General features: G+C 44.7%; 46 protein-coding genes and 1 riboswitch (2 of these 47 cut by a window edge). Of the genes, 21 read left to right on the top strand and 25 right to left on the bottom strand.

Features of this window, described 5'->3' with window-relative positions; genetic code table 11:
• The 3 genes from AB6C75_RS00485 to bolA form a co-directional block, all read right to left on the bottom strand.
• A protein-coding gene (locus tag AB6C75_RS00485) for an NADH:ubiquinone reductase (Na(+)-transporting) subunit B (RefSeq protein ID WP_122054171.1) crosses the window boundary here: on the bottom strand, window positions 1-728 show its 5' portion. It extends 517 nt beyond the left edge of the window; the window shows 728 of its 1245 coding nt (coding positions 1-728); it begins with the start codon at window positions 726-728; the stop codon falls past the left edge of the window.
• A gap of 5 nt (window positions 729-733) precedes the next feature.
• Window positions 734-2074, bottom strand: coding sequence for a Na(+)-translocating NADH-quinone reductase subunit A (locus AB6C75_RS00480; RefSeq protein ID WP_009848371.1), 1341 nt, complete (start codon window positions 2072-2074; stop codon window positions 734-736).
• Between the two features lie 519 nt (window positions 2075-2593).
• Window positions 2594-2902 (bottom strand): transcriptional regulator BolA, encoded by a 309-nt coding sequence (gene bolA / locus AB6C75_RS00475; RefSeq protein ID WP_009848370.1) that lies wholly within the window; start codon window positions 2900-2902, stop codon window positions 2594-2596.
• Between the two features lie 174 nt (window positions 2903-3076).
• Between bolA and AB6C75_RS00470 the strand changes: the two genes are divergently transcribed.
• From AB6C75_RS00470 to AB6C75_RS00455, 4 genes are all read left to right on the top strand, one after another.
• Window positions 3077-4228: a methyltransferase gene (locus tag AB6C75_RS00470; RefSeq protein WP_372106372.1), complete on the top strand. Its 1152-nt coding sequence runs from the start codon at window positions 3077-3079 to the stop codon at window positions 4226-4228.
• 66 nt (window positions 4229-4294) lie between these two features.
• A complete protein-coding gene (locus tag AB6C75_RS00465) occupies window positions 4295-4864 on the top strand; it encodes a YajG family lipoprotein (protein WP_009848368.1) in 570 nt (189 codons plus the stop codon).
• Window positions 4864-5412, top strand: coding sequence for a peptidylprolyl isomerase (locus tag AB6C75_RS00460; RefSeq protein WP_009848367.1), 549 nt, complete (start codon window positions 4864-4866; stop codon window positions 5410-5412). The genes AB6C75_RS00465 and AB6C75_RS00460 overlap by 1 nt, the downstream gene beginning before the upstream one ends.
• A gap of 51 nt (window positions 5413-5463) precedes the next feature.
• The gene (locus AB6C75_RS00455; RefSeq protein ID WP_012603364.1) at window positions 5464-6822 is read left to right on the top strand and encodes an AmpG family muropeptide MFS transporter; all 1359 of its coding nucleotides are present in this window, start codon (window positions 5464-5466) and stop codon (window positions 6820-6822) included.
• 84 nt (window positions 6823-6906) lie between these two features.
• On the opposite strand, the gene AB6C75_RS00450 is transcribed toward AB6C75_RS00455, so the two are convergent.
• Window positions 6907-8253, bottom strand: coding sequence for a DUF4397 domain-containing protein (locus AB6C75_RS00450; protein ID WP_372106369.1), 1347 nt, complete (start codon window positions 8251-8253; stop codon window positions 6907-6909).
• 583 nt (window positions 8254-8836) lie between these two features.
• On the opposite strand from AB6C75_RS00450, the gene AB6C75_RS00445 reads away from it, so the two are divergent.
• From AB6C75_RS00445 to csdA, 3 genes are all read left to right on the top strand, one after another.
• Window positions 8837-9694 (top strand): outer membrane protein OmpK, encoded by an 858-nt coding sequence (locus AB6C75_RS00445; protein ID WP_371702538.1) that lies wholly within the window; start codon window positions 8837-8839, stop codon window positions 9692-9694.
• 110 nt (window positions 9695-9804) lie between these two features.
• Window positions 9805-10698, top strand: coding sequence for a 2-dehydropantoate 2-reductase (panE, locus tag AB6C75_RS00440; RefSeq protein ID WP_372049087.1), 894 nt, complete (start codon window positions 9805-9807; stop codon window positions 10696-10698).
• An 87-nt stretch (window positions 10699-10785) separates the two neighbouring features.
• Window positions 10786-11997, top strand: coding sequence for a cysteine desulfurase CsdA (csdA, locus tag AB6C75_RS00435; RefSeq protein WP_372106367.1), 1212 nt, complete (start codon window positions 10786-10788; stop codon window positions 11995-11997).
• Between the two features lie 111 nt (window positions 11998-12108).
• Here the strand turns inward: csdA and csdE are convergent, their stop codons facing one another.
• From csdE to AB6C75_RS00415, 4 genes are all read right to left on the bottom strand, one after another.
• Window positions 12109-12537: a cysteine desulfurase sulfur acceptor subunit CsdE gene (gene csdE, locus AB6C75_RS00430; RefSeq protein WP_009848361.1), complete on the bottom strand. Its 429-nt coding sequence runs from the start codon at window positions 12535-12537 to the stop codon at window positions 12109-12111.
• A gap of 37 nt (window positions 12538-12574) precedes the next feature.
• Window positions 12575-13384, bottom strand: a complete 810-nt coding sequence (tcdA, locus tag AB6C75_RS00425; RefSeq protein WP_372106365.1) for a tRNA cyclic N6-threonylcarbamoyladenosine(37) synthase TcdA — start codon at window positions 13382-13384, stop codon at window positions 12575-12577.
• A 113-nt stretch (window positions 13385-13497) separates the two neighbouring features.
• Window positions 13498-14610 (bottom strand): murein transglycosylase A, encoded by a 1113-nt coding sequence (gene mltA / locus AB6C75_RS00420; RefSeq protein ID WP_135385346.1) that lies wholly within the window; start codon window positions 14608-14610, stop codon window positions 13498-13500.
• Window positions 14611-14691: 81 nt separating this feature from the next.
• Window positions 14692-15180, bottom strand: a complete 489-nt coding sequence (locus tag AB6C75_RS00415) for a DUF2850 domain-containing protein (RefSeq protein ID WP_017098026.1) — start codon at window positions 15178-15180, stop codon at window positions 14692-14694.
• 146 nt (window positions 15181-15326) lie between these two features.
• Between AB6C75_RS00415 and argA the strand changes: the two genes are divergently transcribed.
• Window positions 15327-16664 (top strand): amino-acid N-acetyltransferase, encoded by a 1338-nt coding sequence (gene argA / locus AB6C75_RS00410; RefSeq protein WP_009848357.1) that lies wholly within the window; start codon window positions 15327-15329, stop codon window positions 16662-16664.
• Window positions 16665-16942: 278 nt separating this feature from the next.
• Window positions 16943-17134, top strand: a complete 192-nt coding sequence (locus tag AB6C75_RS00405) for a hypothetical protein (protein WP_008223046.1) — start codon at window positions 16943-16945, stop codon at window positions 17132-17134.
• 101 nt (window positions 17135-17235) lie between these two features.
• On the opposite strand, the gene recD is transcribed toward AB6C75_RS00405, so the two are convergent.
• From recD to AB6C75_RS00385, 4 genes are all read right to left on the bottom strand, one after another.
• Entirely contained in the window at window positions 17236-19461 is a 2226-nt protein-coding gene (gene recD, locus AB6C75_RS00400; protein ID WP_372106362.1) for an exodeoxyribonuclease V subunit alpha, read from the bottom strand.
• The gene (gene recB / locus AB6C75_RS00395; RefSeq protein ID WP_372106360.1) at window positions 19461-23135 is read right to left on the bottom strand and encodes an exodeoxyribonuclease V subunit beta; all 3675 of its coding nucleotides are present in this window, start codon (window positions 23133-23135) and stop codon (window positions 19461-19463) included. The genes recD and recB overlap by 1 nt, the downstream gene beginning before the upstream one ends.
• Window positions 23136-23558: 423 nt before the next feature.
• Entirely contained in the window at window positions 23559-27035 is a 3477-nt protein-coding gene (gene recC / locus AB6C75_RS00390) for an exodeoxyribonuclease V subunit gamma (protein WP_372106358.1), read from the bottom strand.
• Window positions 27036-27162: 127 nt separating this feature from the next.
• Window positions 27163-28158, bottom strand: coding sequence for a TDT family transporter (locus AB6C75_RS00385; protein WP_372106356.1), 996 nt, complete (start codon window positions 28156-28158; stop codon window positions 27163-27165).
• A 161-nt stretch (window positions 28159-28319) separates the two neighbouring features.
• Between AB6C75_RS00385 and AB6C75_RS00380 the strand changes: the two genes are divergently transcribed.
• The 6 genes from AB6C75_RS00380 to dapD all read left to right on the top strand — a co-directional run bounded on the left by AB6C75_RS00380 (window position 28320) and on the right by dapD (window position 33904).
• A complete protein-coding gene (locus AB6C75_RS00380; protein ID WP_009848350.1) occupies window positions 28320-29216 on the top strand; it encodes a LysR family transcriptional regulator in 897 nt (298 codons plus the stop codon).
• A gap of 89 nt (window positions 29217-29305) precedes the next feature.
• Window positions 29306-29599, top strand: a complete 294-nt coding sequence (locus AB6C75_RS00375; protein WP_004735185.1) for a YebG family protein — start codon at window positions 29306-29308, stop codon at window positions 29597-29599.
• 154 nt (window positions 29600-29753) lie between these two features.
• A riboswitch (Fluoride riboswitch) is annotated at window positions 29754-29837 on the top strand.
• 194 nt (window positions 29838-30031) lie between these two features.
• Window positions 30032-30724, top strand: a complete 693-nt coding sequence (locus AB6C75_RS00370; RefSeq protein ID WP_372106353.1) for an iron-sulfur cluster assembly scaffold protein — start codon at window positions 30032-30034, stop codon at window positions 30722-30724.
• Between the two features lie 23 nt (window positions 30725-30747).
• Complete coding sequence (locus tag AB6C75_RS00365) at window positions 30748-31737, top strand: GGGtGRT protein (protein WP_017098031.1); 990 nt, start codon at window positions 30748-30750, stop codon at window positions 31735-31737.
• A 229-nt stretch (window positions 31738-31966) separates the two neighbouring features.
• Window positions 31967-32608: a MarC family protein gene (locus tag AB6C75_RS00360; protein WP_009848347.1), complete on the top strand. Its 642-nt coding sequence runs from the start codon at window positions 31967-31969 to the stop codon at window positions 32606-32608.
• A gap of 264 nt (window positions 32609-32872) precedes the next feature.
• Window positions 32873-33904, top strand: coding sequence for a 2,3,4,5-tetrahydropyridine-2,6-dicarboxylate N-succinyltransferase (gene dapD, locus AB6C75_RS00355; protein WP_009848346.1), 1032 nt, complete (start codon window positions 32873-32875; stop codon window positions 33902-33904).
• A 172-nt stretch (window positions 33905-34076) separates the two neighbouring features.
• Here dapD and purL read toward each other — a convergent pair whose 3' ends face one another.
• Window positions 34077-37991 carry a phosphoribosylformylglycinamidine synthase gene (gene purL, locus AB6C75_RS00350; RefSeq protein WP_372106350.1) on the bottom strand — a complete coding sequence of 1305 codons (3915 nt, stop codon included), beginning with the start codon at window positions 37989-37991 and terminating at the stop codon, window positions 34077-34079.
• Window positions 37992-38320: 329 nt separating this feature from the next.
• Between purL and mltF the strand changes: the two genes are divergently transcribed.
• Together mltF and AB6C75_RS00340 are read left to right on the top strand one after the other, a co-directional pair.
• Window positions 38321-39889, top strand: coding sequence for a membrane-bound lytic murein transglycosylase MltF (mltF, locus tag AB6C75_RS00345; protein ID WP_372106348.1), 1569 nt, complete (start codon window positions 38321-38323; stop codon window positions 39887-39889).
• A 292-nt stretch (window positions 39890-40181) separates the two neighbouring features.
• A complete protein-coding gene (locus tag AB6C75_RS00340) occupies window positions 40182-40316 on the top strand; it encodes a hypothetical protein (RefSeq protein WP_010438952.1) in 135 nt (44 codons plus the stop codon).
• Window positions 40317-40377: 61 nt separating this feature from the next.
• Here the strand turns inward: AB6C75_RS00340 and tadA are convergent, their stop codons facing one another.
• The 7 genes from tadA to AB6C75_RS00305 all read right to left on the bottom strand — a co-directional run bounded on the left by tadA (window position 40378) and on the right by AB6C75_RS00305 (window position 47320).
• The gene (tadA, locus tag AB6C75_RS00335) at window positions 40378-40998 is read right to left on the bottom strand and encodes a tRNA adenosine(34) deaminase TadA (RefSeq protein ID WP_372106346.1); all 621 of its coding nucleotides are present in this window, start codon (window positions 40996-40998) and stop codon (window positions 40378-40380) included.
• Between the two features lie 76 nt (window positions 40999-41074).
• Window positions 41075-42364: a hemolysin family protein gene (locus tag AB6C75_RS00330; RefSeq protein WP_372106344.1), complete on the bottom strand. Its 1290-nt coding sequence runs from the start codon at window positions 42362-42364 to the stop codon at window positions 41075-41077.
• A gap of 230 nt (window positions 42365-42594) precedes the next feature.
• Window positions 42595-44157 (bottom strand): AbgT family transporter, encoded by a 1563-nt coding sequence (locus AB6C75_RS00325; RefSeq protein WP_012603342.1) that lies wholly within the window; start codon window positions 44155-44157, stop codon window positions 42595-42597.
• 297 nt (window positions 44158-44454) lie between these two features.
• Window positions 44455-44904 (bottom strand): prepilin-type N-terminal cleavage/methylation domain-containing protein, encoded by a 450-nt coding sequence (locus AB6C75_RS00320; protein WP_012603340.1) that lies wholly within the window; start codon window positions 44902-44904, stop codon window positions 44455-44457.
• Entirely contained in the window at window positions 44894-46204 is a 1311-nt protein-coding gene (locus tag AB6C75_RS00315) for a hypothetical protein (protein WP_372106342.1), read from the bottom strand. The genes AB6C75_RS00320 and AB6C75_RS00315 overlap by 11 nt, the downstream gene beginning before the upstream one ends.
• On the bottom strand, window positions 46201-46833 hold the full coding sequence (locus tag AB6C75_RS00310) for a PilW family protein (RefSeq protein ID WP_012603338.1): 633 nt from the start codon (window positions 46831-46833) through the stop codon (window positions 46201-46203). The genes AB6C75_RS00315 and AB6C75_RS00310 overlap by 4 nt, the downstream gene beginning before the upstream one ends.
• On the bottom strand, window positions 46814-47320 hold the full coding sequence (locus AB6C75_RS00305; protein ID WP_372106340.1) for a GspH/FimT family pseudopilin: 507 nt from the start codon (window positions 47318-47320) through the stop codon (window positions 46814-46816). Before AB6C75_RS00305 ends, AB6C75_RS00310 begins: the two co-directional genes overlap by 20 nt.
• Window positions 47321-47371: 51 nt before the next feature.
• Here AB6C75_RS00305 and AB6C75_RS00300 point away from each other — a divergent pair, with 51 nt between their 5' ends.
• Window positions 47372-47854 carry a type IV pilin protein gene (locus tag AB6C75_RS00300; RefSeq protein WP_372106397.1) on the top strand — a complete coding sequence of 161 codons (483 nt, stop codon included), beginning with the start codon at window positions 47372-47374 and terminating at the stop codon, window positions 47852-47854.
• Window positions 47855-48011: 157 nt separating this feature from the next.
• Here AB6C75_RS00300 and dnaJ read toward each other — a convergent pair whose 3' ends face one another.
• The 4 genes from dnaJ to grpE form a co-directional block, all read right to left on the bottom strand.
• Window positions 48012-49160, bottom strand: coding sequence for a molecular chaperone DnaJ (gene dnaJ / locus AB6C75_RS00295; protein ID WP_372106338.1), 1149 nt, complete (start codon window positions 49158-49160; stop codon window positions 48012-48014).
• 287 nt (window positions 49161-49447) lie between these two features.
• Entirely contained in the window at window positions 49448-51361 is a 1914-nt protein-coding gene (gene dnaK, locus AB6C75_RS00290; RefSeq protein ID WP_372106336.1) for a molecular chaperone DnaK, read from the bottom strand.
• 338 nt (window positions 51362-51699) lie between these two features.
• Window positions 51700-52974 (bottom strand): dicarboxylate/amino acid:cation symporter, encoded by a 1275-nt coding sequence (locus AB6C75_RS00285; protein ID WP_009848330.1) that lies wholly within the window; start codon window positions 52972-52974, stop codon window positions 51700-51702.
• A 388-nt stretch (window positions 52975-53362) separates the two neighbouring features.
• Window positions 53363-53944 carry a nucleotide exchange factor GrpE gene (grpE, locus tag AB6C75_RS00280; protein ID WP_372106334.1) on the bottom strand — a complete coding sequence of 194 codons (582 nt, stop codon included), beginning with the start codon at window positions 53942-53944 and terminating at the stop codon, window positions 53363-53365.
• 143 nt (window positions 53945-54087) lie between these two features.
• Between grpE and nadK the strand changes: the two genes are divergently transcribed.
• The 3 genes from nadK (at window position 54088) to bamE (ending at window position 57459) form a co-directional block, all read left to right on the top strand.
• Complete coding sequence (nadK, locus tag AB6C75_RS00275) at window positions 54088-54972, top strand: NAD(+) kinase (protein WP_009848328.1); 885 nt, start codon at window positions 54088-54090, stop codon at window positions 54970-54972.
• 295 nt (window positions 54973-55267) lie between these two features.
• The gene (recN, locus tag AB6C75_RS00270; protein WP_102258213.1) at window positions 55268-56932 is read left to right on the top strand and encodes a DNA repair protein RecN; all 1665 of its coding nucleotides are present in this window, start codon (window positions 55268-55270) and stop codon (window positions 56930-56932) included.
• A gap of 167 nt (window positions 56933-57099) precedes the next feature.
• Window positions 57100-57459 (top strand): outer membrane protein assembly factor BamE, encoded by a 360-nt coding sequence (bamE, locus tag AB6C75_RS00265; protein WP_009848326.1) that lies wholly within the window; start codon window positions 57100-57102, stop codon window positions 57457-57459.
• Window positions 57460-57615: 156 nt separating this feature from the next.
• On the opposite strand, the gene AB6C75_RS00260 is transcribed toward bamE, so the two are convergent.
• Window positions 57616-57671, bottom strand: the 3' end of a protein-coding gene (locus AB6C75_RS00260; protein WP_004735158.1) for an RnfH family protein. 256 nt of this gene lie beyond the right edge of the window; 56 of the gene's 312 nt are visible here — the last part of the coding sequence; its start codon lies off the right edge, out of view; its stop codon occupies window positions 57616-57618.

Raw genomic sequence — 57671 nt, 5'->3', positions numbered from 1 at the left:
TGAGCCCATTGGCTAAGAGCAGTTGCACCAGAGAAACCATCTGCAGCAGTCCAAACTACGTCACCTGAAATCTGTGCAGGGTATGCAAAGAATAGGAACGCACGGCCAGCAAGTGCAGGGTTCAGGAAGTTACGACCCGTACCACCGAAGATCTCTTTCGCCACAACAACACCGAAGGTAATACCTAGTGCTGCTTGCCATAGAGGAAGCGTTGGCGGAACGATAAGCGCAAATAAGATAGAAGTAACAAAGAAACCTTCGTTTACTTCGTGCTTACGCACCATACAGAACAGAACTTCCCAGAAACCACCGACGATGAATACCGTTGCGTAGATAGGTAGGAAGTATGTCGCACCAAGTAGCATCTTGCTGCCAACACCAGCATCGGGCCCTAAGGAGGCTCCAAGCATTTCGGTTAGCCAGTAGTGCCAGTTACCATCGATAACAGAAACTAATTCAGCGCCTGCGTACATATGGTTAAGTGCAGCGATAGCTTGGCCACCCGCGTTGTACATACCCCAGAACATTGCTGGGAATACCGCGAACCAAACCATGATCATGATACGTTTTAAATCAACGCTATCACGAACGTGTGAGCTTTTCTTTGTGATAAGACCTGGCGTGTAGAACACTGTCGCTGCTGCTTCGTAAAGCGCAAACCACTTCTCGTGTTTACCACCTGGCTCAAAATGATGCTCGATGTCTTCAAGAAACTTTTTAAGGCCCATGAAAATTACCCTTCCTTCTCAATCGTATCTAGGCATTCACGAAGTAGTTGACCGTACTCGTACTTACCTGGACATACAAAGGTACACAATGCTACATCTTCTTCGTCTAGTTCTAGCGCACCAAGTGCTTGAGCACTATCAATGTCGCCTGCACATAGATCACGAAGCAGCAATGTAGGTTCCATATCTAGAGGCATTACGCGCTCGTAGTTACCAATTGGAACCATTGAGCGGTCACTACCGTTTGTCGTCGTTGTCATGTTGAACAACTGACCTTTAAACAGGTGACCAAGGAATGAACGAGTAACAGAGAACTTGTTCTTACCAGGCATAGCCCAGCCGAATAGCTCTTTATCACGACCTTCACGTAGAACAGAAACTTGCTGATGGTAACGACCAAGGAAAGCATGTGGACCGGTTGCTTCAGTACCCGTAAGTACAGAACCAGAAATCACACGAACTTCGCCTGGCATTAACTCGCTGTCTGTCAACTCTTCAAGGCTAGCACCAATTTGAGTACGAACTAGACGTGGGTTATTCACCACTGGACCAGCCAGAGAAACAACACGCTCAGAGTAAATCTCACCAGTAAGGAAAAGCTTACCGAATGCGATAACATCTTGGTAGTTAATGCTCCACGCTACATTTTGTGCATTTACCGGATATAGGTAATGCATATGCGTGCCTGCAAGACCTGCAGGGTGTGGGCCATCAAAAACATGTTCTTCAACGTTAGACTGAGCTGAACGAGGTAAGCTAGTACCTTTTTTACAAACGTACACTTTACCGTTAGTCAGAGTTGAAAGAAGATCTAAACCAGCAACGAAAGCATCAGACTGCTCGTTAATGATTAATTCTGGCTCAGCTGCTAGCGGATTAGTATCCATAGCAGTAACGAAAATAGCCTGAGTTTCAGAATCAACTGCTGGAACCTTGCTGAACGGACGAGTTCGCAAAGCGGTCCATGCGCCAGACTCAACTAACTGAGTTTTAACCGTTTCACGGTCAAGACTTACTAGTTGGTTAGCTTCATAGCTATTGAACGTGATTTGCTCATTGCCTGCTACTTCAATCACTACTGATTGAAGAACACGCTTAGCACCACGGTTCACTTCAATAACTTTACCGCTTGCTGGAGAAGTAAATACAACACCTGGGTTCTTTTTATCTGCAAAAAGAACTTGGCCTTTCTTCACTTCATCACCAACGCGAGCATGCATCGTAGGACGCATACCAACGTACTCTTCGCCAAGCAAGGCGACTTTAGTGATGGACTTACCATCATTAATCACCTGGGATGGAGTTCCTGCGATAGGAAGATCCAAACCCTTCTTTATTGTAATCATACGCACTTGCACTACTTTATCGGGAAAAAGATTCTTTTAATTGCGTAAATTCGGGACGTTTTAAAATCGCCCTTAGACACGACATTACAGTGTCCGGTTTTGGTAAATTAGAGATACCAAAATCGCAACATTACATTAATAAACTCATCACAAAGATTATGTGAGATTTATCAGGTGCCGTATTCTAGCATTTTTTGACAACTTGATGCCATGACCAATAACTTGAATACGGCCTTAATTTGGTGAGATTTGAAGCATATGGACTCTCAAATATGTATAAATTTGACGAGCCGCACAGATAAAATGGCTTTTGAATCGTGTTTTAAACAAGAGATTAATACTCTGTCACAAACTAATATTTTACGAGTTATGTTGAAACACTGTTAATAAAAACATTACTCATTGTGGGTATTTAAAGACGCCTAATTTGACATCAATTTGAGTGATATAAACCCTAAAAACACATCAGCCTGGCGATAAATAAGGCAGCGTCGCCACCTCTTCTATCAGTTAGTTTTATTACTTACCACCGCCCATACACATAGGGCTGTCTGGCACGTTATCGAGTTGCTTCATCCATTCATCTTTTGTATAAGTGTGAATAGATAGTGCGTGAATATTATTCGCTAGCTCTTCTGAAAGTGCTTTATTTACCGCTCGATGACGACCAATAAGGCGCAAGCCTTCAAACGCATCGCTGACAACAATCACTTTAAAATGACTCTCAGAACCAGCCGGAACATTGTGCATGTAGCTCTCATTGACCACGTTTAAATGACTTGGTGAAAACTCATTGTGCAATTTTGTTTCGATAACTTCTTGGATCATTATGATTCCTTAATAACGTATTGGCATTATCTGTGGGGGAAGTATAAACCCTAACTGGTCGACTGTCTGAGTATTTCATAACGAACGACTTAGGTTTGGTTGAGTTTTTTCTATCTTGTTCAGGCTGCATTTGAGACAATATCTTTGTTATTTCTTACATAAGTATCTCAAGCTATGAAAACCGAACTTACTCTTCTCGATAGAACTTTGACCTTACATCGTTTCCCCAACCGTTCAAATGAAACCCTTCAAGCTTGGGATGCGGGCGACGAATACATTATTAGTCACGTTGAAGAGATGAATCTTGAACCTGGCAAACACATCCTGATCATGAACGATAGCTTTGGTGCCCTGTCGGCATGGTTCTCTAAAGATCATGAGGTCACCATGATGAGCGACTCGTTTATCTCTCATCGCGGTGCGCTAAAAAACTTGCAGCGCAATCAAAGTAACCGTGTGAACTTCCTGAATACGATGGATGATATCCCACACGGTATCGACCTTGTGATCATGCAACTACCGAAAACAAACCGTCATCTAGTATGGCAATTGAGCCAACTACGCCAAGCGTTGCCAGAAGGCTGCCAAGTCATCGGTGTAAACAAAGTAAAAGACATCCACACATCTACACTTAATATTTTCGAAAAATACCTAGGCGAAACCAAAACTTCTCTAGCGAAGAAGAAACATCGCTTGGTTATCTCTTCACCAAATTGTCAGCCGATTCAAACGGTCGAGCCTTTTGTTGAATGGGATGTAGACGGTGAAGATATTCGCCTGAAAAATTTACCGAACGTTTACTCAGGCGAGGCACTCGATCAAGGCGCTCGCTATATGCTAGAGCACATCCCTCAAGATCCTGAACTGCGTCATATTATCGACCTAGGTTGTGGCAACGGTGTATTGAGTGTAAAAGCTGGGCAATTAAACCCACAAGCGCGTATCACCTGTGTTGATGAAAGCTTTATGGCAGTGGAATCAGCGCGCCAAAATATTAAGGATAACCTTGGCGAAGAAGGTAATTTCCAGTTCATCGCCAATAACTGTTTAGATGGTTTTAAGAAAAACAGCACTTACTTAGTTATGTGTAACCCTCCGTTCCACCAACAACAAGCGATTACAGATCACATTGCATGGCAAATGTTCTGTGATGCAAAGCATGTTCTTAGCAACGGAGGCAAATTAATTGTTATTGGTAACCGACACCTCGGATACGATGTCAAACTAGCAAGACTATTTGGTGAAGCAAACGTTGAAACGCTTGAACTAAACCAGAAATTTGAGATATTACAAGCAACAAGAGAACCTGCGAATTTTAATAAATAAGCAGAAACGACGTCACAAGAATTTAAGATACCGAGCTCCTGGTGTGAATTTAGAAAGGATAAAGGAATGAAAAAACTGATTTTGGCTGCTTCTATTTTGGCTTTGACAGCATGTTCAGCCCCTCAGCAAGAACAGATCAACGTAATGCCAGAAGCTTCACTAAGCTCAAGCAACCTTGTACAAGGCAAAACATACACACTAACCAGTAAAGATGTTCGTGCCGCTCAATATGTTGCATTGGTTGATAGTGGCCGTTCAAACATTCAGCCAATTCACGCTAAGCAAAACATGCGTATTTCTCTAGAAAACGCTATTGCTCAACAATTGGAGTCTCAAGGTTTTCGTGCAAGCGTTAACAGTGAAAACTCAATTGTTTTAGAGATTCAAGAAGCGCTTGTTACCGTCAAGCACACCATCATGGAAAACCAAATGGATGGTAAAGTAACTCTTGAAGTAACCGCTGAAACGCCTGAAGGCAAGCTAGTTAAGACATTCAATGGTACAGCAACTCGCACAGGTGCATTAAGTGCATCAAATGACGATATCGCAATGGTACTAAACGATGTTATCGACTTAGTTCTTAAAGAGATTGCCAATGACCAAGAGCTGCAAACTTACATGAAGGAACGTTTCTAATGGGGCGCATTCTATCTTCTATCGCATTGATGCTGGTGAGCGTGAGCGTTTGGGCTGGTCCTAAAGTGAACGTAGAAACAACATTAGGCGGCTTCACTATCGAGCTAAACCAAGAGCAAGCACCGGTTAGTGTTGATAACTTTCTGAAATATGTTGCTGACGGTAGCTACGAAGGCACTCAGTTTCACCGTGTGATCCCGGGCTTTATGGCTCAGGGTGGTGGCTTCGATCAAGATATGAAGCAATTAGCAACTTATGCGCCTATCAAAAATGAAGGCAGCAATGGCCTGAAGAATGATACTGCAACGATCGCAATGGCTCGCACCAATGCACCAGATTCTGCAACTCGCCAGTTCTTCATTAACTTTGCAGACAACGATTTCTTAAACGCGAAAGGCGGTAATCCTGGTTACGCTGTGTTTGGTAAAGTAACCGATGGTTTTGACGTTGTTCAGAAGATGGCAACAATTCCAACCAAGCGAATGGGCCGCATGTCAGACATTCCTGTCGACCCAATCGTCATCACTAAAGTGACCCTTCTTAAGTAATCCAATGTAACGCCCTTATTCTTAAGGGCGTTTTCTATACAAGGACGCCCCATGTCATCAGGCACCCCCTCTCTTTCTTGGATGCAAACTTTCCGCAGCTACTTAGACAAACGTCTACTTTGGGTGTTTATGCTCGGTTGTTCGAGTGGCTTCCCATGGGTTCTGATTGGATCCAACATGTCTGGTTGGCTAAAAGATGCCGGTTTAACTCGTGCTGCGATCGGTTATTTCGGCAGTGTGTTTGCTGTCTATGCTATTAACTTTTTATGGGCACCGTTGGTAGACCGAGTCAAACTGCCAGTTTTACACGCGATATTAGGCCAACGACGCAGTTGGATATTCTTGTGCCAAAGCTTGGTATTGATCTGTACCCTGTTCATTGCTGGAGTAAACCCAGCCAATGACTTGATGTTCACCTCTATGCTTGCTCTCGGAATAGCTATCGCCTCAGCAACTCAAGATGTCGCAATAGATGCCTTCCGTATTGATTCATTTCCAAAATCGGAAGCATCAAAGTTGCCACAAGCATCCGCAATGGCCGTGATGGGATGGTGGACTGGCTATTCTCTTCCAGGTTATCTTGCTTTTATCAATGCTGACTCAATCGGTTGGAATGGTGTGTATTACGGCATGGCTGGTGTAGTTGTCGTGTTAATGCTGTTTACTCTTTTTGTCGGAGAACCCAATACACAACGTGAAGCATTACAAGAGCAAGCACAACAACGTCACAACAGAGTTGTGGGTTCAAAAGTCGTCGCTTGGTTCAGCGTTACAGTGCTAGAACCGTTTTATGATTTCTTCAAACGAAACGGAGTTCAAGTTGCCATCACCCTTCTACTGTTTGTGTTCCTATTTAAGATAGGTGAAGCCTTCTTGGGTAGAATGTCTATCACCTTCTATAAAGAGATAGGCTTTAGCAATGAACAGATTGGCCACTATTCTAAGTTAATCGGTTGGGGCGCGACGATATTCTTCACCTTGCTCGGCAGTATCTTCAATGTGAAATTCGGTATTGTACGCGGACTAATGATTGGTGGCATCGCAATGGCAGCCAGCAACCTAATGTTTGCGTGGATTGCTCAGGCAGGCCCTAGTGAAACTCTGTTCTTGGCAACTATCATTGTCGACAACTTCACAACCGCCTTTTCGACGGTAGCATTTGTCTCTTTCTTAACCTTACTGACTGGTCAAGCTTTCTCAGCGACGCAATATGCCTTATTAGCATCCTTAGGCAATTTCGGTAGAACAACACTGGCTTCATTCAGTGGCGAGCTCGTCGATTACCTAAATGATTGGTCAACCTTCTTTATACTGACGTCATTAATGGTGATTCCAAGTTTGATCATGCTCTATTCGCTACGCCACTTTTTCACTGATTTATTAGAAAAAGCGAAAAACAACCACGAATAAAAGAAAAAGAAAGCAAAAGAGAAGAGGGGAGCATTGAGCTACCCTCTTCTCTTTTCTATTTTCTATTTGCAGACGCTTAACGGATTAATCTGTGGTTTCACTTACTATTAAGTTAAATCCCGTTCCCATCGAATCATCAATCGCCACTACTTGATACACAACACCGTTAACTAATGTCGCAGGCGCGGAGTCAATAGCAACAGTAGATGGATCGCCAGCCACCGTAATCGTCACATAGTAAGTTCCCGCAGCTACATAAATACCATTCGCGAAATCTTTGAATTTCACATTACTCAACGCAGGAGTACTTCCAGAAATTCCCACGTTCTCGGTTAAATAAATATCAACCGAAGCTGCAATTGGATTAGCTGCAGCATGAGTAATGTTCAATACTGCACTGGTTGCAACAGAGCGTCGATTTTCTGGAACAACTAAAGCTTCCAAGTTGAGAGGACTTACCGTCCCCACGGCATAGATGCTGTAATCCATTCCGGCAAACACCGCTAAACCGTCAACATCAATGAATGTTGGAGAGGTGGTTGCTGTTTCATAAATATCGATATCGTAACTGCCTGCTGCCAAATCTAAGAAGCCACGAACTTCTTTAAACATTAGAGCATCAAGAGGAGCAAACTTAGCCGAGTTTACAAACACATCCACAGAGGGTGCACCATCAACTAAATGCCCTACTCTCACTTCTGCAGATTCTGCCATGTCGTAAATTATAGATGAACTTTTGCCATCCATTACCATCAGCTTCACCGGAGACGTACTGCTTGAATCCGCTCTTGGAACTGCCGCAATAGTTAACTCGCTACCGCCAGACAGAGTGATTTCTCCAGAGTCAAAAGCAATAGCACTTCCACTCACGGTTTCTAATCTCACACGATATTGACCAGCAGGAATATTGAGCACATCGGTAAATCCTTTGTATCCCAAAGTTCCAATCGGTGCGCCTAGAGGATCATTCGGTGCTGTAACGTATAGATTCACATCACCAACTCCAGTTGCCGCGTGAACAACTTGCACATCCAAACTCGAACTCGTCGCCGTGCCTGCTGCAGGTCGTGTCACAACGAGAGCCTCAACTGGGTTGTTGGAACCGTCAGCATCACCGACCACCATCACCGTGTAATCTAAATCACCGCTTAAATCGAACTGGCTTGGCGGAATCACTGTCGCCACACCATCTCCAGGGAGTTGAACATCGACCTGTAGAGTTGTCTGGCCTTGATTAACCGAGGTATATCCAGATGCCTGAGCATAATCAACCCCAGTCCAACGAGCCTGACTATTAACTAACACATTAGCTAGTGGAGCATCTGGCGATGCGTGAACAGCTTGCAGCTGGGTTGTTGGTTGATCGTCATCATTACACCCTACAATAAATAGGGCTGACAACGCTACAGCGAGTATAGGTGAATATTTCATTGGTCTTCTCTCCAAAAAGTTCGACCAGTTCGTCACACAGAAGATAAGCTCACGAGCAGATCTTTAAATGTTGCCTCAAAATTGGTGCAATGAACGGTCTCAATATTGTCAGCGATGAAAAAACAACCAGAGTTAAAAGTCAGGTTAATCATCACATGAATTGTTCATCAATTGATTCAAACTTCAGTACGGAGTTGCTTGGAAATGGATCAAAGGCAGGATCGAAACGTTCGCTAAGTGAGGTGTTTTTTACGAGAAAACGCTTAGAAAGAAATACTGTTGATTTTGATATGCATGTCACGATTTTTGGTAGAATCGTTTGCTTAGAGCGGTATTTCACCAATTTATACACAAAATAATCGAATTTCACAAAATCAATAGAAGTAGGGATTCATCAAGATGCATAGCAACATTAAAGTTCCATCATTTAGATCGTTAGTGTGATCAGGCTCACAATAATAATCATAGTTTTCACTCTGTCTCACTTTTATTTGAGAACAAAATCGCTATTATGCTCGGCATTCGGACATATAAACACGCACGGATTAGCGGGTTACTTATTTCAAACATAGAGAGTTCCATTATGCGTAAATCACTTTTAACTCTTGGCCTACTTGCAGCAGCTTCTGCTCCAGTAATGGCGGCTGATTATTCTGACGGCGACATCCACAAGAACGATTACAAGTTCCTACAATTTAACTTGATGGGTGCTTTTAATGAAAAAGGTGTTTCTGAGTCGACTCATGATTACCTAGAGATGGAATTTGGTGGTCGCAATGGTATTTTCGATCTTTACGGCTACGTTGATGTATTTAACCTGACGTCAGACTCAAGCAGCGATAAAGCAAAATCTGAAAAGATGTTCATGAAATTTGCGCCTCGTATGTCTATCGATGGCCTAACTGGCACTGATCTTTCTTTTGGTCCAGTACAAGAACTTTACGTTGCTACGCTTATGGAATGGGGCGGAGGTGGCGCTACTAACTGTAACTCTACAGGCTGTATTGATGGTAGTCCTGGTGTAAATACTCAAAAAATTGGTCTTGGTTCTGATGTAATGGTTCCATGGTTCGGTAAAATGGGATTAAACCTTTACGGAACATACGATTCAAACAAGAAAGATTGGAACGGCTTCCAACTCTCTACTAACTGGTTCAAACCATTCCACTTCTTCGAGAACGGTTCTTTTATCTCTTACCAAGGTTACATCGATTACCAATTCGGGATGGATGAAGGCAAAGGTTACGCAACATCAAGCCATGGCGGCGCAATGTTCAATGGTCTTTACTGGCACTCTGATCAGTTCGCAGTTGGTTACGGCCTAAAACTTTACAGCGATGTATACGGTTTTGCTGACGGTGAAGGTCTTCCATGGAACTCAGCTTCAAAAGCTGAATCTTCTGGCGTAGGTCACTACGTTGCAGTAACTTACAAGTTCTAATCAAACTTCTAAGAAAGTTTCCAAAATGGCACCCTCGGGTGCCATTTTTTATTGCTTTCATTTAATGCCTCGCTATCCTTGCAGCACCACTTTTTTATATCGGTATTGCTGTGAACATCACTATTGTTGGCCCTGGGGCTATCGGCTCTTTATGGGCAATAAAACTGCTTCAAGCTGGTCATAATGTGGCTTTGTGGAGTCGTTCCACGGATCACTCAATTGACTTATCACTTGATGGACAAGCTTCACTTTCCTTCAGTAACAACAATATCGAAAAGCTATCAGCGAGCGATTTAGTGATCTTCACAGTCAAAGCTTGGCAAGTAGAAGAAGCCACCACTCCGTTACTTCAGTATCTAGACTCTGACACCATTCTCATGTTCATGCACAACGGTATGGGGGCGGTCGCTCAGATAGCAACTCAAATTGATACTCACCCAGTAGTATTGGCTACAACCACACAAGCGGCATTCAAACCCGACAAGAATAATGTTTCTCATACAGGGTTCGGACAAACTCAATTGGGTGCTTTTAACCTCAAGGGTCAACAGTGCACTTTTTTAGTTGATGTGTTGGAACATGCCTTCCCTGCCGTGAGTTGGAATCCAGAAATAACAACGGCGCTGTGGGCTAAACTCGCCATAAATTGTGCGATCAACCCACTGACTGGGCTGGAACAAATCAAAAATGGAGAGCTTGCTGACCAAAGGTTTAACGAAGTTCTGAGTTCTATAGTTAAAGAACTCACGCAAGTGATGCTGGCGGAAGGCATTACTTGTTCATTCGACGAATTAGAAACAAGCGTAAAACACGTTATTCAAGCCACGGCTCAAAACAACTCTTCCATGCAGCAAGATATGTTTTATGAGCGCAAGACAGAGATCGACTTCATTACCGGACACCTAATAAAGACAGCACTCAAACATCAGATAGAAGTTCCTGTTAACCAAAAGCTGTTTACGCAGGTTAAAGAACGAGAAAATAGCTGGAATCATCAAGATTAGTCAGCAACGATTAACAAGTCGCGATAAAATAACGATACCGCTCAGCATAACGCTAGCAACAATTTCCAAGATTTTAGGTAAGAATAGATGCTTGATATCAATCACATCCGAGAGCAGTTTCCTGCGCTATCACAAACCATCAATCAACAACCGTTGATTTATTTAGACAGCGCAGCAACGACACAAAAACCTCAGGTAGTTATTGATGCCATTAGCCAATACTACTCCAAACAAAATGCCAATGTTCACCGTGGTAGTCATAGCTTAACAGCGAACGCGACCAGTCAATTTGAAGCCGCAAGAGATAAGGTCGCTCAGTTTATCGGCGCAAGCTCTTCAAAAGAGATCATTTGGACTCGCGGTGCCACTGAAGCACTCAACCTGATCGCTCAAACCTACGCAAGAAGCACCCTCCAGCCTGGCGATGAGATATTAGTCAGCGAAATGGAGCATCACGCTAATATTGTTCCTTGGCAAATTGTTGCAGAACAAACCGGAGCGAAAGTCGTAAAAGTACCGATGACGTCAGATTGTGAATTTGATCTTACTGCCTTTGGCGCTCTATTAAATGATCGAACCAAGATTATTGCTCTGGCTCAGATAACTAATGTGACTGGTTCTCGTCAGCCCATTGAAGAAGTGATCGAGAAAGCACACAAGATGAATGCGATTGTTGTGGTAGATGGAGCGCAAGGTATTGTTCATGAACCCGTAGATGTTACTGCTTTAGATGCGGATTTCTACGTTTTCTCAGGACACAAGCTCTACGCCCCAGCTGGTATTGGGGTGCTTTATGGCAAGCTAGAATTGCTCGAAGCGATGCCCCCTTGGCATGGTGGTGGCAAAATGGTCGAGCGCGTCTCTTTCTCTGGTACTACTTTTTCTGAACTGCCGGGGAAGTTTGAAGCGGGCACGCCAAATGTGGCGGGAGCGATAGCATTAAGTACCGCAATAGAATGGTTAAGTGGTTTTGCTCAGCAAGATGTCGAAAATCATATCCACCAACTACAGCACGAGACTTATCTTGCACTCAGTAAGCTGGATGATATTCAGATATTGGGTTATCAACCCAACGCAAGTGTGATTACTTTTGTGATGGATGGCGTTCACCACCAAGATATTGCAACCCTGTTGGATCAACAAGGTATCGCAGTACGTGCTGGACATCATTGTGCTCACCCATTAATGGATGCACTTAATGTGAAAGGAACGGTTCGTATTTCATTTGGTATTTATAACAATCTAGATGATGTTGAAAAGCTCGTAGCGGCGATAGAAAAAGCCGTTGATATGCTGTAGCGAGTAGCGAGTAGCGAGTAGCGAGTAGCGAGTAGCGAGTAGCGAGTAGCGAAATTATGTAGGGTTGGCGTTTAGCGTCAACCCTTTTTGTTTCTGTGTATCTAAGAAATGTTAAGCACTTAGCTCTTGGATTTGAGCAACAATCGCTTTTAATCCATTGCCGCGAGATGGGCTTAGATGGGTAATTAAACCGATTTGTTCAAAGTATCCATCGATATCGAACGCTTGAATCTGCTCTGATGTTTTTCCATCATACGCAGCCATCACTAATGCAATCAGACCGCGAACGATACGCGCATCAGAATCAGCACAAAAGCGCCAAACACCGTCGATATTTTGAGAAACCAACCACACTTGGCTTTCACAACCAGATACGACAACCTGTTCACTTTTCAGTTCATCAGGCATGCTAGGCAGTTTCTTACCCCACTGAATCACCTGGCGATAACGATCTTCCCAGCCGCTGAAAGTCTGCATTTTTGCGACAATATCATCACTGGTAATTTCTTTGCCGAATGGAAAGCTTGGGAATGTGGTCATTTTAATATCCAGTCGATTGTTAATTGAGAAGAAGACGTTACTTAGCGTGCTTTTGAACGATCTTTTCTACGATACGTGAAACCGCCACAAAACCAAAGGTAGCCGTGACAACCGTTGCTGCACCAAAACCCGTCGCACAGTCCATGCGTTTTGGACCTTCCGCTGTCGCTTTCGCAGCACATACACTGCCGTCAGCTTGTGGGTACTTAATTTGCTCAGTCGAGAACACACAATCGATACCAAACTTACGCGCAGGATTCTTAGGGAAATTATGATGACGACGCAATGTGTCTTTCAATTTCTTCGCTAACGGATCTTGAATCGTCTTAGTCAGATCAGCCACTTTGATTTGAGTCGGGTCAACTTGCCCACCCGCGCCCCCCGTAGTGATCACTTTGATTTTGTTGCTACGACAATACGCCAACAGCGAAGCCTTAGCTTTCATGCTATCAATCGCATCGAGCACAAAGTCGAACTCTTTCGATAGGTATTCAGCCTGATTATCTGGCCCGATAAAGTCATCAATCAGGTTCACTTTACACTCAGGGTTAATCAGCTTAACGCGCTCTGCCATCACTTCGATTTTGCTCTTGCCAACCGTACCCGACATAGCGTGGATCTGACGGTTGATGTTCGTCACGCACACATCATCCATATCGATCAATGTCAGCTCACCTAAACCAGTACGAGCAAGCGCTTCAACCGCCCATGAACCGACACCGCCAATACCGATCACACACACGTGTGCTGCTCTAAGTATATCTACTTCACTATTGCCATACAGGCGACGAGTGCCACCAAATCGTTGGTCATAGTTTTCTGAAGCTGGAGTGGTCAATTCACGCATTGTTGCCGCCAATTTATTTCTGAGAAAAAGAAAAGAGTGCGTTTTATACGCACTCTTGAATTAAAAGTCTAGGGGATTAGCGATTCGCTTTCAATGCCCCATTTTATTATTGTTTACTCGACCTTTTCAGGAGGCAAAGCCCAAGGCGCTTCGGTTGCGCTGCCATCTAGACCCAGCTTCCACACCCGACCAAAATGCTTGTAATGACCCGCTTCAGTTCCTGCTCGTGGGCCCATACCATGGTAGAGGTCCAAATGGTTTTGCTTAACCGCACCACCGGTATCTAAAACCAATAATAGTCTTAGTTGGTGCGCGCCGCTCCAAGTACCATCAGCATTCAGTAACGGGACCTCAGCCAGGATAGGTGTTCCCATTGGTAAGATAGAGCGATCGCCCGCTACCGCCGCCATCGGTAATAGAGGAATGCCAGCGCTACCCATTACGGATAGATCATCTCTCGCGCTAAAGAAGACGAAAGATGGGTTTTGCTCAAGCAGTTCTTTTACCACTTCAGGATCGTTTGCCAAGACCCACTCTTTGATAGCTTTCAATGACATTTTTTCGCGTGGCACTAAACCTCGCTCGATCAAAACACGGCCAATACTCACGTAAGCTTTATTGTTCTTACCCGCGTATGCAAAATACTGCAGCGTGTCATCATCTCCGAAATGCACAAAGCCGCTGCCCTGTACTTCCATCATAAATGGGTCGATACGGTTTGCTGAATAACCTAACTCAAGACCTTGGCCTTCTAATGCACCGTTGTAGATCTCTTCGCGTGTTGGGCACTCTTTATCACACTCTGGAAGCCCATAAACAGGGAATCGGTATTCTTCGTTTGCTTCATGTCGCAACTCCATTACAGGAGAAAAATAGCCCGTGAATAAAACATTACCTTGTTTATCACCACCACCTAATTGAGCAGTTTGAACGCCAAAATTCGCTAGCTCGGTCGGCTCTCCACTCAGCACCGCCCATTCATTGAGTTGCTGATAAAGCGGCTCATAGATTTTAGCCATCGAAGGGGATTTAGAAACCACCATCTCAGCTTGCTCTGCAAATGCGGTGAAGTCTCTTGGTTTATTAGATTCAACCAAATCGACCTTATTTAAGGTTCGGGGAAATTCACCATCAAGGTGTTGTTGGGCAAGATCAGTGGGTTGAGCACAGCCAAATAAGAAAGAGGCAGCAACAAGGGGAAGCCATTTTTTAATCACAAGAGTCATCCTAAATATTCTATGCATCGAGGATGACAAAAACGATCAGATAACACAATCTTAGATTGTAAATGTTTACAGTAAGATAACCTATCGAACTGAGTTATCGATATAACCTTTGAGGCGAAAGACTGGATTATAGTGATTATCCGATACAAGCATCATTTCTGTTTTATCAGAATTCGTTAGGCGAAAGTGATACGTTTTATTACCTGCCTTATATTCGAAGTACTTGCCATCAAAATCAAAATGAGTCGACACAACAGAGCCTCGCACTGACACACCATTTTCACTCAGCACAAACTCGTCCGCAGCATAACGAGCGACATCTTGCTCGACCCAAGTTCCATATATTTGACTATTAGGTGTTATCGCATCTTGCACTCTATAAAACACATCGGCGAACAAGGAAGCGACGGCAAACGACCCCACCAAAGCTAAAACCATTAAACTGCGTTCAATGAGCTTACGTCTCAATTTAGGTTTGTTGCGCTGCTCTGCTCCACTGTAGAGACCTTTTGCGATCTCATCAATCTTACTCTTTCTTACTGGATTTTTTTGCATTCGTTTACGACTCATAAGGATGCTGTACGCATTGTACACTGAGACAGTTTATAAAACGAAGCCTAGATGAGAATAGTTTGCGCTTCATTCCAAAAAGTTGTTGTTCAGATTTGAATTTAAATGCTAAATTATCGAATAAATAAACAAGGAAGACTTATTCTGTGAAATTAAGAAGTACGGCGCTAGTCAAAGGCTTTAGGCAATCGACCCCTTATGTAAATGCTCACCGTGGTAAAACCATGGTGATTATGTTGGGAGGTGAAGCCGTTGCCGATAGAAACTTTGGCAACATTATTAGTGATATAGCCCTGCTTCATAGCCTTGGGGTTAAGATTGTTCTCGTTCATGGGGCAAGACCACAGATCAACCAACTGTTAGAGAAGCAAGACTGCCATACGCCTTACCATAAAAATATTAGAGTCACAGATGAATATTCTTTAGGTGTTGCAATGCAGGCGGCTGGACAACTGCAACTTGCGATCACCGCTCGCCTTTCAATGAGTTTGAACAACACCCCAATGGCAGGAACTCAACTGAATGTTATGAGTGGTAACTTTATTACCGCTCAACCCTTAGGCGTCGATGATGGTACAGATTACTGCCACAGCGGACGCATTCGTCGAATAGACATCGAAGGGATCAATCGCACCCTTGACCAAGGTTCCATCGTCCTTCTTGGGCCTATTGCCAGTTCAGTCACTGGCGAAAGCTTTAACCTGCTTTCGGAAGAGGTCGCGACACAAGTTGCTATCCGTTTGAAAGCCGACAAACTGATTGGCTTTTGTTCTGAGCAAGGGGTGACTGACGAAAGCGGTAATGTACTCGCCGAACTCTTCCCTAAAGACGCCAAGCAAATTCTTGAACGCTTAACGGAATCCCAGAACCCCGCCGAAGACATGAGCACCGGAACACTGCGCTTCTTGAAAGGAGCGATCTCCGCTTGCCGAGCAGGCGTGCCTCGTTGTCACTTGATCAGCTACAAAGCCGATGGCGCATTGATCCAAGAGCTATTCTCTTTTGATGGTATTGGAACCCAAGTGGTCATGGCGAGTGCCGAACAAGTCAGACAAGCTCAGATTGATGACATCGGTGGTATCTTTGACCTCATTCGCCCTCTTGAAGAACAAGGCATTCTTGTTCGTCGCTCAAGAGAGCAGTTAGAACAAGAAGTCCATCGTTTTACTATCATCGAAAAAGACGGTCTGATCATTGGTTGCGCTGCGCTGTACGCTTATCCAGAAGATCACATGGCAGAGATGGCCTGCGTGGCCATTCACCCAGACTACCGAGATGGAAACCGTGGGCAGTTACTGCTTGATTACATGCGTCATCAGTCCAAATCTCGTGATATCGACCAAATCTTTGTTCTTACCACACACAGCCTTCATTGGTTCCGTGAACAGGGTTTTTACGAGATTACTGTTGATGAATTACCAATGGAAAAACAAGGTCTGTACAACTATCAAAGGAATTCCAAGATCTTAGCGTTAAATGTGTAAATTAAATTTAGATTAAAATCTCACTTTAATAAGGAATCTATTGCAAATGTAATCGTTTCTCATGTGAAATTTATTAAATATGCACTTTCATTCACAGTTATAATTGTATAGAATTTGCACGCTTTATGAATATCGACAAGCGTTTTTATTGGAATGCCGCCGAATGTTTAATCTATGACATTTAGGAGGTCACTGCACGGATTGCTATACCCGTTAACGATCAGCATGCTAGTAGTCAGTCTGCTCGTTAATATAAACAGCAAAAGAGCAACATTGATATGAGAACCATTGTTTGTAACTCGCTGCAAAGTTTTTGGGATATGGCTGATAACCAATTCTTAGAAGGGTTAGACGTACACTGCGTGTTCCCTGTGAGCGAGAACCTAAAAGAGTTTATTTTGAATTGCCAAGCAAAGTACAAAATAAACCATATATCGTTTACTCGAGCGTTTTTAGGCACGGATTCCTAATAACGTTCAGAGCAACCACGGATGGTTGCTTTGTGTATACGATTTACCCTGCTATTTCGTCGTTTTACTTCCAGCAACACCTCCACTAAAACCACTGACCGTCAGTTGGTTAGTCGACTTCCTAAACCACTCACTCGCTCTGTTTTTACCTTAATACCACGCTTCAAGACATTGGTATCACTGAACATCATCAGTCGTTTCTTAGCACGCGTGATACCCGTATAGATAAGTTCTCGCGTTAAAATAGGGCTGAAGTCTGGCGGTAAGATCATTAAGGTCAGATCAAATTCACTGCCTTGAGATTTGTGTATCGTCATTGCATACGCGGTTTCATGATCAGGCACTCGACTTGGTAGTACAGCTTTTACACTGCCATCGGGCAATTCAAAGTACACCTTTAATCGAGGGGCTGAGTTATCATCAATTGAAGAAGAGCTACTTACATCAGCCTCAAGCATACAGATACCAATATCACCATTGTATAAACCTAAGCCATGATCATTGCGCGTTACCATTACTGGTCGCCCGTGATACCACAATTCATCGTTGTGCGGATTCACCAAGCGTCTTGCGGCAAGTGCCCTTTCGATTCTGTGGTTGAGGCCTTTAACACCAAAGTCACCTTCGCGAATGGAACACAGCAACCGACACTGGCTGAACAAATCGAGAACCGATTTCGCTCTCGCTTCTTGAGTTTCTAGCTCTTCCAATGGCACATTCATTCGGTTCAGATACGCACCATATTCATTAACTAAAGTACGTAGCATCAAGTTATAGCTGTCACTCGACAAGGGATGATTCTCAATATCCGCAAACCCTTTCGCAAACACTTGATCGACCTGATTAGCAGAGCCGTTATTGATCGCCTTTGCCAACTGTCCGATACCTGAACGTGCATCAAAACGGTAACTCTTCTGCAGCATACACAAACTATCGGCAATCGCAGGAGGGTTAGCCGATCCTGTTTTGACCTGTCTGGGTTTAGCTATCGCATCAAAGCCTGTCATTTCCGCAATCAAGTTACCTTGTGCTGTGCTGTAGCCTGTTGAATTAAACGAGCAGATATCACCCAACACGGCACCAGCTTCTACTGAAGCGAGCTGGTCTTTATCACCAAGCAGAATCAACCTTGCGTGTTCAGGGAGTGCATCCACCAGCTTATACATCATGGATAAGTCGACCATCGATGCTTCATCCACCACCAAGATATCAAGGTGAAGTGGATTACGTCGGTTATGTCTAAACTCCGCTCGATTGGGGATCGCACCAAGTAATCGGTGCAAAGTGCTCGATTCCGTCGGTATGTTGGCCTTTACTTCAGGCGCCAGAGGTAATTGTTCAATCGCTTTACCAATCGACTCAGTTAAACGCGCCGCCGCTTTACCTGTCGGAGCCACCAGCTTGATCGTCGGTATTTTACCTTGGCTGAGTGATTGCTCAACCATAGCCGAAAGCAACTTAGTTACCGTGGTTGTTTTACCAGTACCCGGCCCACCAGAAATCACCGCGAAGCGACGACTTAACGCCACCGCTGCCGCTACTTTTTGCCAATTCAAACATGCTGATAACGGTACCAAGGCGTCTAGAACATCTAGGTCTGTCACTTGCTTAGCTTGTACGATCACTTGATCAATTGCGCCCCAATTCAAAGATTGCTCATCGACGATATCAAGATGATCACACACCAGCTGTTGGCGTAATACCTGAGACGTTTGTTGGTTTGCTTCAGCCTTGGCTAAGGCATTAAACAGAAAATGATAACTACGTGCAAAAAGCTGATTGAGCGTTTCAGTCAGTGCCTTCTTCTGCTCAATATTGAACTCTACTGGCTTACTTAAACGGTTTAGAGTTTCAGCCAACACAACTTCGTAGTTCCAATAACGCTGTAAGTAGACACGTTGTCCATCAAACATTAGCGGCTTAATGCAGTCATTCGTTGTTCCAACTAGGTTAGATGATTGCAGAACAGTCACCCAATCAATACCCAACAGTTTTTGGTTCAATTGCAGTGCCGTTTCACCGTACAAACCAAGCAACTGGGCTAGATCTGTCGTTAGTTCAGGGCCTGCCTTATGCTGCTGTATAAGCTGAGTACAAATATGCCCCTTGCCTAATTCATGGCTTACAACGCCAGCTAGAAACCCGACCTCTTGAGAATGACTCGTCGCTTGTTGAGCAATAAAACGAGCAAACTGATAATCCAGCTGACGAATTGAACCTTTGTCCGCTAGGAACTTTAATACATCCATGAGCTGCTCAGGGATAAGTGAAGCAGGCTTAACTGAATTCACTGTCTCTGTGCAGGTATTAGTGGTCACTGTTGTCATTATAGAAGCCCCATCTGTCCAGTTTCATTGTCATTCAATTGTGCTGAACGTCTGTCTATCACTTTACCGTCAATCAATTGATCCATTTCATCGAGCAAAGCCAGTGTTGGTTTCGCCGAGAAAATACCTTGTTGAGATTGGCCGTCCATTCCTCTTAAGAACAAGTAATAAACCCCACCGAAATGTTGTTCATAACTGTAATCTGCAACACGGCTGCGTAAGAAGCGATGTAATGCCAACGCATAGATTTGATATTGCAGATCGTAGCGGTGATCAGCCATCGCCGATTTCAGTGCTTCACCATGGTAGACGGCAACGTCATCACCTAAATGGTTCGATTTCCAGTCGAGCACATAGTATTTACCTTGATGCTCGAACACCAAATCGATGAAACCTTTCAACATGCCTTGCACGGTTTGGAAACCTAGGTCGCCCGCTTTAGCCGACAACGGGTCATGATATTGAATGGTTTGATTCAGCTCTGATGCGGCCAACACTTCGATCGGTAATAAGAACTCCATTTCGACTAATCGTTGAGTCGAGTCTTTCTCACTCAGCTTTAGATTTTTGCCATCCAACGCGGTGTTCAGCACCGTATCAACCAGTTGTTGAAGCACTGGTAACCACTCTAGTTCGTATTGCTCCGACTCTAATAAGTGAGTGATTACTTGCGTGTTATGTTCGCTGGTTGCTGGCTCAGTAAACTCAACATCCTCAAACAAGGTGTGCAAGAAAGTACCAGGGCGAGCGCCGCGAGGGAACGTGAATATAGAACGTTCAGGTTCAATCAGTTCCAACTCATCTTGTTCATCAGCCGAATCAATATCGAAACCAGACACCTCAATCGTGGCATCATGACTTGCGCCGTGACTGCCTTGTTTTACAAGTCCCGAGTAACTGGTAATTCGCCAAGCTCTGTCAATTGAAGCCTTCAGTTCACTGGCCTGTAAGTCGTCACTCACTTGCTCTGTTTGTACAAAAACTTGTTCGTGAGCGGTAGGCGTTTCAGACAGCAATACGCTTGAATTCTTACCCTCAATCGCTGACAGAGCTTGATGTAACTCAGCAATGCCTTGCTCTTGTCCGTTTTGAACCAAGTAGCCCATGGCACTTAAGTGAACACCGGTCGGCTCTTTGGTTGAACGCCCTTTACGTAAAGGAGCCATACCAATGAAACAACCGTAAACGGCACGAGTAAGCGCCACGTAAATCAAACGTAAGTCTTCCGCCAATCGCTCTTTGTCGGCTTGCGCTAAGGCACTGTCGCTACCCGTAATATCAAGCACTGTGGTATCTGATTCATGGTCGTAGAACTTACCTTCACTCGCTTCACGATAACTCGCCACGAACGGCAGGAATACTAGGTCATATTCCAAACCTTTCGATTTATGAATAGTGACGATTTGAACTAAGTTTCTCTCTGATTCAAGGCGTTGAATGTCGTCTTCACTGCCACCTAAACCATTTTGCGCATCTGATATCGCTTCTGCTAGCCAACGTAACAAGCCATAGTCGCTGTCGAGCTCCTGCCTAGCTTGTTGCAACAGTTCGCCAATGTGCATCAAATCAGTGAGTGAGCGCTCACCATTTTCTTCTTCTAGTAAGCGTTCCGCGAGGTGCCTTTTACTGATCACGCTGCGCAGCATTGGTAATACGCCACGTTGCAGCCACAACTTACGATATTCTCGGAATTCGTTAACGACATTTTCCCAAACCACTTCATCGTTGTTGAGTTCATCCAATGATGCGGCATCCAAAGCAAACAACTCTGACGCTAAACTCGCCCGCAATGCACGGTCATTTTCAGGCGTCAGCACCGCTTGCAATAGGCGTTGAATGTCTTGTGCGACCAAGCTGGTGAACACGCTATCTCGGTTAGACAAATACACGCTCGCAATGCCTTGTTCCGACAACGCATTTTTAATTAGGCGACCTTCACTACCGGTTCGAACCAAAACAGCAATATCACCTGCATTCACGGCATGTTGTTTTTTACCGTTATCAAAATAAGCCTGCTCGTTTTGAGAAGCGGTCAGAATGGTTTGAATTTGACTCGCGGTCGCCTCGGCCATGGCCTTGTGATATTCGCCTTTTGGTAGTGGCTTATCTTCCGCTTCTTGTAGCCAAAAGGTGAGCGCGTGCTGAGTTTCACCATTCATCACCCATTGGCGTTTGTCGGCCGATGGACTCGCAGCAACAGGCAAAAATGGAATGTCTTGGTCGTAGATAAACGGGCTATCCGAATTCATAAACACTTGGTTTACCGCGCTGACCATATCAGCACTCGAACGCCAGTTAGTGCCTAACGTATAGTGAGCACTAACTTGGTTTCTTGCTTTAATGTAGGTAAAGATATCCGCGCCACGGAAGCCATAGATAGCCTGCTTCGGGTCGCCGATCATAAACAGGCCACATTGCGGATTTTCTAAATAGATTCGGCTAAAAATACTGTATTGCAGCGGATCGGTATCTTGGAATTCATCGATCATCGCCACTGGGTATAAGGTTCGAATTCTCTCCACCAGCAAGGATTGCTCATCCACATCAATTGACGCGGATAACTGAGTCAGCAAATCATCAAACGATAACCACTGCTTTTGTTGTTTAGCTTTGGCTAACATGGTTCGACAATGAGTAATAGCATGTGCCAACAAGGGAGCTTTCAGATCTGCAGGAGAGTTTAAGAAATTCTCAATAGCCTCAAACACCGCGTGTTGAGGGGCAGTACCTTTTGGTGTTTTTTCAATTAACGTGGCTTGTGAGAACTTCTCTAACTTGTCTGGAAACTGGTAATCATGAGTGTCGCTCTGCGCCCATGCTGTGACGGCTTCTAACCAAGTCGGCAAAGACTTCTTGGTGTAGCTACGCTTGTTCACATCTGAACCTGAAATCAAAGCCAAAAAGTCCGCTTCAGATTCACACCACAACGCCTTAAGTTGCTTCACTTTATCTAGGTTTTGATTGTGCAGAGTTTGCAGGTCGCCAGACATCGCATCTACCGTTAGCTTCAACGGAGATCCTGTCAGATAACGGTTTACGTCAGCCAATAGCGAAGCGGGAGAACCCCAGATATTACGAACCTCGCCAGCTAATTGAATCGGCAGCGGGTAGAACTGTTTACGCCAATAGTCGGCGACCACTTGTGCTTTTAGGTGGCTTTCATCGGTCACAAATTCATTATCAAAACGGCTTCCTGATTCAAAAGCATTTTGGGTCAACATTCGCTGACAGAAACCGTGAATGGTGTAGACCGCGGCTTCATCCATTTGTCTTTCAGCATTAAGCAGGGTTTTAGCCGCGCCAGCATGATCATCGATGGCTTGTAACAAAGGAGCAATCACTGGGTCGTCACTTTGCCCACGTGCAAACGCAATACGTGCATCGTGGATTCGAGCACGGATACGGTCTCGCAGCTCAGCCGTTGCCGCTTCAGTAAAGGTCACCACCAGAATTTGGTCTACGGTTAGCGGCTCATGGTGTCGAGTGGCTTCAGTCAGATCGCCTTGCGGTGCAGCCGTGCCGTGCCCGAGCAGTAGGCGCAAGTACAAGCCAGCGATGGTAAATGTTTTACCCGTACCCGCTGATGCTTCAATTAAACGCGCGCCATGAAGTGGAAACGTCATGGTATCGAGTGTCTGTGGAGTGATTACCTGAACACTGCTTGTGGTCGTCATGCCTTACTGCCTTTTGATAGATGAGTCTGTTAAAAATGTGACTATTGCTATAAATGTGACCTAGCGTGGAAAACGTCATTCAATTTACGCCCTACGCTAATTTGTTAATAGTTAGTGCGATCTCTCTCACGGATCAATTCAGATCGCCTCGCTACTATGCGCCCACGAGTTCAGGAGCGCGTACGAGTTTTGTACTTTCCGGCGCTACTTTGAACCACAGAATAATGGTCCCTCTGACCTGTGGCCGTACAGCGAACGCCCTACACTAATAATGATTTACTGGCGGCCACTTTATTTCCTGTACCTTGCTTCACTTCGATTCCCTTCACCTTGAAAGCAAGCACCCCAAATGCTGACCAGCGACTCTCTTTCGTCTTCTATTAATTCAGCGCGCACGCTATTGATCTTGTCGATCACAGCCACTTACTCCTGCTCTTCCAGATCGGCAGCAGCCAACCTTGCCGCCTGTAGCACAAGCGTTGAATACATACGCGACTCAGTAGCCAGTTCATCATCCCACTTAGACCAAATACGTGAGATGTAGGTATCTCTGCCCTCGCCCGTGAAAGCGAAGCTATCATTAAAAGTATCGGCCATTTTCTTAAGTGACTTTTCTTCGTCATCGACCCATTTACCACGACTAAAGCCAGCCTCAACGCCAGCCAATGCGGTTTTCGGGAAGTAAGGTAGCGGTGCTGTCATGCCTTGATAAAACAGTCGCACTAATTCAGCCAACAAGCTCTTCGCCTGCTGCGCATCGCCGATAGGCTGTAGCGTTTGGTGAACAACGCCCTCTTTTCTGTCATAGCCAATAATATGGGTCGTTTTTCCGTGCCCCATCACAGCGCAGGATAGATGATCAATCCACGCAGCCAAGTAATCTTGAGAGCGTATTTTTCCGCTACGGAAACGAACTAGACCCGATTGATAGTTTTGAGTTAACCAACCCATCAAGCGAACAGGTTTACCTTCGCCTAACACATCAAATTCGATATTCACTTCGAGATCTTGTTGCGGCGAGCCGCTCACAAATCGAATCTCTTTAGCTAAGTCTTCCGCTTGAACACGGTTGGTTTCAAACTCGATATCACCAAAGGCGCCAACCGGTAATCGGCCCTGTGCTTTTTGCTCAGAGACAAACAGTCGCACTGCTTCGTCTGCGCCTTCAGGGTGGTCTAGCAGCACTTGCAGCAAAGCATCCTTAAGTTGGAAACTCTCTAAACCATTAAGTACAAATGGCTCATCGTCTTCCATCACAGGAAGTGGCGGCTCAAATACCACTTTTAGGCGGCGATTAAAGAAGTACTGCACTGGCAAACGCCAAAAACGCTGTAACTCAACCAAATCGAGTTCTAACGGGTACGTCGCACCCAACAAATAGTCATCCAACGCACGATTGAATTCACCACTGCGTTCACCGGTACGGTTAGCCGCTGGAAGCCACTCTTTGGCGTAACTCAGCACATGGCTCGCATTACCTTGAGTAAACGCAGCAGGGCTGAACGGTGTCATGGTGTGTTCAAAGCTGATCGCTTGAGTCAGCTTGATGCCTGAATCATCACTTGGTAAGGCTTGGTCGTCACTCAAACAGTAGTTCTGTTGGCAGTATTCAATCAACTCTGAAACCAATACCGATGGCACTCGCTCAGTATTATCCTGAATCGAACGGCCGACATAGCTGATGTACAAACACTCTTGTGCTGACATCATCGCCTCTAAGAATAGATAGCGGTCATCATCACGGCGAGAACGATCCCCTGGTCGTGTGCGCCCGTTCATTAGATCAAAACCTTCTGGTGGCATTGAGCGAGGGTAAACACCATCGTTCATTCCCAATAGACAAACGGTTTTGAAAGGAATAGAACGCATCGGCATCAAGGTACAAAAGTTAACTTGGCCTGCTAAAAAACGCTGACTAATACGTGCACCCGATAACTTATTATTGAGGTACTGATAGATAATGCTTGGCGACAACTCTTGTTCATACAAGGCATCATCAAGCTGTTCATTCAGTTGCGAAAGCGCATCACGTATCGACTTAAGCACCACCTCGCCTTCCAGTTCAACCGCAAAGAAATCATCAATCATTTGCAGCAAGATTTCACGCCACATATCGATAGATTGAGTTTCAGTTAAGCGTTGACGGTAATGGGCAATACGATCGATAAAGTGAGCTAACTTACCTGCAAGTTCGGCGTTAATGCCTTGAACTTCGTTATAAGCGGCAATCGGAGAGTGTTCAGTTTCAAACAAACCTGCAGAGTCTGACATCGCATAACCCAATAGCATGCGCTGAATGCCGAATAGCCAAGTATTTTGCTCGGTCGCAGGTAAATCAAATTCTGTCGCCGTTGAAGCATCGACACCCCAACGGATACCCGCTTCTTCAACCCATTGCTTGGCTTGCTCGAATTGAAACTCGTCAATACCAAAGCGTGCCATCATCGCAGGAATTTCTAACAGCTCTAGCAACTCAGAAGCTAGACAGCGCGTGTTTGGTAGCGCGACTAACTGCATGAAGGCGGTCAGAATTGGGCTTTCTTGGTCTGCGGTTCTATCAGAGATCGAGTAAGGGATATAACGCTCACCCGGTGCATTACCAAATACCGCCTGAATCGCTGGGCTATAAGCATTAATGTCAGACACCATCACGATGATATCGCGTGGTTTCAGAGTCGGGTTGGCATCAAACATCGCCAACAACTGATCATGAAGGACTTCAACCTCACGCATTGGGCTATGACACGCATGTACGGTTAGAGAGCGATCGCCAAGTTCAACAACCTGTTTATGGTTACTGGAATCTAATATGTGGTCGTCTTGATGTTCTTCTAACTGGAGAATATCGGCTTGCAGTTGATGCAATAGGTTATCTCTCTCAACATCAATAAAGAACTCATGCTCTTCGCAGTCTGATTGAGATAGTAAAAACAGGTTATCTCTGCCCAGTTTCCCCATAGACGCAAGTAAACTATTACCCACGGCTTGGCTGGTATGCAGTTCGTCTTCAATATTAGCTTCAATGCCATCTTTCAATGGTGAAGTTTCACCCTCCAATTTAGGTAAACCATCAACCAACGCAAACTGCTTACGACGCTGGGCTTCAACTCTTGCCAAATATTTACGGTCGCGAATATCGCCCCAGTAATGTTGGCAAGGGTTGGTAAACATCAAGTGCACATCAATCTGCTCACCGAGTGCTTTCAACGCATCCATGTAACGAGGAGGCAACGAAGAGATACCAAACACAAATAAGCGTTTAGGCAGATGTTGCAATTGACCTTGTTGCTTGGCTAGCGCTTCAATGAAGTCGTGGTACAAGTTCCCACGGTGGTATTTTGATTGGCCTTGAGACAGGGTTTGCTCATAGAGTGCTTGCCACAAAATCGGTTGCCAAGGGTGAGCTTGCTGCCCTTCATCATCGACCAATTCAGCAACGGGCTCTCCCGCTTCCCACATCGCCATCCATTCAGGTCGATACACCAAGTAGCCATCGAAGATATCGGCAATTTTCTCTGCTAATTGGTACAGCTTCGAATCATCTTCGTCGTTTTCAAGGTAGCGTTGTAGAGGTAAAAAATCAGGGTGGTCAAGCTTAGCGGGTAGCAAACTCATCAGCTTCCATGTCATCGCTTCCTTGTTAAAAGCACTGCGTTTAGGTACATCAGGAAGCACTTGGGTAAACATATCCCAAATGAAGGTTGCTGGAAGTGGGAAATCGATATTTGCTGCTACGCCAAACTCTTTGGCGAGTTCCATCTTAAGCCATTGAGACATGCCTGGGCTCTGAACCAAGATCTGCTCTTTTTCGAAAGGATTGGCCAAAGGGTCACTTTTAATTAAGTGAACGAGAAGGATTTTTAAAGTATCGACTTTATTGGAATGGTAAACAGTAAACAAAGTGCACTCACGCTAATCTTGCCACAATATAAAGCCAGATTAGCATAAGTGCCGTGTTTGGATTAGGAATATAAGCTTATGAAATACTGAAAACTTAAGGTCCGTTTATCTTTTGAACTATTGCTTCTTACAATCTACTGCCTACCGCACTTAGAACACGGTGAGGTTTGTAATTCATGTAATAACGAACCGCCACATAACCCACTACAAACGTTGCCATAATCAATTCTAGATACGCTAGGTTGAACACTTGCTCCACATAGTGAGCTTCCACACCAACAGTTTGCATCCAAGCCGCCAATTTGAATAACGCCGTTGCACCAATCACGATTGGGAAGGTAAACGCCGCATAGCCAGGGCTGAATGGCAGACGAAGTAGTTTGAAAAACGCGATGTAGATAATAAACGTCATCAACACCGCGATACCAAATAGCAAACCAATGATCACTGGCGAAGGATTTGCCGTCACCGTTAGGTAGCCAGCTAAAGATAGACTTGCTGGTGCCGCCATAATCGCAATGGTTGGTTTTGCTGCGTCAGGCACTTCATGAGAGAAGATCAAACGGTAGATCATGAGCGGTAGCATTACGGCGTAAACCAATAAGCCAAAGACTAAAGTCGCGTGAGCAACAGGTTCTAAGATCGAGTTACCTGAAAAAGAAACGTCAGCCACGATAATACCGATTGGTGGCACAAACCAACTTGGTACCATGTGGTGAATCTCAAAGTTTTTAGCTCTGTGGTATAAGAAGCTCACCAAGAACACGACATGTAACGCTACCGAAGCGAGCCACACAGCTTCTTGTAAGAATTGAGAGATTGGAGCCAAAGACGCTGACACCACCATGCACCCCATCGCAAATGTGGGTACCACACTACCGACAACAGGGTGAGCAAGGTCTTCACGTAATAAGTGGCCGTGAATCAAAAATTTCACAGCTAAAACAAGAAGTAATACCGCCGCAATGCCAGCACTGATCCACTGCACCAAACCCGGAGTGTGTAAAGTACCTTGTGCGACTAAAACACCATCCCAACACCAGCCTAAGCTTGCAATTGCGAGTGCTAACCCTGCCATGGGTGTTGGAGCTCCTGTTAATCTATATTTAATACGTTGAATCATGTCAGCCTCTCTTAAACTTAATTCACTAAACTTGTGAACTCATCAGCTTGTTGAAGCCATAATACGCTTGCGCTTCGTTAAACAATATCCAATTATATATAACAAGTGTTCATTAATACTGAACGACATCTTTCCACCAGCAGCGTAAAACTAGGAACCTGATGGCTAATATTTCAATCAAACAACTCAAAGTGTTTGTCACCATTACCCAGCATTCGACGCTTACCGCCGCATCGGAAGCGCTATTTCTGTCTAAAGCCGCGGTCAGCATGGCGCTGGGCGAAATGGAGAAACAGTTAGGTCACTCTCTATTTGACCGGGTCAACAACCGATTAATTCTCAATCAAGAAGGACAAAAACTACTTCCTTTGGCTGACGAGATTCTTCATAGAGCCGCAGGTATCGATGTTTTGTTCCGAGATGACCAACCATTAAGTGGCAATTTAAAGGTTGGCGCGAGTGACACGATTGGTAATCAGGTCGCACCGTTTATTCTGTCTGGCTTTCGCGAGCTAACTCAGCATCAAGATCAGAGCTTATTCATTTCAAACAGTGCGCTGATCTGCCAAAAGTTGGTGGATTATGAACTGGATATCGCGTTAATTGAAGGAAAAACACTCCATCCGGAGTTGATCTCTAGCCAGTTCAGTAGCGATGAAATGTGTATTATTGTTAGTAATCAACACCCTCTCAATTCAAAAGAAAAAGTGATTTTAAGCGATTTAGAAGATAGTCATTGGATTTTACGTGAGTCTGGTTCAGGCACTCGCGAGTTTTTCCTGCGTGCCGTCGCACCACGCATCGAACATTGGTATGAATCCTTTGAGCTCAACACGACTGAGGCGATCATCAATTCTGTTTCTGCCAATCTTGGATTCGCGTGTTTATCACGGCTGGCTGCGCAACGAGCAATTGACTCAGGCAGAGTGAAAGCACTCGATGTCCCACTCGACATGAAACGACGTTTCTGGATGCTGGTTCACAAAGACAAATACCAGAGCCCACTGCTGAAATCTTTCATGAGTTATTGTGAAGACTGGGCTACACATCAAGATTGAGGCCGCATTGTTAGGGCTCCAACTGGACTTTTAACATCAGAAACTGTATAAAAAGCCAGTGAAATTTTATCAAACTTAGAGGATTAACCATGGCTGTTATCGTCAAGTACGTGGTCGAACGCAACGGAGAAGAGAAAATGACTTTTACCTCTAAAGCCGAAGCTGACGCATACGACAAAATGCTGGATATGGCTGATGAGCTTTTTGAACTATTAAGCAAAAGCGATTTAGTTGAAGATGAAGGCAAGCAAGAAGAGCTTGCAATGTACCTAGCGAAGAACAAAGAAGAAGTTCTTTACGCATTAGGTGCTAAGCGTAAACCAGCTCCGAAAAAAGAAAAGAAGCTTGAAGCTGTTGAAGACGCAGAAGAAGATGCCGCTTAATTAGCTGAAGTTTTCTAAAAAACGTCAATAATGTCTCTAATCAGAGCTCGTTATTGGCGTTTTTTTATACTTATCGAAATATAATGAACTCTGTTTATAGTCGAAATCGCTCTAAACATTCGCTTGCACAAAAGTGTGATTAAGATCTAATCTATAGCCATCAGGTGATGGGGTTCCACCTAAGCTTTTGCTTCAACCGCCCGTTCTTTTGAACCGTGCTAATGACTCCTACAGAATCGAAAACAGGTAATACTGTTGGATGTATCGCTATTCCTCCATTTTGGAATGGACTTAGTCTATTAAGACCGAGCTTCATGACACCTTTGGATGATCGATACTCAAGATCTGTAGTGAATTAGCCGCACCTCTTCCAACACGTCCTGTTTTCTCAACGCCCTAGGTCTTAAATGGCTCTATCAGTGAGAAAACATTATGCACTACTCTTCAGAAATTCAATCAATGTGCCCTATTCAAAGGGGTGATCTTCACACTTCAGCGCCAATTCCAGTTGAAGGCACCATGGTTAGCCCAAAAGATGTCATCGCTATTTCTGGTTTAAGCCATGGCGTAGGCACTTGTGCACCACAACAAGGTGCAGCAAAACTAACGCTGAACGTAAAAAACGGCATCATCGAAGAAGCGCTAATCGAAACGATTGGTTGTTCAGGCATGACTCAATCAGCCGCGATGGCAGCCGAAATCCTCACAGGAAGAACCATTCTTGAAGCTCTGAATACTGACTTGGTGTGTGATGCAATCAACGTAGCGATGCGTGAAATCTTTCTGCAATTCGTTTACGGTCGAACTCAATCCGCATTCTCTGAAGGCGGCCTAGAAATTGGCGCAGCATTGGAAGACTTAGGTCAAACACAACGTAGCCAAGTAGGCACCAGCTATTCAACTTCAGCGAAAGGCGTTCGTTACCTAGAGCTTGCAGAAGGCTACGTGACCAAGCTTGCACTTGATGACCATAGCGAAGTGATTGGCTACGAATATCTCAACCTCGGCAAAATGATGAAGGCGATTAATCAAGGCGTGTCAGCCAATGAAGCAGCAGACCTTGCTATGGGAACCTACGGTCGCTTCGATGAAGCCGTTACCACCATTAACCCACGCCAACACTAATTTTGCCAATTTAGAGGAAAGATATGATGAACACTCAATTTAATGAATCGGTAACTCGCGTATTGGCAGAAATGAACTTCGACTCTTTAGAGCAAGCGAACCAATACTGCAAAGCCCACAACGTTGATCCAAAAGCCTTGGTGATGGACACCCAGCCTATCGCTTTTGAAAGCGCTGCCGATGCTTATATCCTTGGTTCAGCACTGGCGCTATTTCGCAAAGCCACCAGCGCAGAACAAGCAGCGAATATCATTGGTGAAGGCCTTCAAGCATTCACCAAACCCGGCAGTGTTGCTGAGCAACGCCAGGTCGGTATTGGCCACGGTGCATTGGCTGCACGTCTTCTCAATGAAGAGAGTCACTGCTTTGCTTTCCTTGCGGGCCATGAATCTTTTGCTGCTGCAGAAGGTGCGATTAAAATCGCACTCAACGTCAACAAATCACGTCACAACCCATTGAAGGTAATACTCAATGGTCTAGGTAAAGATGCAGCTTACTTAATTTCTCGCATCAATGGTTTTACCTATGTTCGCACTCAATATGATTACCAAACAGGTGAGCTTGTTGAAACCGAACGTCGCCGCTTCTCACAAGGCCCTCGCGGAGAGATCTTGTGTTACGGCGCTGATGATGTACGTGAAGGCGTGGCAATCATGCACCGAGAAGAAGTGGATGTGAGTATTACGGGTAACTCAACTAACCCAACGCGCTTCCAACACCCTGTTGCAGGTATCTACAAAGCAGAGCGTACTCGCCAAGGTTTACCTTACTTCTCAGTTGCTTCAGGCGGCGGTACAGGTAGAACATTGCACCCAGATAACGTGGCAGCAGGCCCTGCGTCTTACGGCATGACAGATACTATGGGTAGAATGCACGCTGATGCTCAGTTCGCAGGTAGCTCTTCTGTTCCTGCTCACGTGGCAATGATGGGCTTCATCGGTATGGGTAACAATCCAATGGTCGGTGCGACGGTTGCATTGGCTGTAGCAGTAAGCGAATCTCAAAACGCATAACGACAACGTTGAGCGCCACGATCTATCTATAGAATAGAGTCAGTTGACTGAGAAACAAGCAATAACAAACGACCAAAACTCTACACCTATCACTAAAACCAAACAGCCAGCCTTATGCTGGCTGTTTTTTATTCACACTTGCTCTACTATCTATTTCTAATAATTATTTGTATCTAAGATTAAATACACAAACTATTAGTATTTAACTGCATCTTTTCAAAGGAATAATATGAAAGAGCTCATCATTCATACCATTACCGTGTTCATGGGCTTTTTTGCCATCATGAACCCAATAGCTAATACGCCAATTTTTCTTGGATTAACCGGTGACAATGACAGGGAAACCGTCAAATCGATCGCTTTCCGTTCAGTGTTTATCGCATTCATCATCGTCAGTACTTTTGCACTCTCTGGCAAACTGATCTTTGACCTCTTTGGTATCACACTTTACGCACTTCGCATCACAGGCGGCATTTTGGTCTTTTTGATTGGCTTCCACATGCTGCAAGGTGATTCAACACACGCCAAAGCAAAAGAGAAAGTGAACTCAGACGCCCAGAAAGACGCTGCTCTAAGTATCGCCGTCTCACCACTTGCAATGCCAATTCTCGCAGGCCCCGGCACCATTGCCACTGCGATGAACTTTGCCAGTACCGAGGGGGTCTATGAAACCATCATAACCATCGTCGCTTTCGGCCTACTATGTACCCTAACCTATGTCTTATTTGTATTCGGCGAGCGATTTGTTAAAGCTGTCGGACCAAGTGCATTGAACGTGATAACCCGAATGATGGGTTTAATACTCGCCGTTATCGGTATGCAGATGTTGATTGAAGGGATTGAGCAGGCTTATAAAGCGCTATTTATCTAAAGAGTGATGTTCATTTAAAGAACGTTGGTTATCTAACTTTGATATCAAATTTTGTTGAATTGCATCATTTTCTCATTGCAGAAAACTATCTCCAGAAAGACAAGCAATATCATTTTACAGACTTTATCCCGATGCGCCCTTTCATAACGAGGGCGCTCTCTTTATGATGAACGCAATTAAATTAACTTTGCTAACGGCAGCGCTTGTTATTCGAGCCGCTGTTATGAAATAGCAAAATCAAGACTCAACACATGGAGATTCAACATGGCTTACTTTTCACTAGCCTTCGGTACGGCAACCAAAAACCGCGACAATAAAATCATTGAAGCGTTCTTCCCTAACCCACTTCTAAACCCAAGCGACGCTCTTGTTGCGGCTGTTGGTGAAGTTGCAGGTTACACTGAAGGCAACCAAGCTATCGAAATCTCTGCTGCACAAAGCGCAGAACTAGCGAAAGCATTCGCAGCAAACGACGATGCAGCAAACGCATCTTTCGCAGAAAAAGCAGCAGCATCTGAGCAACCTCTTGTTCTTGTTGTTCTTGCGACTGACGAGAAGCCAGCATCAGTTGCTGAAGGCTTCCTTAAGCTGCAACTGATCTCTAACCGCCTAGTTCAACCACACGGTACGGTACTAGACGGTATCTTCGGTCTACTGCACAACATCGCATGGACTAACGAAGGCCCTATCGATCTTCCTGAGCTGGCTGAGCGTCAAATCGAAGCTCGCCTAGCGGGTCGCGCTCTGTCTGTAGATTGCGTAGACAAGTTCCCTAAAATGGTAGATTACGTGGTACCAACAGGTATTCGTATTGCTGACACTTCTCGTGTTCGTCTTGGCGCACACGTAGGCGAAGGCACAACAGTAATGCACGAAGGTTTCATCAACTTCAATGCAGGTACTACCGGTGTGAGCATGGTTGAAGGTCGTATCTCTGCAGGTGTGGTTGTAGGTAACGGTTCTGATATCGGCGGCGGCGCTTCTATCATGGGTACTCTGTCTGGTGGCGGTACTATGGTTATCTCTATCGGCGAAAACTGCCTACTAGGCGCAAATGCGGGTCTTGGCTTCCCAATGGGCGATCGTTGTACGGTTGAGTCTGGTCTTTACGTGACTGCGGGTACTAAGGTTCGCATGTTAGATAAAGAAGGCAACGAAGTAGAAATCATTAAAGCTCGTGACCTTGCTGGCGTTTCTGACCTTCTGTTCCGTCGTAACTCGATTACTGGCCAAATTGAATGTCTAGCGAACAAGTCTGCTGTTGAACTGAACAGCGAGCTACACAGCAACAACTAATCTAAACGCTAGATGCTAAATTACTAGAGACTAAACACGACGAAGCCGTTGGGATTGAATCCAACGGCTTTTTTGATCCTAGCTCTATAAACATCAAACCTAACAAAAAAGCGCAGACCTTTAGGTCTGCGCTTTTATTAGCTTTTAAAACTATTCGGTTTAGTGAACCAGATTAACCCACATTCTTACGTGCGTTTTGGAACATACGCATCCAAGCGCCATTCTCGCCCCAACCTTCTGGAGACCAAGAGTTAGCAACCGTACGGAATACACGCTCTGGGTGAGGCATCATGATAGTCACACGGCCATCCGTCGTTGTTAAACCAGTGATAGCGTTTGGCGAACCGTTCGGGTTATTCGGGTATTGCTGCGTTTGGTTACCGTTGTTATCAACGTAACGTAGAGCAACCGTACCTGAATTTTCAATCGCGTTTAGGTGGTCGTTGTCACGCACTTCTACGCGGCCTTCGCCGTGAGAAACAGCGATTGGCATACGAGAACCTTCCATGCCGTTGAAGAATACAGAATCAGACTTCTGAACTTCAACTAGGCTGAAACGTGCTTCAAAACGCTCAGATTCGTTGCGAACGAAACGTGGCCAGTACTCTGCACCAGGGATAAGTTCACGCAGGTTAGACAACATCTGACAACCGTTACACACACCTAGAGAGAAAGTATCTTCACGCTTGAAGAAGTTTTCAAATTGGTCACGAGTAGAGTCGTTAAATAGAACCGACTTAGCCCAACCTTCACCAGCGCCCAGTACATCACCGTAAGAGAAACCACCACAAGCCACAAGGCCGTTGTACTCTTCCAGTACCGCTTGACCCGTTAGGATGTCGCTCATGTGAATATCAGTTGCTTCGAAGCCTGCACGGTCAAATGCGGCTGCCATTTCAACGTGAGAGTTAACACCCTGCTCACGTAGAATCGCCATTTTAGGCTTAGCACCCGTGTTGATGTAAGGAGCAGCAATGTCTTCATTTACGTCGAAGCTTAGTTTCACGTTCAGACCTGGGTCTGAGTTGTCTTTCTTCGCTTCGTGCTCTTGGTCTGCACAGATTGGGTTATCACGTAGACCTTGCATCTTGTGCGTAGTTTCAGCCCAAATAGTACGTAGTTCAGTACGGTTACGCTCAATCACTACAGACTCGCCAGACTTAATCACTAGCTCATCAGATGCTTCAACAGAACCGATTACGTGTGAACACGCTTCTAAACCGTTTGCTGCAAGAGTAGAAAGAACAGCGTCTAGGTCATCGTTACGAACTTGGATTACCGCACCTAGCTCTTCGTTGAAGAGTGCTGCTAACGTATCTTCGCTGTTCTCTGATGCAGATAAAAGCGCTGCAATATCAGCATTAACACCACAGTGACCTGCGAACGCCATTTCAGCTAGCGTTACGAACAGACCGCCATCGCCTTTATCGTGGTAAGCGACAACTTGGTCGTTTGCTACAAGTGCTTGAACGCCTTCGTAGAAACCTTTTAGTTGCGCTGCGTTGTCTACGTCTGCTGGCTTGTCACCAAGCTGCTTGTAAACTTGTGCTAGTGCTGTCGCACCCATGCGGTTTTTGCCGTTACCTAGGTCGATAAGAACTAGTGAAGTATCACCTTTGTCAATGCGAAGCTGAGGCGTAATTGTCTTACGAACATCTTCAACACGTGCGAACGCAGTGATAACAAGAGATAGCGGAGACGTTACTTCTTTCTGCTCGCCATTCTCTTCCCACTTAGTCTTCATCGACATTGAGTCTTTACCCACAGGGATAGTTAGACCCAGTGCCGGACATAGCTCTTCACCCACGGCTTTAACCGCTTCGTAAAGACCAGCATCTTCACCTGGGTGACCCGCTGGAGACATCCAGTTAGCTGACAATTTAATGTGTTTGATATCGCCGATGTTCGTCGCTGCGATGTTAGTGATTGCTTCACCAACCGCTAGACGAGCTGACGCGCCAAAGTCTAGAAGTGCTACTGGCGTACGCTCACCAAGAGACATAGCCTCACCGTGGTAAGAGTCGTAACTTGCTGCAGTTACTGCGCAGTTAGCAACTGGAACCTGCCATGGGCCAACCATTTGGTCACGAGCTACAAGGCCTGTTACCGAGCGGTCACCGATGGTGATAAGGAATGTTTTCTCTGCCACTGTTGGTAGGCGAAGAATACGGTCAACCGCTTCATTTAGTTCGATACCAGAACGATCAATCGCGGGGTTGTTCGCTTTTAGCGTTTTCGCGTCACGGTGCATCTTAGGCGTTTTACCTAATAGGATGTCCATAGGCATATCGATTGGCGTGTTGTCGAAGTGTGAATCTTCTAATTTAAGATCACGCTCTTCCGTTGCTTTACCAACCACGGCGTAAGGTGCACGTTCACGCTTACAAATCGCATCGAATGTTGCCATGTCTTTATCAGCAACCGCCATTACATAACGCTCTTGAGATTCGTTACACCAGATCTCAAGTGGGCTCATGCCCGGCTCATCGTTTGGCACGTCACGTAGGTTAAAGATACCGCCACGCTCGCCGTCGTCTACTAGCTCAGGAAGTGCATTCGAGATACCTCCCGCGCCCACATCGTGGATAAATGCGATTGGGTTCGCATCACCAAGCTGCCAACAACGGTCGATAACTTCCTGACAACGACGCTCCATCTCTGGGTTTTCACGTTGTACAGAAGCAAAATCTAAGTCTTCAGAAGAAGAACCAGAATCCATTGAAGATGCAGCACCGCCACCAAGGCCGATGTTCATTGCTGGACCGCCAAGAACGATTAGGCTTGCACCTACTGGGATCTCTTTCTTCTGAACATGATCATCACGAATGTTACCTAGACCACCAGCCAGCATGATTGGCTTGTGGTAACCACGTACTTCTTCACCTGCGTGAGAGTTTACTTTCTCTTCGTAAGTACGGAAGTAACCTAATAGGTTTGGACGACCAAATTCGTTGTTGAATGCTGCGCCACCAAGAGGACCTTCAAGCATGATATCCAAAGCAGTAACGATACGGCTTGGCTTGCCAAAGTCTGTTTCCCAAGGTTGAACGAAGTTCGGAATTTTCAGGTTAGATACAGAGAAAGCAACAAGGCCTGCTTTTGGCTTACCGCCAATACCAGTTGCGCCTTCATCGCGGATTTCACCGCCTGAACCTGTTGATGCACCCGGCCATGGAGAGATTGCCGTTGGGTGGTTGTGCGTTTCAACTTTCATCAAGATGTGTGTTTTTTCTTGGTGGTAGTTGTACTGGCGAGTTTCTGGATCTGGGAAGAAACGACCCACTTCAGAACCTGTCATTACCGCTGCGTTATCTTTATAAGCAGACAGAACGTGCTCTGGTGTCGTTTCAAAGGTGTTCTTAATCATCTTGAACAATGATTTTTCTTGCTTAACGCCATCGATAGTCCAATCAGCGTTAAAGATCTTGTGACGACAATGCTCTGAGTTCGCTTGTGCAAACATCATTAGTTCGATGTCAGTCGGGTTACGACCTAACTTCTCGGTGAAGCTTTCAAGAAGGTAATCGATCTCATCTTCTGCAAGTGCAAGACCTAGGGTAACGTTTGCTTTTTCAAGCGCTTTACGTCCGCCAGTTAATAGGTCAACTTCCGCATAAGGAGCAGGCTCAGCCACGGTAAATAGTGCCGCCGCTGATTCGAAGTCAGTGAAAACCACTTCCATCATACGGTCGTGCAGGATTGCTTTCAGCTCAACAAGTTGAAGCTCAGAAAGTTCAGCAGAGGTTTCAATGTAGAAAGCAGTACCGCGCTCTAGACGTGACACTTTAGCCAGTCCACAGTTGTGTGCGATATCTGTTGATTTTGAAGACCAAGGCGAGATAGTGCCCGGGCGTGGCGTTGCAAGCAGCAGTAAACCTTCAGGTTCATGCTCTTCAATCGTTGGACCGTAAGTCAGTAGCTTTTCTAGCTTCTCAACTTCAGACTCATCTAGGTCTGCCGTTAGATCAGCAAAGTGGGCAAACTCAGCGTAAATACCTGTTACAGGTAAGCTTAATTCACGACAAAGCTCTAAAAGCTTGTTAACACGAAACTCAGATAGAGCTGGGGAGCCACGCAAAATTCTCATGTGCTTAGGTCTCTTATGCAGTTGATTAAGGTAGTATTGGAATAAATTCAGTGGGTTATAGGAACAACCTAACTGTTTTCTTCGAAGCTATTCCCGAAGGTTGCCAAACCTATGCCGATTCCACCTCTTCAATGCGAGCGCATTATAAAGCATTTCTTTTTGTGACGTAACACCAAAAGCAACCGTTTGCGTGATTTTTTTTATCTTTATGCGTAAATGGTACTTTTGCTGCATTTATCAGCACTTTTACAACTGTTTAAATAAACCTGCTTTGCCAGCCTTGCGGGGTTTGGTATAAAGGGGCTTCCACTTTTCGAGATTTCATTTTGATGCCTAAATTTACGCTCATCTTTTCGTCTAAGTTCCTTCTGCTCGCCATTACCCTAATTGGGTTGGCTGGATGCCAGATTGAGTCAGAACCTAAAAGTGTCCTTGAGCAGATACGAGAGCGAGGCGTTCTTCGCGTCGGCACCCTAAATAACCAGCTCTCTTATTACATTGGTCCCGATGGCCCTGCTGGTTTGGATTACGAGTTAGCTCGTGAATTTGCGCAGGAGCTTGGTGTACAGCTTGAGATTAAACCCGCTTACCGTTTATCCGGCCTATTTCCAGCCTTAAAGAAAGGCGAGATCGATCTTATCGCGACAGGATTAACGCAAAACAATAACCTGACACGCGCTTATCGCGCTGCGCCCGCCTATTACTATGTAAGCCAGCAAGTGGTGTATAAAAAAGGCCAGTGGCGCCCAAGAAACCTTCAACAACTGATCAAGTTCGAGAATAAGCGTCAAGCTGATTTCGTAAAAGCACAAACTGAATCAGAAGAGCCGGCATCTACCGAAACATTGACGCCATCTTTAGTGGTAGTGAAGGACTCACATTTTGAGCCAACGCTAAAACAGATCCAGAACAAGCACGATGACTTTATCTACGATGCAATAGGTAATGCTGACATCAACGACCTGCTAAAAGAAGTCTCTACAGGTGAGCGCTTGTTTACTGTTGCAGACTCGATTGAGCTGTCACTCGCACAACGCTTATACCCAGACGTAGCCTTAGCTTTTGAACTGACGGAAGATCAACCTATCTCTTGGTATTTACAGAAGTCTGAAGATGAAAACCTTTATGCATTACTGATTGAGTTCTTTGGTAACCTAAAACAGTCTGGTGAACTGGCTTCACTGGAAGAGAAGTACATCGGTCATATCGGCACCTTTGATTACGTTGATACTCGTGCATTTATCCGCGCATTGGATAGCAAGCTGCCAAAATGGTCGCCGCTATTTCAGAAATATTCTCAAGAATTTGACTGGCGCTTGATTGCCGCTTTAGCATACCAAGAGTCACACTGGAATCCTGTCGCACGCTCTCCAACAGGTGTTCGAGGCATGATGATGCTGACACTGCCTACTGCGAAGAGCGTTGGTGTAACCAATCGTCTCGATCCGAAACAGTCGGTACAAGGCGGTGTTGAATACCTGCGTCGTATCGTGAATCGAGTACCAGATTCAATCACCCAACACGAGAAGATCTGGTTTGCGCTTGCCTCATATAACGTAGGTTACGGGCACATGATGGATGCTCGTCGCTTAACCAAAGCACAAGGCGGTGATCCTGATGCTTGGGGGGATGTGAAAGACAGGCTTCCCCTGCTAAGACAGAAGAAGTACTACAGCAAAACTCGTTACGGGTATGCGCGTGGTGATGAAGCAAGGAATTACGTTGAGAACATTCGCCGTTATTATCAGAGCATTATTGGCCATGTAAATAAGCGTAATAAAGAGGAAGAAGCGAGCCTTGAAGGTTTGGTCGTTATCCCACCTCTAGAGGTATCAAATGCTGAATCAACAATCAGTGAAACTGAATCCGCAGTGAACGACGCTGAGTCTTCCAAATAAAAGAAAAAGAGCAATGCCATTTAGCATTGCTCTTTTTTATTGCATCACGATAAATGACCAAAACAAACAAAACGCCTGCGATATCCAGAGTGTCATATTGCAGTAACAATCGAACTTTATAACGTCACACCATAAGCGAAATAATGCTCTGTTGCATTCAGCTCTTAGCCATCACGATAGTGGTTCAGAAAGCCAACGCTAAGTTCGTGGCAAAGCTTATAAGCAAATAACCACTATAATTAAAACTGAAGTCATAATTACAAAGCCAGACGACAAATAGGAAATCGTTGAAATGATGAAGAACAAACTGAAATCGAAACGCCTTGATAAGACCGTTGCTGCCAACCGTCGTAAGCGTATGCTTTCAAATAATAAGAAGAAGATCATTTGGCGCAACCGTGCTTTCATGCAGATGATTGCTGAGTAAAAGTAATGACCAAGTAAGTTTGCTTGGCACTCTTATGATTGAGAGTGCCGAAAGCTCGCTGCTATTTTTTGTTACAGACCTTGTTCTTGTTACTTGCTTTATCGGATTCTAAACGCTGCTCTTCCTGCAAACGCTCAAGCTTTCGCTTCTCTTTTATCTCTTTTCTACGACGTTTAAAAAACGCCTGTAGTTGTTCACGACACTCTTCCTCTAACAAACCATGCTCAACATCGGCATAGTGGTATGAGGCTTGGCTTTCAAAGAGATTCAATACCGTACCCGCCGCACCCGCTTTTAAGTCTGGAGCACCAAACACAATGCGCTTTACTCGGCTGTGTAATAAGGCACCCGCGCACATTGGGCACGGTTCTAAGGTGACATACAAAGTGGTATCAAGTAAGCGATAGTTTTCCAAGGCTTGACCTGCTTTACGCAAGGTTTCGATTTCTGCATGTGCGGTTGCATCGTGGCAGCCAATCGAGCGGTTCCATCCTTCAGAGATAACCTCCCCATCTTTCACTAGTACAGCACCAACGGGAACCTCTCCCTCTTTTTCTGCTTGCTTAGCTACCTCGATGGCGCGTCGCATGAAGATTTCATCTTGAGGGCTGAATTGATGGTCTGACAAAGGGAGCTCCAGAAAACAAAGGATAAAAACGAAAATAGGTATGCGGTGAAGCATACCTAATCTTCGTGATAATGAACAATAAAGAGATAAGAGACAATGAACAATCGCCGCTTACTGGTTAGGCGGATCGCTAGCTATTGGCGCCTTCTATGTCATCGGCTATTTGCGTCGCTTTGATACTCACAATGCGATTGTTCTCAACAGAGATAACTTCAAACTGCCACTGCTGGTATTGAACAACTTCACCTGCATCAGGTAAGCGCCCTATTAACCAAGTCACTAGGCCATTCAACGTTTGGAAGCTCTCGCTTTCCCCCTCAAAATCCGACAGCTCTAAGCGGTTTTTCAGTTCACTGATAGGAATCAATCCATCCACCAGTAATCCATCTTCCACTTGCTCTGTCCAAAGATCTTTAGGGTTGTTCGATAACTCACCAGCAATCGCCTCTAGGATATCGTAATGAGTCACAAGGCCTTGAACATCGCCATATTCATCAACAATGAATGCCATCTCTGTACCCGACTCTTTAAAATAGCCAAGCAGACGTAAAGCCTTCATCGATTCTGGAACATAGATCGGAGAGCGAGATAGCCCCATGATCACTTGAATATTTAAATTGCCCGCCTGATTCAATAAGGCTTTGGCTGACACCGTACCGACCACTTTATTTAGGTGGTCTTGGCACAATGGAAACACACTATGCTTTGAACTGCGCAGCTTTTTAAATATCTGCTCAACCGGTTGGCTAATATCCAGAAAGTCGACGTCTCGACGTGGCGTCATCAACGAGCTCACCAAACGGTCATCAAGCTGTAAGATATTGCGAATCATCTCTTGCTCGCCACGTTCAATCACACCAGATTCCGAGCCTTCTTTCACGAGTGCATGAATATCATCTTCCGTCACACTGTCTTCTTCGCCACCACGTCCCATTAACTTGAGAATACCTTCCGTAGAAGCAGACAACGCAAACACAAACGGCGTCGCAATTTTAGATAACCAGAAGATAGGCAGCGCGACTAGCACAGCAATGTTTTCAGCTTGAGATTGAGCAAAACGTTTTGGTACTAGCTCACCTACAACAATCGCGAAGTAAGTAATACCCATAACGACTACCGTGGTAGACAGGATATTCGCTTGTGTTGGATCGAGTCCCCACAGTTCAAGTTGAACGGCCAGTGGAGCAGAAAGCGTCGCCTCACCCACAATACCGCTGAGTAGGCCGATTACCGTAATACCGATTTGAATGGTTGAAAGGAAGCGGGTTGGATTTTCTTTGAGCTCAAGAGCAACCTGAGCGGAGCGATGTTTTTCGGCTAAGCGTTTCAGCCGACTATTCTTTGCTGCTACCAGTGCAATCTCTGACATGGCAAACAGACCATTTAAAACAATTAACCCTACTAAAAGCAGAATCTTCATGTGGCTTGGATTTCCTAAATTTACCGGCCAACAATTAGCCGTAATCCGGAGTATAAGCTGAGTGCCTTTATTTTGAATATAAAAAGTTTGGGATATAGAAAGTTTGGGATATAAAAAGTCTTTGCTATAAAAATCTTGGATAAAAAAACAGAAAAAAATAGCAAAAAAAAGCCCGCACATTTCGGTGCGGGCTTAGCAATGAATAAAGCTTAATTTTGCTTAGTTCAATCTTACATTGTGTAAGTGTAAGGAGCTTGGATACCTAGCGGGATACCAAGAGCCCAGTAACCTAGCAAGAAAATAGACCAACCGATTAGCATAGCAATCGAGAATGGCATCATTAGAGAAGCTAGAGTACCGATACCTGTCGACTTAACGTAACGTTGACAGTAAACAACAACCAGTGGGAAGAACACCATCAGTGGAGAGATGATGTTAGACACTGAATCGCCTACACGGTAAGCCGCTTGAGATAGCTCAGGAGAGATACCCACAACCATTAACATAGGAACTAAGATAGGACCAATCAGTGCCCACTTTGCTGAAGCTGAACCTACAAGAAGGTTAACTGAAGCCGTTAGTAGAATCATACCAACAACCGTTGCTTCACCAGGAAGATCCATTGCTTTCAAGCCTTCAGCACCGTAAAGCGCCAGCATAGTACCGATGTTTGATTGAGCAAATGCTGATAGGAACTGAGCACAGAAGAACGACATTACAATGTATGCGCCCATCGTTGCCATCGTCTCAGACATTGCTTTGATAACATCATTACTATTCTTGAAGGTACCCGCTACACGGCCGTAGACGATACCCGGAATAATAAACAGGATGAAGATCAGAGGAACGATAGACTTCATTACTGGTGCTGAGAACGCCGTTAGTTCGCCTTCTGGTGAACGAAGTGCTGAGTTTTCAGGCATTAGAGCCGCGATAAGCAGACCAATACCGGCAACCATTGCCCAACCAGCGAATTTGAATGCTTTAGATTCAATGGCTGTAAACGTACCTAGATCAGGTGCTTGTTCTGCATCTTCATCGACAGGCGTATTAGCAAGACGAGGCTCGATGATTTTCTCTGTAACGTACCAACCAATTGCCACAATTAGAATTGAAGACAAACCAGTAAAGAAGATGTTCGCTAGAGGGTTGATCACGTATGCAGGGTCAAGAACGTTTGCCGCTGTTTGAGTGAAACCTGCGAGTAGCGGGTCAATACCTGAAGGAATGAAGTTCGCTGAGAAACCACCGGATACACCAGCAAATGCTGCTGCAATACCCGCTAGAGGGTGACGACCCGCTGCGTGGAAGATGATACCGCCAAGAGGGATTACTAGAACGTAACCTGCATCTGCTGCTGTGTGAGACACGATAGCAACAAGAATTAGCATTGGCGTTAGCAACTTAGCTGGCGTGAAGTTAAGCATCTTCTTAAGGCCAGTCGTAATGAAGCCTGAAGAGTCAGCAACGCCAACACCTAGCATAGCAACAAGTACGATGCCTAGCGGTGCGAAGCCTGTGAACGTGGTAACCATATTCGCTAGGAAGCTAGCAAGCGCTTCACCAGTAAGTAGGTTGTTTACTTCTAGAGCAGCACCCGTTTGAGGGTTGATTAGGTCGAATGAAAGGTTCGACAAAAGTGCAGATGCTACCCATACAATAACTAGAGCCCAGAAGAACAGAATTGCTGGATCTGGAATTTTGTTGCCGGCGCGTTCAATGAAGTTTAGAAAGCGGTCCATACCACTGATCTTCTCAGTCGATGGTGCTTTTTTTACGGCTTGGTTACTCATTGTAACTCCATATGTGATGTTGTTTGTTTAGGCCTAATATAAGTTTTGACCATGGCCTATTGGTACAGCACATATTCTATTAAAGTCGCTGTTAAAAAGCACAAGGTTCCACATCATTCTCCATAAATGGAGACATATTTTGCAAAAATACTGTACAACAGCAACAATATAAAAACACAAAAAACACCATTCCATATACAGAGTTTTAACTGGCACGTAAACAATGTCCGAGGAGTGAAAACTACCAGTAAAGGAGAAGCGTAGGGCTTGGCATGCAGTAAACGTTTGCTTAATAGATCAATCAAACTCACTGTATTTGGAGAGCATAGTTTCGAGGTGAATGCTTTGAGCACGGTTCATGCGATCTCGCCATGCAACAGTCACCGTAATGTTTTTCAAAGCGTGAGACAAGGCACCACTGGCATTTGTCACCTCACAGCTCATCGTATACCCAGAGCCCGACAAACCAGATAAAGGATCCGAACTTGTCGCATTGCGACAGTAGTCCGCTTGATTGAGATCCGTAAAAAGGATTAACCCTACAGCTCCCCCCACATCCGATACACGAGTTCGATAATACTCCATCTGCCTTTCGGCAAAGTGAAGCGCTTCTACACTGTGCAGCGCGTAATCCGATTTTTGTTCTGCATAGACCTGTAGCTTAACCAACCCTAGCGAAGCGATACCGATCAATAGAAAAGAGATCAGGACCTCTATCAAGCTAAAACCTGAATTTTTATAAGTCATTCCATGATCCCTTTTTCCATTTGGCTTTCAAAGGAACACTATGGGGGTTGTATTCACCTGTGTAATCTAAGTTAATCGAACCTTGAATTGTCGATAACCCACCAACTGAATCAAAGAACATCCCTCCCTTGGGGAAAAAAGAAGCAAATCCAATATAAACCGAATTGCTCTGCACTAAGCCGGCGATAGGTATCGTATTTGGAACTTTGGCCCATAAGCCGCTCAACAGGTCCGTATCAACATCAGGGGAGGCTGGTTCGTCGTATATACTCATATCATTTAGGTGATAAAAGGAACCATCAAACACACTTGCATTACCGTTCGCAACGATGCCATCTTGAATCACTAATGAACGTGGAGTAATAACTCCGGGGATAGGTTCTACCACATTAATTGGTGGGTGATAGACCACGCAATCACCGATCACCCACACCTTATCTTTACCACTAGTAAAGGCATTATTAATCGCTTGGCTACACTTATTACCTTGATACTTCCCATTGACTAAATCAATGTGCTTGGGGGGAGATACAGTCCTGTCAATGAGGTCAATCACATGATAATCACGCTTAATCTGGTCAATATTTTCTGGCGTTTTAGATACCCCAAAGTAATTAGAGAAAGTATCGATGGCTGGGTCAAATTTGAAATCTGATTGAAAAGCATTCGAAGGCAATGACCCAACTGAATCAATGGTTGCATTGCGGTTAATATCGGTTGTCGGTTGGCAAGACTCAAAGGTAGGAAAAGGAGGGAGACCGCCCGTAGGTGTGATTGTCTTCAGACGCCCGCCGCCTTGGTTTTTATAGATCACACTATCTAAGAACCGAACAGACACACATTCGTTAATACCACCGACCGCAGTAAGACTAATATCTGGGGTAATATCGATATTGTGATCAGAAATAAACTCCAAACTCGAATTGGTTTGCATCGCCCCTAGCCCCGACGAATTGTTAAAACTTATCTCTTTGTTGAGAGATAAATAGTGAGCACTCGACACCAATATATTCGGTGTTAGGTTATCTGATTTCAACGTAAGGACTTTCGACTGCTGACAGTGATTCATTAAATCATTGGGAATTGCCGTGAGATCATTTTCAGCTATATAGGTAAAACCACACTCCAACCCAGCCTCGGCGTTCCAATGAGCTTTGCGGACTTGAACTTCATTCTGCGCGACCTTAATTTGATGAAAAACGCTGCGATAGGTGCCCAAAGTAACAATTAAAGCACTCAACACTAAAACAGATGTGATTAACAACGTAGCCACTCCAGCTTGCTGCTTTACCGAGGTCATTGCCAATTCCTTTGCTTAACGGTTATAGCGACGCCTTTAGAGATCCCAGCACTCGGAATTGACGCAACAATATTCAAATCAGTGAGCGTAGTGCTCACCCCATTTTTGCTCAACACTTGTGAGGATATTGATAAATCGTCGACGGAAATAATGCTATCGTCGAAAAGTGAGTAGCATGAGGTAACTTGATCATGGGCTAAAATGTTCCCTGGAGTAAGAACGCCCTTTTCACAAACTTTCAATCGAGTCCCCTCCTTTTTATACACGATATTCCTGTAATTTTTTCCGTCAGTTGATCCCTCTTTCAAATAGACGAACCCCACCTCAACACCACCGCTAACATGAATCGTATTAACGGCATTTAATAGCTTCAGGGATTCGCCATTTGAACCATCGTAGCCTGCTCGTTGAATATCTTCTTTCATTACCTGCATCGTGCTCGTAAGGTTTTGCAGCAGCAATAGCTCAATACCTTTATCTTTGGCTATTCTGTGCCCCGTCATAAATACGCTGCCGATAATAGCAATCGCGAATACACCAATAACGGAGGTGACCATCAGTTCAATGAGAGAGGCGCCCTTTTGCTTTCGCAAGCTTCTGCTGCGGGCCTTAGCAAGCATAGTAACCATACTGAGCGCCTGATTCGCCGCACACTTTAATTCGCCCAGGAGGGCTAGATAGTTTAATCAAAAGCCGGTCGGTTGAAGCTCTTTTAGGAGCCAAGTAAATCGTACCTCTGGCAGGCCTTCCTCTTACACTTTCAAAGCTGATTTTTGAGCCTGTATAGTTATGAGAAAACGATAAATCTCGAAACGGTTCTCCCGACAACATCAGCAATGTATCACCAGACAGATCTTCCGTAGGCTTCAACCATACTGTCCACTCCCCCGTAGATTGCTCTTCATTTTTAGCCGTCGAGAAATGTACCCAGAGTTTTTGATTTCTTTTCACAGACTCAGACTTTGCCTGTACTAAGAAGCCATTCAACTCCCCAGCAAGGCGCTGTATCTTGACTGTTTGGGTGATTGAACTAAAACTCGGAGCAGCCGTCGCTACCAATATCGACAGTATCGACACCGTTATTAACAGCTCTAATAAAGTAAACCCGCGAGTCATTTCCCAAATTCCTATGTAATCAGATGCGTAAGAATGTTTAATCTTGCACCGATGCTACCATCCGAGAAAAATGGACAGAGTTATGAAAGGAAACTACTCGTGAAGATTCGAATAAAAAGATGTAACAACAACAATTTAAGTATGAAAGGAATGACACTGATCGAAGTATTGATCGCTGTTGCCATTGTAGGAGTACTCAGTGCAATAGCTTATCCAAGCTACACAAGCCATGTTTTAAAATCGCATCGAATGACAGCGATAGGAGATATGGCAAAAATTCAACTTGAACTTGAGAGTGCTTACGCCGGAAATTATGCCACGGCTGCTGGAAACATAGTTTCTGGAGGGACGTGCTCGTTTTGCGATACCGATACAAGCAGGTACACACTAACAATCTCGGCTAGCAGTACCTCATACTCCGTTCAAGCAGAACCACACGCACCACAGACAAATGATGACTGCTTAGACTCACCGACTGATATTCTGGAGTTACATCACTCAGGTGTTTCAGAGCCTCAAGCGTGTTGGAAGTAACAAGAACAACCACCAAAGGGCTCGATAATTTATCTGAGAAATCTCGACTCTTTCTTCTCTGATCTTCTTTTCTCTGATCTACAGATACAAAAAAACCTGCTACATGAGCAGGTTTTATTTTTTATTAGTAACTTAAGCTACCAAATCACTGAACTGATTACTTAGTTAGGTCATCAAAGAAGTTTTTCACGCCGCTGAAGAAACCTTCAGATTTTGGCTTGTGCTTGCTTGCCGCTTCACCACAACATGTTTCTTCAAATTCACGCAGTAGTTCTTTTTGACGAGAGCTTAGCTTAACCGGTGTTTCAACCACTAGCTTAACGATTAGATCACCCACACCGCCGCCACGAACGCCTTTCACGCCTTTGCCACGCATACGGAACATACGGCCCGTTTGTGTCTCTTCTGGCACTTTAAGGTTTACACGGCCATCGAGTGTTGGAACTTCAACTTCACCACCTAAAGCAGCCATAGAGAAGCTTACTGGCACTTCGCAGTAAAGGTTGTTGCCGTCACGCTCAAAGATATTGTGCTCTTTTACGTGTACTTGTACGTACAAGTCGCCAGCTGGAGCGCCGTGCTCCCCTGCTTCGCCTTCGCCAGATAGACGAATGCGATCACCAGTATCAACACCTGCTGGGATCTTAACGTTAAGCGTTTTCGTCTTCTGTTTGCGACCTTGACCATGACATGAGTTACATGGGTCTTTGATGATCTTGCCTTTACCGTTACAAGTAGGACAAGTCTGTTGAACCGCAAAGAAACCTTGGCGCATTTGTACCTGGCCGTGGCCATGACAAGTACCACACGTTTGTGCAGAAGAACCCGCTTTCGCGCCGCTACCATCACAAATGTCACATTCAACAAGTGTTGGTACTTCAATCTCTTTAGATACACCACGAACGGCTTCTTCTAGAGAAAGCTCCATGTTGTAACGCAAATCAGAACCACGTTGTGCACGCGCTTGACCGCCGCCACGACGACCACCGCCAAAGATATCGCCAAATACGTCACCGAAGATATCGCCGAAATCACCTTGGCCACCGCCGCCGTAACCGCCGCCACCACCCATGCCACCTTGTTCAAAAGCTGCGTGGCCGTATTGGTCGTAAGCTGCTTTCTTTTGAGCATCGGTTAGGATCTCGTACGCTACTTTTACTTCTTTAAATTTGTCTGCTGCGCTTTCATCACCCTGATTACGGTCCGGGTGGAATTTCATCGCTAAGCGTTTGTACGCTTTTTTAATATCGCGCTCTGATGCATCACGGCTTACGCCTAATACTTCGTAAAAATCACGTTTTGACATGTTCTAGGTCACCAAAATAATTGCTACTGCCGAATGATCACTTCAGCAGTCTGTGTATCAATCTAGATAAAAGTTCTGTCGGCTGAAACGCCGAATAAAGCTATTATCTAGATCGACAAGTCTAAATACAAATTTACGGGCGTGAGAGTTACCTCTGACGCCCGCAATAATAAGTCTTTGAGACAATGAATTTCTAAGCAAGTAGCTTGAGTTCTAGGAGGAAGCGCGGAGCCTACGCTAGTAGGTGAGCACTTCCGACAACGAAATCAGGCTACTCTGCGACGAAATTATTTTTTGTCTTCTTTTACTTCTTCGAACTCAGCGTCTACCACATCGTCGTCTTGCTTAGGTTGTTCACCAGCGTCAGCACCAGCTTGTTCAGCTTGAGCTTTCTGTTGAGCAATTTCCATTAGCTTTTGAGCTGCTTGCATAAGTTCTTGAACTTTAGCGTCGATAGCTTCTTTGTCGTCACCAGACTTAACTGATTCTAGAGCTTCGATAGCTGCTTCGATTTTAGCTTTCTCGTCTGCAGGTAGAGCTTCACCAGCTTCTTCTACTTGCTTCTTAGTGCCGTGAATCATTTGGTCAGCTTGGTTACGTGCAGTTACTAGCTCTTCGAACTTCTTGTCAGCTTCTTTGTTAGCTTCTGCTTCTTGAACCATTGCTTCGATCTCTTCCTCAGACAAACCGCCTGATGCTTGGATAATGATCTTCTGCTCTTTACCTGTCGCTTTATCTTTAGCAGATACGTTCAGAATACCATCAGCATCTAGGTCGAATGTTACTTCAACTTGTGGCATGCCACGTGGTGCTGGTTGGATACCTTCTAGGTTGAACTGACCAAGAGACTTGTTGTAAGTCGCTTGCTTACGCTCACCTTGAAGAACGTGGATAGTTACTGCGCTTTGGTTGTCTTCAGCTGTAGAGAACACTTGATCCGCTTTAGTAGGGATAGTTGTGTTTTTCTCGATAAGCTTAGTCATTACGCCGCCCATCGTTTCGATACCGAAAGATAGAGGAGTAACGTCTAGAAGAAGAACGTCTTTAACTTCACCAGCTAGTACACCACCTTGAACAGCAGCACCCATTGCAACAGCTTCGTCAGGGTTCACGTCTTTACGTGGCTCTTTACCGAAGAATTCAGTTACTTTAGCTTGAACCATAGGCATACGAGTCTGACCACCTACTAGGATAACGTCAGTGATTTCGCCTACAGATAGGTCAGCATCTGCTAGAGCAACTTTTAGTGGCTCAAGAGAACGTTGAACTAGGTCTTCAACTAGAGACTCAAGCTTCGCGCGAGTCACTTTGATGTTCATGTGCTTAGGACCAGTCGCATCAGCAGTAACGTAAGGTAGGTTTACGTCAGTTTGAGTAGTAGAAGAAAGCTCGATTTTCGCTTTTTCTGCTGCTTCTTTAACACGCTGCATTGCTAGTGGATCAGCTTTAAGGTCGATACCTTGCTCTTTCTTGAACTCATCTACTAGGTAGTTGATCATGCGGTTATCGAAATCTTCACCACCAAGGTGAGTATCACCGTTAGTTGAAAGTACTTCGAAAGTCTTCTCGCCTTCTACTTCATCGATTTCGATGATAGAGATATCGAATGTACCACCACCAAGGTCGTATACAGCGATAGTGCGATCACCACCTTGCTTGTCTAGGCCGTAAGCCAGAGCAGCAGCAGTAGGTTCGTTGATGATACGTTTAACATCTAGACCAGCGATACGGCCAGCATCTTTCGTTGCTTGACGTTGAGCATCGTTGAAGTAAGCAGGAACAGTTACTACTGCGCCAGTTACTTCTTCGCCTAGGAAGGCTTCAGCTGTTTTCTTCATTTTCTTAAGAACTTCAGCAGATACTTGAGGAGCAGCCATTTTTTGGCCTTGCGCTTCAACCCATGCATCACCGTTATCAGCTTTAACAATGTTAAAAGGCATGATTTCGATATCGCGTTGAACTTCTTCATCTTCAAAACGACGACCGATTAGACGCTTAATCGCGTATAGCGTGTTTTGAGGGTTAGTAACAGCTTGACGTTTCGCAGGTTGACCAACTAGCGTCTCGCCTTCAGTGTATGCGATTACCGATGCTGTTGTGCGTTCGCCTTCAGCATTTTCTAATACGCGTGGTTTGTCACCGTCAAGAACAGCAACACAAGAGTTAGTAGTACCTAAATCAATACCAATGATTCGACCCATCAGGCTTTCTCCGAATAAATTCTATTTAGTTTTTTGCTATACCCACTATGTGGGGGGTAGTAATCAGGGATTCAACCCTAATACACAAAATTTAAATGCAAATGTATTTTGCTTTCGTATGCACCATAGATAAGGGCTCACGAATCCTTTTCAAGGGGGATACTGGATTTTTTCACATTTATTTTGATAAAAGGAATGGTTAGACACGAATACATATCATTACCTTCACATAAGCCCAGTAACTGGGTTTATCACCCAATAAAAAACGGAGCCACTTAGGCTCCGTTTGTCTATTCAGGCTTTCCACTTAGATTTCATCTATAGAGGAAAATCTCTGATTACGCTTCTGCTTTCTTTAGCTCAGCTTCTTCGTTTGTTTCAACGCCGATTTCGCCTTCAGACTTAGCAACGATAGTGTTAACCGCTGTATCACCTACTACGTTAGAAGAAGTACAGAACATATCGTTGATACGGTCTACCGCAGCAATGATAGCTAGACCTTCTGGTGGTAAACCTAGTTGGTGCAATAGAACACCTACCATTACAACACCACCACCTGGAACACCACCAGCACCGATAGACAGTAGCAAGATAGTTAGACCCAGAGTAAAGATGTCAGCCGTGTTGATTGGTTGACCGAATGCGTTTGCTACGAACATTGTCGCGAGTGCGATGTAGATAGAGACACCAGACATGTTCATTGTCGCACCCAGTGGTACACCGAAGCCTGCCACAGATCTTGATACACCAAGCTTTTCAGTTAGAGTGCGCATCGTTACTGGGATAGTCGCGTTCGAGCTTGCCGTCGATAGTGAGAAAAGGATTTGCTCACGAGTTGCACGTAGGAATTGCTTAGGCGTAATACCTGTCGCGATACCAACCATCATTGGGTAGAAGAAGAAAATCCAGAACACTAGCATCGCAACAACAAGCGCTACGTAGCCCGCTACAGACATAAGTGTCTCAGCGTTCAGTGTCGCACCTAGTTGAATCATCAGAGCGAATACACCAAATGGCGCCAAGCTCATGACTAGGCCGATAAGCTTCATCATGATTTCGTTAGCCATCTTGAACGTTTTGATCGCTGGACCGCCACGTGAATCAAGAGCCTGAATAGCAAGACCAGTCAAAATCGCCATGAAGATGATCTGTAGCATGTCGCCGCTTGCAAACGCCTGAACTGGGTTGCTAGGAACGATGTTCACAACAAGAGAGAAGATATCTGGAGTTTCAGTTGTTGTTAGTTGAACTGTCTCAGAGATCGTTCCGGCTAAATCTGCACCAGCACCCGGTTGGAAAATAAGGCCAACAGTTAGGGCTGCAGAAATCGCGATGATGGTGTTGATAATGTAAAGAGCAAAAGTTTTACCACCTAGGCGACCGAAAGAACGGATGTCTTTCAATTCAACAATTCCGCAAACGATAGATACGTATACCAGTGGAACAACCAATAGTTTGATCAAAGAGACAAACATACCACCGACACCTTCTGCTAGACCTAGCAGGTAAGTATCAAATACTGCAATACCGTTGAATAGGTACTGAATAGCAGTACCAATAAGTAGGCCGGCAAACAAGCCTACAAAAATCTTACTTGAGAGCGATTTGTCCATCGTTCTTCTCCAGTTTGTTGTGTTTGAAATTTGTACTTTTATAGTTATATATGCGAATGAAATCGCTATATCGCAGTGAATTTTACATACAAAGATAACAATTAAAAGCATTTATTTACAAAAACATTACAAGTGTGACATCAAAACATTTCCTCATTAACAACCAGTTTCATAATATAAAACTCTAAATCATTGTTCTGGGTAATATAAAAAGAACAACATTCTTAATGCGGTTTTGATGACTATTTACGTGGGCTCTCAAGTTATAGGCACAAAAAAAGAGAGGCATATGCCTCTCTTTTCATTTAACGTAAACCAGTGATTTATTTTGTCGCCGCGACTTACTCAGTCAATGCGCGACTGAATCACTTGGCAGCGTAACACGTCATTACTTAGCAACCATAACCATCGCAGGGCGAACCACACGACCGTTTAACTCGTAACCTTTTTGCATTACGAACATAACCGTGTTTGATTCGTGATCTGGACTTTCTTGGATAGACATCGCTTGGTGGAATTCAGGGTTGAACACTTCACCTTCAGGGTTGATCTCTTTAAGACCAAACTTAGCAACTGTGTCTACAAACGTTTTGTGCGTTAGCTCAACACCTTCAAACAGTGGCTTAACCACTTCGTTTTCAGCATCTGCCGCTTGCATTGCACGCTCTAGGTTGTCGATGACAGGAAGTAGACCTTCAGCAAACTTGTTCAAAGCGAATTTACGCGCCTTATCAATTTCTTGCTCGCTACGGCGACGCATGTTTTCAACTTCAGCTTTTGCGCGAAGAACAGAATCTTGCTGCTCTTTCACTTTAGATTCGCTAGAAAGTAGTGCAGCTTCTAGTTGAGCGATTTTTACTTCTTGCTCATCAACAGACTCTTCATTTAGCTCAGCTTCTTCAACTTTCTCAGCTTCAGCAATGATTTGATCTAGCTCTTCTTCCGTTACTTTGTTTTCTTCGTTGCTCATGATCTCTCCAGAATTCGTTTTCAATGCAAGTGACAGGTGTGTTTGCACCCCAAATTGATATAAAACACTCGCATAGACGTTCAACTTGCCTTTATTATGGGGATGAAGAATTTTGATTCAAGCCTAATTCGTTTGGAAACGTTATGAAAAAGCCATTTGAAGTCATCGCCATTATTGGTAAACCTCGAGATCAGCAAGCAATTCAGACTCATAGAGAGCTCTATCAGTGGTTAAGTACTGAGGGTTATCAAGTGTTTGTGGATGACAGACTCGCTACAATTTTAGACGATATCCCACAAGAACATTTTTCTAGCCTAATTGAATTAGGTAAACGCGCCGATCTCGCCATTGTGGTGGGTGGTGACGGAAATATGCTCGGTGCCGCTAGAATCTTGTCACGTTTCGATATTTCAGTGATTGGCGTAAACCGAGGTAACCTAGGTTTCCTTACCGATCTTAATCCTGAAAACTTCCAGAGTGCGCTTACTGATGTACTCAAGGGTGAATTCATGGAAGAAGAGCGCTTCTTACTTGAAACTGAAATTCATCGTCATGGCCAAATAAAAAGCCACAACGCCGCACTCAACGAAGCAGTACTTCACCCCGGTCAAGTCGCACATATGATCGAGTTCGAAGTGTATATCGATGACAGCTTCGCCTTCTCACAGCGTTCTGATGGCTTGATCGTCTCAACACCGACAGGTTCTACCGCTTATTCGCTTTCTGGCGGTGGTCCTATCCTGTCATCAAGCTTAAATGCAATTTCATTAGTACCAATGTTCCCACACACCCTTTCAAGCCGACCACTTGTGGTGGATGGAAAGCGTCGTATCAAGCTGATCGTATCGCCTGATAACCGCGGTACTCAGGAAGTCAGCTGCGATGGTCAAATCTCGCTACCAGTTTCCCCTGGCGATGAGATCCACATTTACCAAAGCCCAAATGTGCTCAAGCTGATCCACCCTAAAGACTACAATTACTACCATGTTCTACGTAACAAACTAGGCTGGTCGAGTAAGCTGTTCTAAAAGAATAAAAGATCCAGAAGTAACCGAAAATTTGAAAGGCTGACGACATTCGTCAGCCTTTTTTGTTACCAGTAAAAAGCCCGTCGGCTCTCGCTTCTTGTCAATTTGCTTATACCGTCATTCTCAAGAGGGAGGAACGACTGAATTGGGAATCTATAGCGGTTTCAGTGATCTACGAACAACCTCAATTCTGAGATCTGTCGCAAAAAAAATTCACCTGCTGACTTTACTGTATAAAGAAACAGTATATACTGATCTTATATACAGTATTGTTCAGTTATACAGGTAAATAAAAATGCTGGCTCATCTAAGTGTTAATAATTTCGCTATTGTTAAGTCTTTACAGCTAGAACTCTCTAAAGGCATGACAACAATCACCGGAGAAACTGGTGCGGGTAAATCTATCGCTATCGACGCTTTAGGCTTGTGTCTTGGAGGAAGATCTGATGCAGGAATGGTTCGACAAGGTGAAGAAAAAACCGAAGTCAGTGCCGCTTTTTTACTTGAGAACAATCTGCATGCTACCCGCTGGTTAGAAGACAATGAACTGCTTGATGGCGGTGAATGCATCCTACGCAGAACCATCTCTAAAGAAGGTCGTTCTCGCGCATTCATCAACGGCAGTCCCGTGCCTCTTTCACAATTAAAATCGCTTGGACAGCTGTTGATCAACATTCATGGTCAACACGCGCACCATCAGTTGATGAAAAGCGATTACCAAATGGCCATGCTTGATCAATACGCAGGTCACTTGAACCTATTGAAATCGACACGTAATGCTTACCAAGCCTGGCGACAAGCCGATAACCACTTAAAAGAGTTACGTGAAAATAGCCAGCAAAACCAAGCTCAAAAACAACTTCTTGAATACCAAATCAAAGAGTTAAATGAGCTGTCTATTGGGGAGGAAGAATATGAAGACCTCGAACAAGAGCATAAGCGCCTCTCCAATAGCGGAGAACTGGCCACAACCTGCCAACAAGCTATCGAGCTTATTTATGAAGGCGAAGAAGTTAATGCGCTTGGTATTCTGCAATCGGCCAATAACTCCCTGATTCAGTTAGCTGAGCTAGATGAAAGATTGGCTGAGTTACCAAACTTATTGTCTGAAGCCATTATTCAGATAGAAGAAACCAATAACGAGTTAAGAACATACCTAGATGGCATTGATGTCGATCCAGGTCGTATGGCTTACGTTGAAGAGCGCTTCTCAAAAGTAATGTCGATGTCTCGTAAACATCACGTGTTGCCAGAAGAGCTCTATAAGCATCATCAAGACTTATTACAACAAGTTGAAGCGCTTGATTGCTCTGATGAAAAGTTGGAAGAATTAGCAAACGAAGTAGAAAACCAATACCAGTCGTTCGTGGCTAAATCAGAGAAGCTTCATAAATCTCGAACTCGTTACGCAAAAGAGCTCAACAAGCTGATCACGCAAAGCATGCACGAACTGAGTATGGAAAAAGCGCAGTTTGCCATTGAAGTGAACAACACCAACACACACCCTTCTCCATTGGGTATGGATAACGTGACCTTCATTGTTTCGACCAACCCTGGCCAACCAATGCAGCCCATTGCTAAAGTGGCCTCTGGTGGTGAGTTATCACGAATATCACTAGCGATTCAGGTGATCACAGCGCAAAAAGTGGATACACCAAGCCTGATTTTCGATGAAGTCGATGTGGGTATCAGTGGACCAACCGCTGCGGTTGTCGGAAAAATGCTTCGAAAACTGGGCGAATCTACGCAAGTGATGTGTGTAACGCACTTACCTCAAGTCGCAGGTTGTGGACATCAACAACTGTTTGTTGCGAAGAACACGAAATCAGGTAAAACTGAGACTCAAATGCACACGCTTGATGAACAACAACGCGTTTCAGAGCTTGCTCGACTGCTTGGTGGCAGTCAGATTACCGAATCGACACTGGCCAACGCAAAAGAGTTATTAATCGCAGCATAGGTTACATATTCGGCAACTTTCTGATAATTTACCGAAAATTCTTGGCAATTTTGCAACTTAATTCAAAATTGCCAGTCATAACAAGCTCAAAGCGCAAGGAGCTTTTTACTTCTTGCTGGAGCTTGTTTATTATCAGGCAGTATTTTAGCGAAGAAAGATCTCAAACTATGCGAATTAAAAAGTGGTTAGTTGCAGTTCCACTTGCACTAACAATGTTGACCGGTTGCTCTCTACTAGAGAAGTTGGTTTATCGAATTGACATCAATCAGGGTAACTATGTTGAACAAGAAGCTGTCGATCAGCTAAAGTTTGGCATGACAAAAACACAAGTTCGTTACGTTATGGGCTCACCTATGCTTATCGAAAATGGCTACCCAGATACGTGGTACTATATTTACCACCACCAAAAAGGCCATAACGACCCTATTCAGAAAAACCTTGTCGTGAACTTTGATGCCACTGGCACTCTAGTAACGATCAATGGTGACTTTGAAGCCAGTGATGAGTTCTTCGAAAGCCTTCGCTAGCTTTCCAGTCGACAAGGTATGAATCGCAAAAGCCTGCTCACTTCACACGAGCAGGCTTTTTAATATCTGCTAACAAATTAGCTGCGTGTCTAACCAACAGGCACAAAAAAGCTCGCCAACATTGCGAGCTCTCTTCTTAGTCGAATTTTTTTAGCACTACGATTTAGCTGCGGCTGCTTTTGCTTGTTCAGCACGCTTACGGCGAATCTCTT

The organism is Vibrio sp. 10N.237.312.B06 (assembly GCF_041464685.1).
Taxonomy (GTDB): domain Bacteria; phylum Pseudomonadota; class Gammaproteobacteria; order Enterobacterales; family Vibrionaceae; genus Vibrio; species Vibrio tasmaniensis_A.
The sequence above is the reverse complement of the archived record's forward strand: the minus strand, read 5'-3'. Positions and strand labels throughout refer to the sequence as shown.

Excerpts from the sequence above, each read along its gene's own strand:
- csdA (WP_372106367.1), top strand. The coding sequence starts at position 10,786 with ATGCTTGATATCAATCACATCCGAGAGCAGTTTCCTGCGCTATCACAA.
- AB6C75_RS00285 (WP_009848330.1), bottom strand. The coding sequence starts at position 52,974 with ATGGACAAATCGCTCTCAAGTAAGATTTTTGTAGGCTTGTTTGCCGGC.
- AB6C75_RS00365 (WP_017098031.1), top strand. The coding sequence starts at position 30,748 with ATGATGAACACTCAATTTAATGAATCGGTAACTCGCGTATTGGCAGAA.
- AB6C75_RS00315 (WP_372106342.1), bottom strand. The coding sequence starts at position 46,204 with ATGACCTCGGTAAAGCAGCAAGCTGGAGTGGCTACGTTGTTAATCACA.
- AB6C75_RS00405 (WP_008223046.1), top strand. The coding sequence starts at position 16,943 with ATGAGAACCATTGTTTGTAACTCGCTGCAAAGTTTTTGGGATATGGCT.
- AB6C75_RS00340 (WP_010438952.1), top strand. The coding sequence starts at position 40,182 with ATGATGAAGAACAAACTGAAATCGAAACGCCTTGATAAGACCGTTGCT.
- AB6C75_RS00325 (WP_012603342.1), bottom strand. The coding sequence starts at position 44,157 with ATGAGTAACCAAGCCGTAAAAAAAGCACCATCGACTGAGAAGATCAGT.
- dapD (WP_009848346.1), top strand. The coding sequence starts at position 32,873 with ATGGCTTACTTTTCACTAGCCTTCGGTACGGCAACCAAAAACCGCGAC.
- recD (WP_372106362.1), bottom strand. The coding sequence starts at position 19,461 with ATGACAACAGTGACCACTAATACCTGCACAGAGACAGTGAATTCAGTT.
- bolA (WP_009848370.1), bottom strand. The coding sequence starts at position 2,902 with ATGATCCAAGAAGTTATCGAAACAAAATTGCACAATGAGTTTTCACCA.
- grpE (WP_372106334.1), bottom strand. The coding sequence starts at position 53,944 with ATGAGCAACGAAGAAAACAAAGTAACGGAAGAAGAGCTAGATCAAATC.
- AB6C75_RS00415 (WP_017098026.1), bottom strand. The coding sequence starts at position 15,180 with ATGAGTCGTAAACGAATGCAAAAAAATCCAGTAAGAAAGAGTAAGATT.
- AB6C75_RS00480 (WP_009848371.1), bottom strand. The coding sequence starts at position 2,074 with ATGATTACAATAAAGAAGGGTTTGGATCTTCCTATCGCAGGAACTCCA.
- tcdA (WP_372106365.1), bottom strand. The coding sequence starts at position 13,384 with ATGCGTGAATTGACCACTCCAGCTTCAGAAAACTATGACCAACGATTT.
- AB6C75_RS00375 (WP_004735185.1), top strand. The coding sequence starts at position 29,306 with ATGGCTGTTATCGTCAAGTACGTGGTCGAACGCAACGGAGAAGAGAAA.
- dnaK (WP_372106336.1), bottom strand. The coding sequence starts at position 51,361 with ATGGGTCGAATCATTGGTATTGATTTAGGTACTACTAACTCTTGTGTT.
- AB6C75_RS00360 (WP_009848347.1), top strand. The coding sequence starts at position 31,967 with ATGAAAGAGCTCATCATTCATACCATTACCGTGTTCATGGGCTTTTTT.
- bamE (WP_009848326.1), top strand. The coding sequence starts at position 57,100 with ATGCGAATTAAAAAGTGGTTAGTTGCAGTTCCACTTGCACTAACAATG.
- tadA (WP_372106346.1), bottom strand. The coding sequence starts at position 40,998 with ATGCTTCACCGCATACCTATTTTCGTTTTTATCCTTTGTTTTCTGGAG.
- AB6C75_RS00370 (WP_372106353.1), top strand. The coding sequence starts at position 30,032 with ATGCACTACTCTTCAGAAATTCAATCAATGTGCCCTATTCAAAGGGGT.
- mltA (WP_135385346.1), bottom strand. The coding sequence starts at position 14,610 with ATGACTCTTGTGATTAAAAAATGGCTTCCCCTTGTTGCTGCCTCTTTC.
- recB (WP_372106360.1), bottom strand. The coding sequence starts at position 23,135 with ATGACGACCACAAGCAGTGTTCAGGTAATCACTCCACAGACACTCGAT.
- AB6C75_RS00310 (WP_012603338.1), bottom strand. The coding sequence starts at position 46,833 with ATGGTTACTATGCTTGCTAAGGCCCGCAGCAGAAGCTTGCGAAAGCAA.
- AB6C75_RS00450 (WP_372106369.1), bottom strand. The coding sequence starts at position 8,253 with ATGAAATATTCACCTATACTCGCTGTAGCGTTGTCAGCCCTATTTATT.
- AB6C75_RS00320 (WP_012603340.1), bottom strand. The coding sequence starts at position 44,904 with ATGACTTATAAAAATTCAGGTTTTAGCTTGATAGAGGTCCTGATCTCT.
- recN (WP_102258213.1), top strand. The coding sequence starts at position 55,268 with ATGCTGGCTCATCTAAGTGTTAATAATTTCGCTATTGTTAAGTCTTTA.
- AB6C75_RS00300 (WP_372106397.1), top strand. The coding sequence starts at position 47,372 with ATGCTACCATCCGAGAAAAATGGACAGAGTTATGAAAGGAAACTACTC.
- csdE (WP_009848361.1), bottom strand. The coding sequence starts at position 12,537 with ATGACCACATTCCCAAGCTTTCCATTCGGCAAAGAAATTACCAGTGAT.
- AB6C75_RS00470 (WP_372106372.1), top strand. The coding sequence starts at position 3,077 with ATGAAAACCGAACTTACTCTTCTCGATAGAACTTTGACCTTACATCGT.
- purL (WP_372106350.1), bottom strand. The coding sequence starts at position 37,991 with ATGAGAATTTTGCGTGGCTCCCCAGCTCTATCTGAGTTTCGTGTTAAC.
- nadK (WP_009848328.1), top strand. The coding sequence starts at position 54,088 with ATGAAAAAGCCATTTGAAGTCATCGCCATTATTGGTAAACCTCGAGAT.
- AB6C75_RS00455 (WP_012603364.1), top strand. The coding sequence starts at position 5,464 with ATGTCATCAGGCACCCCCTCTCTTTCTTGGATGCAAACTTTCCGCAGC.
- AB6C75_RS00380 (WP_009848350.1), top strand. The coding sequence starts at position 28,320 with ATGGCTAATATTTCAATCAAACAACTCAAAGTGTTTGTCACCATTACC.
- AB6C75_RS00465 (WP_009848368.1), top strand. The coding sequence starts at position 4,295 with ATGAAAAAACTGATTTTGGCTGCTTCTATTTTGGCTTTGACAGCATGT.
- mltF (WP_372106348.1), top strand. The coding sequence starts at position 38,321 with ATGCCTAAATTTACGCTCATCTTTTCGTCTAAGTTCCTTCTGCTCGCC.
- AB6C75_RS00305 (WP_372106340.1), bottom strand. The coding sequence starts at position 47,320 with ATGACTCGCGGGTTTACTTTATTAGAGCTGTTAATAACGGTGTCGATA.
- AB6C75_RS00445 (WP_371702538.1), top strand. The coding sequence starts at position 8,837 with ATGCGTAAATCACTTTTAACTCTTGGCCTACTTGCAGCAGCTTCTGCT.
- AB6C75_RS00330 (WP_372106344.1), bottom strand. The coding sequence starts at position 42,364 with ATGAAGATTCTGCTTTTAGTAGGGTTAATTGTTTTAAATGGTCTGTTT.
- AB6C75_RS00460 (WP_009848367.1), top strand. The coding sequence starts at position 4,864 with ATGGGGCGCATTCTATCTTCTATCGCATTGATGCTGGTGAGCGTGAGC.
- dnaJ (WP_372106338.1), bottom strand. The coding sequence starts at position 49,160 with ATGTCAAAACGTGATTTTTACGAAGTATTAGGCGTAAGCCGTGATGCA.
- AB6C75_RS00385 (WP_372106356.1), bottom strand. The coding sequence starts at position 28,158 with ATGATTCAACGTATTAAATATAGATTAACAGGAGCTCCAACACCCATG.